Origin of the sequence: Pectobacterium actinidiae, from assembly GCF_000803315.1 — a bacterium.
Classification (GTDB): Bacteria; Pseudomonadota; Gammaproteobacteria; order Enterobacterales; family Enterobacteriaceae; genus Pectobacterium; species Pectobacterium actinidiae.
Window position 1 is genome coordinate 2,880,492 of the sequence record NZ_JRMH01000001.1, and the last position, 57,671, is coordinate 2,938,162.

47 protein-coding genes and 3 pseudogenes (2 of these 50 cut by a window edge) are annotated in these 57,671 nt (G+C 49.6%); 39 read left to right on the forward strand and 11 right to left on the reverse strand.

Annotated elements, in window-relative coordinates; all coding sequences use genetic code 11:
• On the reverse strand, positions 1-568 hold the 5' portion of the coding sequence (locus KKH3_RS12335) for an NADPH-dependent F420 reductase (RefSeq protein ID WP_039359958.1). Its footprint begins 56 nt before the window's first position; only the first 568 of its 624 coding nucleotides appear in the window; the start codon lies at positions 566-568; its stop codon lies beyond the left edge, outside the window.
• A gap of 98 nt (positions 569-666) precedes the next feature.
• Between KKH3_RS12335 and KKH3_RS12340 the strand changes: the two genes are divergently transcribed.
• The 9 genes from KKH3_RS12340 to KKH3_RS12385 all read left to right on the forward strand — a co-directional run bounded on the left by KKH3_RS12340 (position 667) and on the right by KKH3_RS12385 (position 8,462).
• Positions 667-1,590 carry a LysR family transcriptional regulator gene (locus tag KKH3_RS12340; RefSeq protein WP_052201335.1) on the forward strand — a complete coding sequence of 308 codons (924 nt, stop codon included), beginning with the start codon at positions 667-669 and terminating at the stop codon, positions 1,588-1,590.
• Positions 1,591-1,602: 12 nt separating this feature from the next.
• Entirely contained in the window at positions 1,603-2,523 is a 921-nt protein-coding gene (locus KKH3_RS12345; RefSeq protein WP_039359960.1) for a LysR family transcriptional regulator, read from the forward strand.
• 125 nt (positions 2,524-2,648) lie between these two features.
• Positions 2,649-2,846 carry a tautomerase family protein gene (locus KKH3_RS12350; protein WP_039359963.1) on the forward strand — a complete coding sequence of 66 codons (198 nt, stop codon included), beginning with the start codon at positions 2,649-2,651 and terminating at the stop codon, positions 2,844-2,846.
• A 218-nt stretch (positions 2,847-3,064) separates the two neighbouring features.
• Complete coding sequence (locus tag KKH3_RS12355; RefSeq protein WP_039359966.1) at positions 3,065-3,418, forward strand: putative quinol monooxygenase; 354 nt, start codon at positions 3,065-3,067, stop codon at positions 3,416-3,418.
• Positions 3,419-3,510: 92 nt separating this feature from the next.
• A complete protein-coding gene (locus tag KKH3_RS12360) occupies positions 3,511-4,407 on the forward strand; it encodes a LysR family transcriptional regulator (protein ID WP_039359969.1) in 897 nt (298 codons plus the stop codon).
• 108 nt (positions 4,408-4,515) lie between these two features.
• A complete protein-coding gene (locus tag KKH3_RS12365) occupies positions 4,516-5,676 on the forward strand; it encodes an NADH:flavin oxidoreductase/NADH oxidase (protein WP_080756540.1) in 1,161 nt (386 codons plus the stop codon).
• A gap of 185 nt (positions 5,677-5,861) precedes the next feature.
• Positions 5,862-6,203: a helix-turn-helix domain-containing protein gene (locus tag KKH3_RS12370; RefSeq protein WP_039359972.1), complete on the forward strand. Its 342-nt coding sequence runs from the start codon at positions 5,862-5,864 to the stop codon at positions 6,201-6,203.
• Positions 6,204-6,914: 711 nt separating this feature from the next.
• Complete coding sequence (locus KKH3_RS12380) at positions 6,915-7,613, forward strand: DUF1080 domain-containing protein (RefSeq protein WP_234991501.1); 699 nt, start codon at positions 6,915-6,917, stop codon at positions 7,611-7,613.
• A gap of 165 nt (positions 7,614-7,778) precedes the next feature.
• On the forward strand, positions 7,779-8,462 hold the full coding sequence (locus tag KKH3_RS12385; protein ID WP_039359978.1) for a TetR/AcrR family transcriptional regulator: 684 nt from the start codon (positions 7,779-7,781) through the stop codon (positions 8,460-8,462).
• Positions 8,463-8,854: 392 nt separating this feature from the next.
• On the opposite strand, the gene KKH3_RS12390 is transcribed toward KKH3_RS12385, so the two are convergent.
• Positions 8,855-9,655, reverse strand: a complete 801-nt coding sequence (locus tag KKH3_RS12390; RefSeq protein WP_039359980.1) for a MipA/OmpV family protein — start codon at positions 9,653-9,655, stop codon at positions 8,855-8,857.
• A 1,026-nt stretch (positions 9,656-10,681) separates the two neighbouring features.
• On the opposite strand from KKH3_RS12390, the gene KKH3_RS12395 reads away from it, so the two are divergent.
• From KKH3_RS12395 to mobC, 19 genes and pseudogenes are all read left to right on the forward strand, one after another.
• Positions 10,682-11,608: a hypothetical protein gene (locus tag KKH3_RS12395; RefSeq protein ID WP_039359983.1), complete on the forward strand. Its 927-nt coding sequence runs from the start codon at positions 10,682-10,684 to the stop codon at positions 11,606-11,608.
• Positions 11,609-11,749: 141 nt separating this feature from the next.
• Complete coding sequence (locus KKH3_RS12400) at positions 11,750-11,944, forward strand: AlpA family transcriptional regulator (protein ID WP_039359985.1); 195 nt, start codon at positions 11,750-11,752, stop codon at positions 11,942-11,944.
• Positions 11,945-11,960: 16 nt separating this feature from the next.
• Positions 11,961-12,549, forward strand: a pseudogene (locus KKH3_RS12405) (DUF2857 domain-containing protein).
• The gene (locus KKH3_RS21775; protein WP_039359988.1) at positions 12,539-12,748 is read left to right on the forward strand and encodes a TraR/DksA family transcriptional regulator; all 210 of its coding nucleotides are present in this window, start codon (positions 12,539-12,541) and stop codon (positions 12,746-12,748) included. Before KKH3_RS12405 ends, KKH3_RS21775 begins: the two are co-directional and overlap by 11 nt.
• Positions 12,749-13,165: 417 nt before the next feature.
• Entirely contained in the window at positions 13,166-13,387 is a 222-nt protein-coding gene (locus tag KKH3_RS12415; protein ID WP_039359991.1) for a hypothetical protein, read from the forward strand.
• A gap of 76 nt (positions 13,388-13,463) precedes the next feature.
• Positions 13,464-14,129, forward strand: coding sequence for a lytic transglycosylase domain-containing protein (locus tag KKH3_RS12420; protein ID WP_039359993.1), 666 nt, complete (start codon positions 13,464-13,466; stop codon positions 14,127-14,129).
• Positions 14,126-14,407, forward strand: a complete 282-nt coding sequence (locus KKH3_RS12425; RefSeq protein WP_039359995.1) for a TrbC/VirB2 family protein — start codon at positions 14,126-14,128, stop codon at positions 14,405-14,407. Before KKH3_RS12420 ends, KKH3_RS12425 begins: the two co-directional genes overlap by 4 nt.
• Positions 14,408-14,416: 9 nt before the next feature.
• A complete protein-coding gene (locus KKH3_RS12430; RefSeq protein ID WP_039359997.1) occupies positions 14,417-17,164 on the forward strand; it encodes a VirB4 family type IV secretion/conjugal transfer ATPase in 2,748 nt (915 codons plus the stop codon).
• Between the two features lie 23 nt (positions 17,165-17,187).
• Entirely contained in the window at positions 17,188-17,904 is a 717-nt protein-coding gene (locus KKH3_RS12435) for a TrbJ/VirB5 family protein (protein ID WP_039359999.1), read from the forward strand.
• A gap of 10 nt (positions 17,905-17,914) precedes the next feature.
• Entirely contained in the window at positions 17,915-18,139 is a 225-nt protein-coding gene (locus tag KKH3_RS12440; RefSeq protein WP_039309855.1) for an EexN family lipoprotein, read from the forward strand.
• A gap of 11 nt (positions 18,140-18,150) precedes the next feature.
• Positions 18,151-19,191: a TrbL/VirB6 family protein gene (locus KKH3_RS12445; RefSeq protein ID WP_039360002.1), complete on the forward strand. Its 1,041-nt coding sequence runs from the start codon at positions 18,151-18,153 to the stop codon at positions 19,189-19,191.
• A gap of 87 nt (positions 19,192-19,278) precedes the next feature.
• Positions 19,279-19,419 carry a putative periplasmic lipoprotein gene (locus KKH3_RS22290; RefSeq protein ID WP_039360005.1) on the forward strand — a complete coding sequence of 47 codons (141 nt, stop codon included), beginning with the start codon at positions 19,279-19,281 and terminating at the stop codon, positions 19,417-19,419.
• Positions 19,412-20,095, forward strand: a complete 684-nt coding sequence (locus KKH3_RS12455; protein WP_039360008.1) for a VirB8 family type IV secretion system protein — start codon at positions 19,412-19,414, stop codon at positions 20,093-20,095. Before KKH3_RS22290 ends, KKH3_RS12455 begins: the two co-directional genes overlap by 8 nt.
• Complete coding sequence (gene virB9, locus KKH3_RS12460; protein WP_076995009.1) at positions 20,092-20,985, forward strand: P-type conjugative transfer protein VirB9; 894 nt, start codon at positions 20,092-20,094, stop codon at positions 20,983-20,985. Before KKH3_RS12455 ends, virB9 begins: the two co-directional genes overlap by 4 nt.
• The gene (virB10, locus tag KKH3_RS12465; RefSeq protein ID WP_039360014.1) at positions 20,982-22,214 is read left to right on the forward strand and encodes a VirB10/TraB/TrbI family type IV secretion system protein; all 1,233 of its coding nucleotides are present in this window, start codon (positions 20,982-20,984) and stop codon (positions 22,212-22,214) included. The genes virB9 and virB10 overlap by 4 nt, the downstream gene beginning before the upstream one ends.
• Complete coding sequence (virB11, locus tag KKH3_RS12470) at positions 22,204-23,220, forward strand: P-type DNA transfer ATPase VirB11 (RefSeq protein ID WP_039360017.1); 1,017 nt, start codon at positions 22,204-22,206, stop codon at positions 23,218-23,220. Before virB10 ends, virB11 begins: the two co-directional genes overlap by 11 nt.
• Positions 23,221-23,263: 43 nt before the next feature.
• Complete coding sequence (locus KKH3_RS12475; protein WP_039360020.1) at positions 23,264-23,566, forward strand: hypothetical protein; 303 nt, start codon at positions 23,264-23,266, stop codon at positions 23,564-23,566.
• A 659-nt stretch (positions 23,567-24,225) separates the two neighbouring features.
• Complete coding sequence (locus tag KKH3_RS12480) at positions 24,226-25,962, forward strand: type IV secretory system conjugative DNA transfer family protein (RefSeq protein WP_039360023.1); 1,737 nt, start codon at positions 24,226-24,228, stop codon at positions 25,960-25,962.
• An 8-nt stretch (positions 25,963-25,970) separates the two neighbouring features.
• Entirely contained in the window at positions 25,971-26,723 is a 753-nt protein-coding gene (gene mobC / locus KKH3_RS12485; protein WP_039360026.1) for a MobC family replication-relaxation protein, read from the forward strand.
• A gap of 33 nt (positions 26,724-26,756) precedes the next feature.
• Here the strand turns inward: mobC and KKH3_RS12490 are convergent, their stop codons facing one another.
• From KKH3_RS12490 to KKH3_RS12510, 5 genes are all read right to left on the reverse strand, one after another.
• A complete protein-coding gene (locus tag KKH3_RS12490; RefSeq protein WP_039360030.1) occupies positions 26,757-27,071 on the reverse strand; it encodes a CcdB family protein in 315 nt (104 codons plus the stop codon).
• A 2-nt stretch (positions 27,072-27,073) separates the two neighbouring features.
• Positions 27,074-27,310, reverse strand: coding sequence for a type II toxin-antitoxin system CcdA family antitoxin (locus KKH3_RS12495; protein ID WP_039360032.1), 237 nt, complete (start codon positions 27,308-27,310; stop codon positions 27,074-27,076).
• Between the two features lie 327 nt (positions 27,311-27,637).
• Positions 27,638-28,555, reverse strand: a complete 918-nt coding sequence (locus KKH3_RS12500; protein ID WP_039360034.1) for an ArdC family protein — start codon at positions 28,553-28,555, stop codon at positions 27,638-27,640.
• Positions 28,556-29,166: 611 nt separating this feature from the next.
• The gene (locus KKH3_RS22460; RefSeq protein WP_039360037.1) at positions 29,167-29,394 is read right to left on the reverse strand and encodes a hypothetical protein; all 228 of its coding nucleotides are present in this window, start codon (positions 29,392-29,394) and stop codon (positions 29,167-29,169) included.
• 325 nt (positions 29,395-29,719) lie between these two features.
• A complete protein-coding gene (locus KKH3_RS12510) occupies positions 29,720-29,938 on the reverse strand; it encodes a cold shock domain-containing protein (protein ID WP_039360040.1) in 219 nt (72 codons plus the stop codon).
• A 280-nt stretch (positions 29,939-30,218) separates the two neighbouring features.
• On the opposite strand from KKH3_RS12510, the gene cspF reads away from it, so the two are divergent.
• The 3 genes from cspF (at position 30,219) to KKH3_RS12520 (ending at position 39,456) form a co-directional block, all read left to right on the forward strand.
• The gene (gene cspF / locus KKH3_RS12515) at positions 30,219-30,431 is read left to right on the forward strand and encodes a cold shock-like protein CspF (protein ID WP_039360043.1); all 213 of its coding nucleotides are present in this window, start codon (positions 30,219-30,221) and stop codon (positions 30,429-30,431) included.
• 121 nt (positions 30,432-30,552) lie between these two features.
• Complete coding sequence (locus KKH3_RS22390; protein ID WP_220383950.1) at positions 30,553-30,717, forward strand: YnfU family zinc-binding protein; 165 nt, start codon at positions 30,553-30,555, stop codon at positions 30,715-30,717.
• Positions 30,718-30,873: 156 nt separating this feature from the next.
• On the forward strand, positions 30,874-39,456 hold the full coding sequence (locus tag KKH3_RS12520; protein ID WP_039360047.1) for a glycoside hydrolase family 94 protein: 8,583 nt from the start codon (positions 30,874-30,876) through the stop codon (positions 39,454-39,456).
• 19 nt (positions 39,457-39,475) lie between these two features.
• Here the strand turns inward: KKH3_RS12520 and KKH3_RS12525 are convergent, their stop codons facing one another.
• Together KKH3_RS12525 and KKH3_RS22295 are read right to left on the reverse strand one after the other, a co-directional pair.
• Positions 39,476-39,709 (reverse strand): hypothetical protein, encoded by a 234-nt coding sequence (locus tag KKH3_RS12525; protein ID WP_004132711.1) that lies wholly within the window; start codon positions 39,707-39,709, stop codon positions 39,476-39,478.
• Positions 39,710-40,125: 416 nt separating this feature from the next.
• Positions 40,126-40,335: a hypothetical protein gene (locus KKH3_RS22295; RefSeq protein ID WP_039360050.1), complete on the reverse strand. Its 210-nt coding sequence runs from the start codon at positions 40,333-40,335 to the stop codon at positions 40,126-40,128.
• 50 nt (positions 40,336-40,385) lie between these two features.
• Here KKH3_RS22295 and lpxP point away from each other — a divergent pair, with 50 nt between their 5' ends.
• Positions 40,386-41,294 carry a kdo(2)-lipid IV(A) palmitoleoyltransferase gene (lpxP, locus tag KKH3_RS12535; protein WP_039360053.1) on the forward strand — a complete coding sequence of 303 codons (909 nt, stop codon included), beginning with the start codon at positions 40,386-40,388 and terminating at the stop codon, positions 41,292-41,294.
• Between the two features lie 408 nt (positions 41,295-41,702).
• On the opposite strand, the gene KKH3_RS12540 is transcribed toward lpxP, so the two are convergent.
• Complete coding sequence (locus KKH3_RS12540) at positions 41,703-42,623, reverse strand: LysR family transcriptional regulator (RefSeq protein ID WP_052201336.1); 921 nt, start codon at positions 42,621-42,623, stop codon at positions 41,703-41,705.
• Between the two features lie 161 nt (positions 42,624-42,784).
• Between KKH3_RS12540 and KKH3_RS12545 the strand changes: the two are divergent.
• Together KKH3_RS12545 and KKH3_RS21785 are read left to right on the forward strand one after the other, a co-directional pair.
• Positions 42,785-43,773, forward strand: a pseudogene (locus tag KKH3_RS12545) (aldo/keto reductase).
• 70 nt (positions 43,774-43,843) lie between these two features.
• Positions 43,844-44,110, forward strand: coding sequence for an aldo/keto reductase (locus KKH3_RS21785; protein ID WP_327083050.1), 267 nt, complete (start codon positions 43,844-43,846; stop codon positions 44,108-44,110).
• Here the strand turns inward: KKH3_RS21785 and KKH3_RS22605 are convergent.
• A pseudogene (locus KKH3_RS22605) lies at positions 44,083-44,331 on the reverse strand (hypothetical protein); the annotation flags it as partial. The gene KKH3_RS21785 and the pseudogene KKH3_RS22605 overlap by 28 nt on opposite strands.
• A 1,335-nt stretch (positions 44,332-45,666) precedes the next feature.
• Between KKH3_RS22605 and KKH3_RS12555 the strand changes: the two are divergent.
• The 5 genes from KKH3_RS12555 to KKH3_RS12575 form a co-directional block, all read left to right on the forward strand.
• Positions 45,667-46,470 carry an efflux RND transporter periplasmic adaptor subunit gene (locus KKH3_RS12555; RefSeq protein ID WP_039360055.1) on the forward strand — a complete coding sequence of 268 codons (804 nt, stop codon included), beginning with the start codon at positions 45,667-45,669 and terminating at the stop codon, positions 46,468-46,470.
• Positions 46,467-47,801, forward strand: coding sequence for an efflux RND transporter periplasmic adaptor subunit (locus KKH3_RS12560; protein ID WP_039360057.1), 1,335 nt, complete (start codon positions 46,467-46,469; stop codon positions 47,799-47,801). The genes KKH3_RS12555 and KKH3_RS12560 overlap by 4 nt, the downstream gene beginning before the upstream one ends.
• Entirely contained in the window at positions 47,798-49,903 is a 2,106-nt protein-coding gene (locus KKH3_RS12565) for a site-2 protease family protein (RefSeq protein WP_039360058.1), read from the forward strand. Before KKH3_RS12560 ends, KKH3_RS12565 begins: the two co-directional genes overlap by 4 nt.
• A gap of 311 nt (positions 49,904-50,214) precedes the next feature.
• Positions 50,215-51,018 (forward strand): phage tail protein, encoded by an 804-nt coding sequence (locus tag KKH3_RS12570; RefSeq protein WP_039360061.1) that lies wholly within the window; start codon positions 50,215-50,217, stop codon positions 51,016-51,018.
• A gap of 305 nt (positions 51,019-51,323) precedes the next feature.
• On the forward strand, positions 51,324-57,671 hold the 5' portion of the coding sequence (locus tag KKH3_RS12575; RefSeq protein ID WP_080756541.1) for a putative Ig domain-containing protein. Its footprint extends 3,315 nt past the window's final position; 6,348 of the gene's 9,663 nt are visible here — the first part of the coding sequence; it begins with the start codon at positions 51,324-51,326; its stop codon lies off the right edge, out of view.

Below are 57,671 nucleotides of genomic sequence, written 5' to 3' on the forward strand. Positions count from 1 at the left end.
ACTGGATATTCATAGCGCCAAGAGGCTCAAGGTAACGGCTGTTCTTGAGGGGGCCCGCATTCACCGGTTCCAGATTAACGGATGTCGCCAGTTCGGCAACCTGCTCACGTGCCCGCTCATTATCCCCGGCTATAAATACCTGTAATTTATTGCTCTGGCGTGATTCTTCTGGGAGCAACTGAGCAAAAAGCGTATTGAACGCTTTCACAACGTTAGCTCCCAGAGCCAGTTTCTGAATTTCTTCTGCCGCTGAGGTCTCATGACCAATAACCAGTTCACTGAAATCAGCACTCACCGGGTTGGAAATATCGACCAGCACTTTACCATTCAGGTCGCCAGCGGCTGAAATGATGTCAGATACTGCACCGAAAGGAGTGGCAAGAACCACAATATCAGCAACAGAGATAGCAGCAGCAATTCCGCCCCCCTGAACAGATGGACCTAACTTGCGAGCCAGTTCAGCGGCTTTAGCCGGATCCCGGTGCCCAATGAAGACATCATGCTTACCCGAAAAAAGTGCAGCAAGGCCTGCACCCATATTGCCTGTACCAATTACGCCAATTTTCATGTTTCGTTCCTCTTGATGATCAACGAAACCAGTCTATTATTGCGTCATAGCATGATAAATTGCTTTAATGTTTGGACATTATAACCGGATTGTTTCCAATGGATCGACTGACCAGCATGGCTATCTATGTCAAAGCAGTGGAACTGGGTTCCTTTTCAGCCGCAGCGGATGCAATGAATCTGTCTGCACAGCTTGTGGGTAAGCATGTTGCTGCACTTGAGCACCATCTGGGTGTACGATTAATCAGCAGAACAACCCGGCAACATAGCCTGACTGAGGCGGGCCATCATTTTTATGAGCGTGCAAAAATTATTCTTGCGGAGGTAGAGATAGCCGAATCGTTTGCCGAGGAAGTGAGGGTTGTTCCGCGTGGCAGACTTAAAATCAATGCCCCCGTGACATTCGGCATCAATGCGCTTGCTCCTCTTCTGCCGCTATTTCTTGAAGAACATCCTGAAATATCGGTCGAAATGACGCTAACTAACCGTAAAGTGGACCTGATTGACGAAGGATACGATGCCGTTTTCCGTGTCGGAGCACTGGCGGACAGTGCTTTGATGGCAAAATCCCTTGCCCCTTACCAGTTGCTTCTTTGCGCAGCACCTGATTATCTGAAAAAAGCACTGTCACTGGAAAAACCAGAAGACTTATTGCAGCATGAATGCTTGATCTTCACTCATACCTCCCTCAGAACACAGTGGGAATTTGATGGTCCGGAAGGCCATGTTTCCCTGCCCGTTTCCGGGCGTCTGCTTCTGGACAGTGGCGAGGCGCTGGTCAGCGCAGCCTTGTCTGGTTTTGGTATTGCAATGCAACCAACAGAACTGGTATGGCCGCACATTGTGGCAGGCAGACTGGAACATGTATTACCCGAATACAGCGTACCCTCAAGGCCTTTGCATGTAATGTATGCCCCAGACAGAAGGCTGACACCCAAGCTTCGCAGCTTTCTTGATTTTTCGACCCGTCACTTCGGCACTGGTCCTGGGAAATCACTCCCGGCTAGCGGCCGTGTGTTGTAGTGGAATTCCTGTATGCCAGCACCTTTCACCACTGATTCTCTCCGGGCCATTGTCCATTTTGTTGCCGTGGCGGATGCACACAGTTTTACCGAAGCAGCCGAGCAACTGGGAATGACCCGCTCAGCAATTGGTAAGAGCATTGTCCGGCTGGAAGAACGACTGGGCACGAAGCTTTTTCACCGTACAACACGAAAAATAACATTGACCACCGAAGGTGAGGCTTATCTTGCCAGTTGCAGAAGCGCACTGGAAACAATGCAAGCCGCAGAGTCATCCCTGCTCGCCAAACAGACAGAACCATCAGGCGTGGTCAGAATTGATATGCCAGCTGCATTTGGAAAAACCGTTATGATGCCGGTGCTGCTGCAAATCGCCGCGCAGTATCCCGAACTCCGACTGGTGCTGACATTCAATGACCGTATTATTGATCCACTGGATGTGGGGTTTGACCTTGCTATTCGCTTTGGTCCTCTGAAAGACACGACTGATTTAGTTGCCCGCTCCCTGAATGCACAACATTTGCTCCTGTGTGCGTCGTCAGAGTATCTGTCCCGTTATGGGACACCTCTTACTTTGGAAGATTTGGATAAACACCGCTGTATTATGGCCTGGCGGGGAGGCTCGCCACTCAACTGGTTAGTTCGCGATCCGCAGGGACAGGATATACGTTTCAATCCGGTTCCATTTCATCAGATAAGTGACGGTGATGCCATGATAGCAGCAGGGGTTGCCGGAGCAGGAATTATACAGTTCCCTGAATCCCTACTGCGTCCCTATTTTACTGATGCGAAACTTATTCCCATTCTACCGGAACTGACACCGTCGCCTACAGAACTGAGCGTAATCTGGCCTCGTGCCAGGGCACTCATGCCCGGGGTCAGGTTCATTATTGATGAGCTGATCCGACTAGCCGATATCAATACATTTGCCTGATTAGGGAAAAAAATTCCCCACTGCGTCCCCTACACATGGGTTTATCAATTGTTCACTCTGTACGACGATAGTTAACAGATTCTGCAACGCACTATCTGTTAACTATCCACAATGAGGGACATACCATGCCTGTAGTAAATATTCAGATGTTTGATGGCCGTGATGAGGCTAAACCTGCTATTGCCCGTGCGGTAACAGAAGCTATTGCGACACACGCCAGTGTCGATCCACAGTATGTTTATGTCATTTTCAATGATGTGAAAACCGAAAACTGGGCTATTTCTGGCGAAATTTTTGCGGAAACGATGAAAAAGTCAGGTTAAATAGCGCGTTTAAAACTGCCGGACGTCCAGTACCGTGCATGACTTGATATCACGGTACTGAACACGCAATGTTTACATTCGTTGCTTATATTTCAAATCAACATAATTATTATCGAAAGAGATCAATCGGTTTATTTATGTTGAGTAATGTCGGGATATAATCAGCAAATTTTAAATGAGATGTTATTTCTTTACTATTCATTATGCAGGATGTTGTAATGAAAAATGAAATTATGTGTGTATTCACTCTTTCTGTAAAAGAAGGACAGTTTGCTAATTTTCGCAATCTAGTGTCTGAAATTGTAAAAGAGACTGAAAATGAACCGGGAACACTGACCTATATGTACAGCGTCAGTGATGATCAAAAGACAGCACATATCATTGAAGGTTATAAGGCGGATGCGCTGGTATCTCATGTCGATGTTACCTTTGCTCCGTTTGCTGAACGCTTTCTTTCACATGTTGATGTAACCGGCCTGACTGTATATGGTGAAACCGATGAGCATATCAGAAAAAGACTGGATGCCTTTGGCGCTGTTTACATGAAAATGTTTGCCGGTTTTACTCGCTAACTCTCCCCGGATTAAACGCCATTTCCATCTGCTTCGCCTGAAAGCCGAGGGGTTGCTTTATCTCAATTTCAGGCGAGTTGTAGGGGGATGTTATGTTATCAAAAGTAGATTTATTGCGTTATTTTATCACAGCAGCTCGCTCAAACTCATTTAAAGAAGCGGCAGAAAAAATGGGGACAACTCCGCAGACCGTCTCCCGGTCTATCAGGGAGCTCGAAAGTGCATTAGGAGAGATCCTCTTCTATCGCAATACGCGGAGCATCAGTGTGACGGCATATGGCCGGGGTTTACTGCCGAAGTGTGAAGCTGTCATTGAGAAAGTGAATGGAATTTTCAATACACATGGTAAATCCCATGGTGATAAAAGCATTAATGGGCTTGTGAAGGTAACTGCACCCGTATTTCTGGGCCAGCGCTTTGTTTATGACACGCTGTCCGGTCTGCTTGAAAGATATCCTAATCTCAGTCTTGACCTTAAATTCACTGACAATGAAGAGGACTTCATTCAAAGTGGCATCGATATTGGTGTGCGGGTGGGGAAAATTGATAACAACAACTATCTCGCCAGAAAAATTGGCACTGTAAAATTTGATATCGTTATTTCATCTCGCGAATTTGAATCAATCAAACTCATCTCATCAGTCGACGAATTAACCGATCGCTCTATTATCCTGATGAAGGATCCAGCGACAGGGATAATAAGGCATTGGCATGACAGCCATGGCAATAGCTTAAGGTTTAATAAGGTCAAGCTTATTTCAAACGACTCTGAAACAATATGCAAAGCAGTTTGCGATGGCATTGGCATTGCTCAAATACCTGAAATGGTTGCAAGAGAATATTATCTTCGGGGAGAGATGCAAAAAGTTAATGTTACTGGTTTGATGGATCAACTCGATATCTATGCTTATCGACCTCAATCAGGACCCGTTCCTGACAGAGTCAGGCTCGTTTTTGATGAAATTGTTAAATCCATCGTTAGCACATAACCTTAAAATTGTGATTCAGAATCACGATTTTCGTGATTTACCTGACGGTACAGGAACTTTATATTCTCCACATATTGATGCGTTAATATCATTTAATGAGAGAACACTATGACAGCTAAATTTACGCCTTTTGAGAATACAGGAAAACACCTTTCTCATGCCGCTGAAAATATCAACCCTGTACCCCTGTTCCAGGAATATGGAATAAAAAGTTTAACGTTAAAAAACCGTATCGTCGTTCCCCCTATGTGCACATACAGTGCAGAAAATGGCCTGGCTAACGATTTTCATATCAGCCATTATGGCAGTCTGGGACGTGGCGGTGCAGCTCTCGTGATTGTAGAAGCCACGGCGGTGTCTCCGGAAGGGCGAATCACACCTTCCTGCCTCGGTATCTGGAATGATGCGCAGGCAAAGAAACTCGAACAAGTGGCATCAGCAATAAAATCTGGTGGTGCAATCCCGGGCATTCAGCTTGGACACGCAGGCAGAAAAGCCAGCGCAAACGAACCATGGAATGGGGATGATCATATTGTTGCTGGCAATGAAAAAGCATGGGATACGATTGCGCCTTCAGCGGTTCCATTTGGTGAACACCTTTCACATATCCCTCTGGAAATGACAACTGCTGATATCCGTAGGGTACAGAACGATTTTAAAGATGCGGCATTAAGAGCCAGAAATGCGGGATTCGAATGGCTGGAGCTTCACTTTGCACATGGATACCTGGCTCAGAGTTTCTTTTCCGTTCACTCCAACAAACGTAGTGATGAGTATGGCATTGACTTTGAAGGCCGGAGCCGTTTCCTGCTGGAGACGGTTGCACTGGTAAGAGAAGTCTGGCCCGAACAATACCCACTGACGATTCGATTTGGTGTGCTTGAGTATGATGGAAACGATGAGGTCACCTTACAGGAATCAGTTAAATTAATCACTCTGCTTAAGGATAAAGGACTGGATCTTCTTGATGTCAGCGTCGGATTTACTGTACCGGGAATGAATGTTCCATGGGGAAAAGCATTCTTGGTTGAAGTCGCAAGGCAGATGCGTAATGCCGCTAAAATTCCTGTTGCTTCTGCATGGGGATTAGGTGATCCGGAAGCCGCAAATGATGCCGTTGCGAGCGGGGCAATGGACCTGGTGATGATAGGACGAGGTTTCCTGGCAAATCCATTCTATACATTTGAAATTGCCAAGAAACTCAGCAAAGAGAATCCGTCCTGGGTTCTTCCGACTCCGTATGCCCACTGGCTCGAACGTTACAGATAAGAATACCAATAATAATAAAGGCTAAAGCCGGTCGACTTTTATGCCACTAAGGACTAACAACACAGGACGTGTAATTTTAGCCGGGTTTCCCGGCTTTTTTATCTGGCACAGTCCAGTTGAAGACCATAGTCGGTTATAAATATACAGGTTCTATCTATTAATTGAGAAAAGCAGGATGATATCCTATGAAGTTCGCAGAAAAAATTGTAGACGACTTAATTAAGTGGATTGAAGACAATGTAAACCGCCCTCTTTATATCAGCGACGTTGCAGAACAAGCGGGTTATTCTAAATGGCATCTCCAGAGAATATTTCACCAATACACTGGTGAAAATCTCGCAAGCTACATCAGGAAGAGAAAACTCAGCCTTGCTGCTCGCGACCTAAACAGAACGAATGAGAGAGTAATCGATATCTCACAGAAATATGGTTTTGATTCACAACAAATTTTTACCCGCTCATTTAGTAAAGCCTTTAACGTATCCCCGATTGCCTACCGGAAACAAAACAATTTATTAAATCCTTAGTCGGCCTGCTAATGATACAGAGAATGATGAAATCCAGTCCGTGTCCACTATCTAAGATGTTCTTGAGGTAGTTGAATATCTCGAAAAAACTAACTATATATGACCATGCCCGATATGGGAATCCAGGATCCGGCCAGATTGAACTTGGTTGACAGAGAGTTCATGGCCTGGAATCCTGTCAATTTCAGTGACGGGATTATTGAAGACAGGGTCGCGAAGATATCTTTATCTTGATTCAAGGCACGAAGAAGAATTATGACTGGGGCTGCCAGTTTCTTCCATATGCTTTCATCCCTGCCGATTGGCATACAACAATGTTAGTGATGTCTTCATCTACATAATGAGGGCATACCATGGGGATTTTTTCGCGTACATCACATCCGCATCTGCTTGCTCCATAAGTCTTATCTCATCTCGTCACAACAAGCACTGGGAATCCCTACGAAATGTTTGGAGTGTCCATTCGAAATGAAACTTTATCTTTCGGAACATCCCCATTTATTATTGGTCAGATGTTTTTTCATCTATAAAACTTTTTATGGTTCAGGAGTATACTTTTGCAAGAGGAAAAACCAACGAAACAATATATCCGTCCATATGAAGAACGATACAGTGTCATCCATCTCAAGACAAACTGATAATACCGTTCGGTAATATTAATCAGAGAGAGGATTGAGCATCATAAAGTTAATTCAAAAAATCGGAGAGCTTATGAGTTTGATACCTAAATTTCCTTTTACCACTGCTTTTCTTTGTGCTGCTGAAATGTTTTCGGCAAGTGCTTCGGCTAATATTACTATCAAGGATTTCACTCTATCCGGTGTATCTCTCGAGCAAAGTACCTTCAAAGGTGAGCCAGCATTCAAAATGACCATGCCAACTGATGCCATTCAGGATCCGAAGAAGGAAAAACTGGCAGATCGAAATTATATGGCTTGGTTACCGTTTGATTTTGGTGACGGTGTAATTGAGGTTGATATTGCCAGTAAACTGGTAGATGAAGCGCCAACCTATGCCAGAGGTTTCATTGGCCTGACTTTTCGTATAGACAGCAAGGGACATTTTGAAAGTATCTACCTCCGTCCAACAAATAGCGTTGCTGAAGATCAGGTTCGGCGTAATCACAGTGTTCAGTATGTAGCTTATCCTGATTACAGATTTGACAAACTGCGACAAGAATCCCCAGAAAAGTACGAAAGCTATGCTGAACTGGATATGGAACGCTGGATACACATGAAAATTGTTGTCAAAGGAGAAAAAGCTGAGCTTTATCTCGACGGAAAATCAACGCCATCACTTATAGTTACAGACTTGAAACTGGGTGCAAACCAGCGAGGTGGCGTTGGTGTATGGCTTGAGTCCGGTACAATGGCATTTTTTCGAAATTTGAAAATAACGCCCGTATCCTGAATAAGGTAAAAGTAATCAACTAACTCAAAAAATATGCAGGTCACCTCGCTATATGAAATAAATTACCATGTCCATCATCGCCCCTCTTGACAATACCGAAACGATACTTCATCGTTTCGGTATCTTACATCATTTTATCGTAGATAGGGATTGGGTGGAGCATAGATGTCCAGAAGCAAATCAGAGAATGTCCGAAATGCCTTTTTGTCCGCAGCAAGAGATGTATTCCTTGAGGTCGGATTTGAGCAGTCCACCATGGATCAAATAGCATCAAGATCAGGCAGTGCAAAATCTACATTGTATCGATATTTTGACTCAAAGGAGTCGTTGTTCTCCGCACTGATAATCAAAGCATCACAAGGAAATGACAATGAAATCATCAATTTTTTGTACCGCACTGGTGATGGTCCACAACCGATTAGCTCATCAGAAAGTGCTGTAGACTCACTTATTTTCCCAAGCCATGAAGAAAATTTTAAAGACGCGCTGACTAAATTTGGGCAGTACATTCTTTCTAGTTTTCATACACCACGCGCTCTTGCTGTCAGGCGTATGATGATTACTGCGTCCGCAAATCCAGACTTAGGGAAATTGTTTTATGAGCAAGGTCCAAATAAGGCCATACAACATCTAGGACTATACTTTAAACCTCTCATTGATCGAGGGTATTTATACAAATCGGATCCTCATATTGTTGCTTGTCATTATTTCGGCTTGCTTGAATCTGAGGTAAATGAAGCTGGTTTACATAATGTAATAACCCAACTCAGTGAACAGCAAATTACAAATATTGTTTCACGCGCAGTTGAAGTTTTCATACGTGCTTATGTTTATAAATCATCTGATTGAGACTTCCATCTCCCCCTTAACAGATCTATAGACAACCTAGTAATAAATTTTATCACTTAATATTATTTTTTTAAGCAGGTTTTATTAAAAAACACCATCAAATAAAAAGTAAAATGTACTGCTTTTTTAAATGTCTATGAATGGTCCCCGTGCTTTTCTTTCTTATAGATATACAATCCCTACCCGGGAATAACAAAATGCATCCATTCTTGGCTTGGAACATTATGACTATATTTCCGGTAATAATAGCTACTGGCACATCGATTATAAGAGATATAACTGCATGCCAGTCATTTCTTGTAAGACCTAAACGTACTATCTAGGTTATTTCCATTGCTGATATTTTATCGCTCATGGTATAAATTTCCATGAGCGATAGATCCTTTAGCTTATTAAAAACGGTAAATATAACCGATAGTTACCGATGTCTGACTTGAGTTGTCAACCAATGGACTATCTTTAATCGCACTCCCAAACCGGGTGGCACTTGCATCAAGGAACAGCGTATGCTGGCGGGCCATGGTATAATCCATACGAATTCCCACCTCCAAATTGGTAGTCGAATTACCCTCATAAAAACTGCGATCTACCCGCACCTCTGATCTTTTCACGCCATAGTAATAATCAACAAATTTGCTATCAACCCATTCGGCAGCTAACCTAGGTGTTAAACCAAACGCCCCAGATGCAAACCGTTTCTCTGCCTGCAATTTTGCTCGAGACCCTTTGCTATATCCGGACACTTCACCGAGAATTTCCGCCGAAAGATCGGCAATCTCGGTTTTCCACATCATTGCTCCCCCGGCCCATATACCTCCCTTGCGGTCATCCATACCAGTAAGAAATGGAGAGTCATCCGCATCATAACCATCCCCGGCATATCTGGCTCGTAGGCTCAGTGTAAATGATTCGTTAGAGAGAAATTTAAGATCTACTTTAGGAATAGAAGCACTAATCCATCTGTTTTCATACGAAAACAAGGGTAAAGGAAGTACATCAACGTCAATATCACGATATGGTTTTTGAACAGCTGCAACACCGGCACCTATCCCCCATTTCGAAGTTTCATTACTGCTACTAGTTGATGTTTCTGCTATTGCAGCGGGTATCCAGAAAACTGAAATCATAAGAGAACCCAAAACATTAGGCACCGAACAGCCAACCGACTTACTAGAGTGAGAGCGATGCTTCATTGCATAGTCCTTTTTAACGTGGGGGGATGCACAGCCAAGAGCCTTCAATCATGGCTCGAAGCTCATAAGTCTGGAGAAACCCATTCATCATCAGTGACATAATGACCAGCCAGTTTATTTGGCCTTGACCAAGGTGGTACTTTACTGTGTTGGCTTCACACGCTTCTTATTCTGCTAACATTCTGATTTAAAAATTAAAAATCCTGCAAGCAGCTCATATTGAGCTATCACTCCTCACTAAGGATTTGCTGCAAAACATCTTCGTTGCAGTCTTATCTATTGATGACCATGGCAATACAATATTGAGTTAAAAACCTTTAAATACATTCACTTGTGATTTTCACTGCTGCCACCGCGCCGCTATAGCTATAAAACCGCTTCAAACAGCCAACACACTGGCGTTTGCGTACGGTACAAAAACGATTCATAATAACGAAACGATACTGTTTCGTTTCGATTGTGTCAATCCATAACGATACGAATTTGGTTTACGCCTATCTCCGAGTTACCAGGGGATTACAGTTAACTGATTCAGCATGATGTCGCTGGGTGGATCCCACTGCTTAAAAATGCTTTTTCGTGATTCTGGAATGTTACGATTGAGATGAATTGGGAGTTATTTACAGCATCCGGAGAATCCTATTGAAACTATTTTTATTTGTACGTTTATCCACTATTAGTTAGATAGTTTATTTTATAAACGGTTATTTATTGCATAGAACAGAAATACCCATAAATCATTTACTCTTCTTTGAAGAGAATAACCAAAATTACCTTCAAAAGGCTAAAGAACCATTTTCATCATGATACGTTCAAGACGAAAAAACTATGATTAAAATATAAAAAAAATTAACATTTTTATTTTCATCATAAGAAACACCTCATTATTTTGCATAACAGAAACATTCAATAAATTTCAACTTAATAATTCTTTCATGGTTGTTATTTCCAAAAAAAACAAAACCATCACTTTGTTAAGTGCAGATATAAAAAATTTTGCACTTAATTAAGAAGAGGAAATAAGCCATGAAGAAAAATAACACCTTATCTAACATTAAGAATGTCATGCCAAATTGGATTACCATAGATGAGGCAGTAAATACGGCCAATCAATTAATAAACAAAAAAATTTCGCACAGTGATATTTACAGGAGTGCCCTATGCGGAAAAATATCCCTATCAATATATTTCCAATCATCTATAACGATTCGAAAAACAAAAGAATATAATTCTAAGCTAAAAGTAAAACCTACTGAAAGATCATTATTCAACAGGATATGCATCCTTGATAGTACTTGTTTCCTCAGCGGTAGGAATTTAATATCTAGCACTGAAGGTGAGTATATTTCTGCTACCCATTGTGTACTTGAAACAGCTCTAGTAGGTCATGAATATAAACTAATACAACGACTACTTGCTAAATCCCTAAACATCCCAACACCAATAAAAGGACCTGAATATACAAATTATGGTATTTTTGTAGTTGTTTCCGGAATTACTTATCAAGTATTTGAGAGAACGACCTGGAAGGAAAGATTTGAACAGCAATTGAGGAGACTACCTAAAAGTACTGCAAAGGAAATCAGTGAAATAGTTTCATCCAATCGTATAAGCAAACGCTATAATAAAGAATTTTTCCCGCTCCATTACTTGCCTCAGGATGCATGCTTTGTCATTCTTCAAACTGAACTCGAAAAATTAATCAGTTTACGACTCAAAAACGAAAGTATCCCATTCTCCTCGACACGCATAACTACACCATTATCAAGACTATTCTGGCTCTCGTGCAAAAACAATGAGTCAATAAGTTCATTAATCAAACAACCCTATAAACTACTTTCCATCTTCGAGCAGTGGGCCTCAGTAGAAGGCATGACTGATCGACTCAGCGGTGACACATTGAAAACTGCGCTTGAACGCGGTTCACCCGCATCATTTTTAGCATCAAAGTAATATGAAGTTAAGATCTTCTACCTAAAAACCCGTATTAAGGATTGTGATGTCCGTAATACGGGCTCATCAACTGTCATCCTCTCCCTCACTGTGCTTATTTGTCATCTCCGGGCATATCCCATTTCTGCGCTGGAGGTATCTATGACATCTCATCAGTTATTACGCCTGAAACAAGTGGAAGTAAAAACCGGTCTGAAACGCTCGCAAATCTACCTGTACATGAAAGAAGGCACCTTTCCCTCTTCAATAAAGATTGGGCCAGCCAGCGTCGCCTGGCTCGAATCTGAAATTGATGAATGGATTAACTTCAAATTAGCTAACCGCTTAACGCGCTGAAGGGAGATAGAAAATAATGTTTCCCTCACTGAATTATGCGGTATTAACAAACGCTCTTGCCGGCTCAAGGAAGGTAATTTTCGCTATTGTGAAACGTTAGGATTCACATTTGACGAATTAAATACCCTCAATCAGCTATCACTCGACGAACTGTTTATCGTCAGCCGGGCATCGGCGCAGTTTATGTCGATTACTGTTCGTCACGACGCTCTAAATCAGATTCTGGCATTGTCTCGCCAAGAGGCTCAACGCCAACAACAGATTAATCGGGCCATCAGATTGGGAGGGTCTATTGCACTCCTTAATCATTTTTTTGGCCTCACCTCGAATGAAGTCTGCGCTCGTCGCCGGTTGCTGGGTGTCACTATCCCTTATGGCCGAACACCTATCCCAGATGAAGTCATTGATGCAGAAATTTGGCTGTCATGGAAAAAGAACCGCTCTGAAAACCTTGATACACCTGATGCACTAGAAGCCATGATGCAGGTCACTGAATCGAATCGTTGTCCTCTTGGGAAAAAGGGCCTTCCCTGACCGCCGTCTGGAACCGTATCACTCTTTGTGAGAAAGAAGCACTGAACAGGAGGACATCGCATGCCAGATGAGATCGATCGCGATCAAGAATTTAATGAGCAACGTCTGGAAGAGATGATTGAACAGAACCGTTTCAAGCCAGCAACTACACCCTCATTACATTACTGTCGATTGTGCGGAGAACCCATTCCTGAGATGCGAAGGGAAACCCTTCCGGGAGTGACAACCTGCACAGAATGCCAGACTATTCTTGAGCACCGTCAGCGCTGATAACAAAATGACATTCGCGCAGAGAAGTTATCTTCTCTGCACGTTTTTTATTATCTGAATAAATCACTATGCGATTTTTACCCATGCGATGTATGGATTAAAAAATATAACTAATTTAATTAAACCCAATCACTGGGAATAACTGAAGTGTATTTATCTCTCATTCCCTTTTTGATTTTCTCATTCTCATCCTGACGCCAATATCGCACGCTAATCGCGCCACCTTCCACTGGCGAGATTTATGGACGTTTATTCGTCCGAGGCGAGTATTGCTCTTTAAAAATATGAACCGGGCTGTCACACAACCACAATTCAGGGTGCCGCTGAATGTTCTCGCTGACCCGTTGAAACCGGAATGCAGAATCGGGATGTGATCGATTGAGTTACTCACCATGACTTTATATTGAAGGAAATAGCATGAGAAAACCTACCTATCACGTATTTGTCACGCAGGAAAACCAGCCCAATTCTAACGGAGAGAAAAACACCTACTGGACAAAGGTCGGCGTGGCGTTCGCCCATAACGGCAAACCTGGATTGAACATCGTACTGACACCTGGTATTGCTGTCTCCGGTAAGCTGGTGCTCCTTGAGCCGAGAGACGATAACAATACGCCGCAGGCACCCCAGCACGATTAACGCTCAATGCCCCCTCCTTTTCTTGCCATCGACTATCTGATGGCGACGTGTAGCTCGACTTTTTATCGAGGCAACCATGCTTTCACCCACTGCTTTTCTGGCGGCGGTCATGCAGTGTGCCGCCACAATTCCCCCCTCCACCGCGTCTGATGTGGCAAAAGTGGAGTCCAGCTTTAATCCGTATGCCGTCGCGGAAATTGTGCCAAAGAAAGAGAGAAAACCCGGCAGCGTAGGTGTCATTTCTCATCAGCCCACCAGCAAACAAACTGCCATCAACATCATCAAGAAGGTGGCAGCAAAAGGTCGCCGTTATTCGGTCGGTCTGATGCAAATCACCAGTACCAACTTCCGGCATTACGGCGTGACAGCTCATGACTTGTTAGACCCCTGCACCAATCTGTCCGTTTTTGAGCGTATCCTCACCGATTGCTACCAGCGAGGCGGCACGCTGAAAAAAGCACTCAGTTGCTACTATTCCGGCAATTTCAATACAGGTCAGCAGCCAGAACCCGCCTTAAATCAAACCAGTTATATCCAGCGTATTGGCTATGCGGTCCCGTCTACGCGGGAAGACCTAAAGCGCAGTACCACCAGCCAATCCACTCCAGATATCCATTATCCAGCCACCATCCTGCGCGGTGACCTTACCGATAAAACCACACCTGTTGTGACCTCCTTGCGCTATCCCGACGCCATTCTTCGCGGCGATGTATCCCTACCTGTAATTAATGAGGAGCAATGAAGATGCAAAAACGTAAACACTGGCCTGCGTTTTCTTCCCTGTTGATATCAACCCAAACGCTGGCAGCCGGGAGTGGGTTTAACAAAGCCAACGATACGCTGAGTAATACCGCCACCGGCTTGCTCGGGCTGGCCGCCGTTACGATCACACTGGCAACCATGTGGGTGGGTTACAAGGTGCTGTTTGACGGTAAAAGTCTGCATGACATGCGCAACGTCATTATCGGAGCCATCCTGATCGTCGGCGCATCGGGCTTTGGTGCCTATTGGGCATCCTAGGGGGAACCGATGACTACCCTGAACAAAGCGCTGACCCGCCCTGCTGCCATTATGGGCATCCCTCTCGTCCCGTTCGTGATCGTCAGCGGGGCTATCGTCCTGCTGTCGGTCTACACCAGCTATTACCTTGCGTTGTTGTTGATCCCAGCCTGGCTGGAAATGAAAGCAAAGGCCCGAACGGATATTCATTATTTCGGACTGCTGTGGCTGGCCTTTAAAACCCGTGGGCGATTTGCCACGGATCGCCATTTCGGTGCCCGTGCCATGCTGGCAAGCCACTATGACGCCGTCGATGTTTCGGAGTTTACCGATAAGATGAAATTAAACGAGCGCATCACGCTGGATAAATACATTCCCTACTCCTCCCATATTCATCCTCACATCATAAGAAATCGCTCCAGTGATTTAGTCGCTACCTGGGAATTGGGCGGCACTGTGTTTGAATGTGAGGACGAACATCATCTGACATTGCTGGCAAGCCACCTCAACAACCTGATCCGCTCGTATGAAGGGCTACCAATCACCTTCTATATCCACCGCATACGAGAGCAATATCAGGATGGTTTTGATGCCAGTTCGGGTATCCCTTTTTCGGATGACGTCACGGAACGCTATTACCAGCCACTAAAAGAGAAGCCGCTCTGGCGGCATCGGCTGTTTTTCACCGTCTGTTATGCCCCTTTCTCCACGCTGGAGAAAAAAGTCATGAAGACCCAGACCGCCGGAAAAAGGAAAGCTGCGCTGGATGATGCCCTGAAAGGGATGATGGAACACCATGAATCTATCAACACCGCCCTGTCACGCTATGTGGCAACACCATTAGGTACTTATGAGGAAAAAGGTCGGGTTTACTCTTCGCAACTGGCTTTCTACCATCGCCTGATGACGGGAAAATGGCAGAACGTAGCGGTGACACGCACACCGTTTTATCACACTCTCAGCACGCCGGATGTGTTCTTTACCACAGATACCGCCGAATGTCAGACGGTCGGCGGTTCCCGCTTCTTCCGCAGTCTGGAAATTAAAGACTATTCACCGGAGACCTACACTGGCCTGCTCGATGCGCTGCTGTATGCCGAAAGCGAGTATGTGCTGACGCAATCTTTCACCTGTATGGCACGAGATGAAGCGCAAAATCATATCCGACTGGCAGAAAAACGGCTGAACTCAACCGATGATGACGCCATTTCGCAGCGAGAGGAATTGATCATCTTACGCGACCTGCTCCAGTCCGGGCATGTGTCTTGCGGCAAGTATCATTTCTCGCTGCTGGTCTCGTCCGCCAGCGCCGATCAGGTAGTCAAGGAGACCAATGCGCTGGCTCAGCCTTTTAACGATCTCGGCATCATGACATCCCTGTCTACCCTGTCGTTACCTGCCGCTTATCTGGCTCAACTTCCCGGCGTGTATACGTTACGCCCCCGTCTGGTGGTGGTCAGTAGCCAGAATTACGTGGATATGGGGAGTCTGCATAACTTTCATCCCCACAAACGTCACGGCAATCCGTGGGGTGAGGCTATTGCTATCCTAAAATCCCCCGGTGGTGGCGGTTACTATCTGAATCTGCATGACAGTCAGGCAGGACGGAATGACTTCAATGAGAAAACGCCGGGGAATACCGCCATCATCGGTAAAACCGGTTCAGGAAAGACCCTGCTGATGACGATGATGAAACAGTTGATGCAGAAGTACCGTAATCCGGCGACATTTTCCGCCTCTGCCACTCTCAAACGGCTGACCACCGTTTACTTTGATAAAGACAGAGCGGCGGAGATGTCTATCCGCCAGATGGGCGGTCGCTATTTCCGTATCCGGACCGGTATCCCTACCGGATTCAACCCGTTTTCACTTGCGCCAACTCGACGAAATATAAGCTTTATCAAGCGACTGATTCGGATGCTATGTCGTCGTGACGGTAAGCCACTCGATCCCCGCGATGAAGAGCGCATCAGCACCGCTGTGGATACCATTATGCTGGACTACCCGCCGGAATACCGCCGTTATGGTATTACCCGGCTATTAGAAGTCTTGCCAGAGCCACCTACCAAAGAGGCCCGAACTAACGGCTTGCGAATTCGACTGAAACAGTGGGCGCAGGGCGGTGAATTCGGCTGGGTGTTCGATAACGAGGAGGACACATTCAATATCAGTAATATTAATAACTTTGGTATCGATGGTACGGAATTCCTGGATGACGACGACATACGCGGGCCGATCACTTTTTACCTGCTATACCGCGTCACCAGCCTGCTGGATGGTCGCCGACTGGTGATGTTTATGGATGAGTTCTGGAAATGGCTGGCTGATGTCGAGTTTTCTAAATTCTCCCTTAATATGCTCAAGGTGATCCGCAAGCTGAACGGCATTTTTATCCCCGCTACCCAATCGCCCGATGAAATCGTCAGGCATCCCATCGCTCCGGCGATTATTGAGCAGTGCAGTACCCAAATTTTTCTCGCCAATCCCAAGGCCAGCCATACGGATTACGTGGAGAAAATGAAAGTCCCGGAAAGCGTTTACGACATGGTTCGTAACCTTGATCCGAGCGAGCACTATATGGTCGTCCTGAAAACACCACTGCGTGCTGGTGAAACTCGCCCGTTTGTCGCCATGGCAAGAATGGATTTATCGGGTCTCGGAAACATCACAAAAATCCTGAGCGGCAGTGAAGACAACCTGAAAATATTTGATGCCATTTATCAGGAAGGTATGTCACCCACCGACTGGAAAGAAACATTCCTTAACAAAGCCATCTGATATTCACCTCGGAGGTTATCACCATGCAAACCAGAAAGATGTGTCTGGCGTTATCGCTATTGATGTCTACACCAGCGATAAGCGCCGGTATCCCGGTATTTGATGCCGCCAGTAATACCGAGTCGATTAACCAATGGATACAGAAACTCCAGCAATGGCAAGAAACGGTCACCCATTATAAAAGCGAGCTTGACGCCTATAAGCAGCAATTAGCGACCGCAACAGGCATACGGGATATTCAGGGATTTCTCCGTGAGGCGAAAAGCCTGAAAAACGATATCGAAAATCTGCGTAAAAATGGTATTTCACTGGATGATCTGCTGACCAACCCAAGCGGTTATTACTCTTCTGACCTTCAACGCTTGTATAGCAAATATCAATCGTTTGATATTTGTAATCAGTCCAGTTCATCGCAACATTATCTTGAAAGTTGCAAACAGCTTGTCCTCAATCAGGCGGTCTCAATTGAGAATACCAGCGATGTTCAAAACAAGATTAATAGCACATTAAACGATATATCAGACTTATCTGACCGCATTGCCAACGCCAAAGACTCGAAAGAGTCACAGGACCTGGCTAACGCGGTGGCAGCCAAAAGCGTACAATTGAACGCATTAACCAGCCAATGGGAAATGTCAGTCAAGCAGGCTGAACAGCGATCCGTGATGTTGACTCAACAACGCCAAAAAGCATTCAATGAACAACAACTCGTCTCCCCGATTCCTGACTTTAATCATTGAGAGGGTAAGAATGAAAACGTCACTTTGCATTTTTCCGATTATTTTAGCCTCATTATTTCTGGCGGGATGTGACAACCCGAAATCAACGCAGTGGTACAAAGAACATCCGGATGAACTGAGTCAGCGATATAAAGCGTGTGAATCATCCGGCGATGACTCCCAGGATTGCAAAAATGCACGAGAGGCGCGATTTGAACTCCGTCAGGAAAATGCCAAGGTTCCCGATTTGAATTAAAGGGGTCATCTATGTCAGGTGGTATGTTTGTTGGAATGAACAACACGATCACTGACGGTTTACATGCCGTACTGCGGGGACAAACCTCCGTGTACGGCGATATGGTAAGCGTTATTGCCGTCAGCTCCTTCACGTTATTTGTCACTTATCGGGGTTATCAAACCCTGGCTGGAAAACTCCAAACGCCTGCAGAAGATGTCATATGGGATGTTGGGCGAATGCTATTAATCATGACATTCGTTTTAAATCTCGATGGCTGGCTGGATTTAGCCATTTCGGCCATTAACGGATTAACCGACGGCGTCAGCGGTGATGACAATGTCTGGGTGTTACTGGATACCGTTTGGGCGAAAGCGCAAACGATAGGACAAAAGCTTTATCAGCAGGATGATTCCACCTATGTAAAACTCAACGGCGGTATTGCCCAACTTCTGGTCTGGGGAGGCGCAATCGTCACCCTGCTATTTGGTTCGGCGGTTAACCTGTTAGCCGGAATTATCATTGTATTAATGACCACCACCGCACCGCTATTTATTTTCTGCCTACTGTATGGATTCCTTATTCCGATGTTTAACAACTGGCTGAAAATTATCTTCACGGTGATCCTGACGATTATGTTTTCCGCGTTATCCATCAGGATTATCATCAATTATCTTAATGGGCTATTAGATAAAGCAGTTAATTTTGCTGATAGCGCCAATATCATCACACTGGGCGTTCAGTGCTGCGTTGCGGGTGTTATTTCAGGCATCATTATTTGGTTTTCAGCAAAAATCGCGAATGCATTAGGTGGCGTAGCCGTTCAAGTAGCACTACAGGGTGCCACTATGGGCGGTCTACGTGGGCTGGCGAAACCCTCTTCTGATGCAGCTAAACCCGCCATGAAAGCCGGGGCGGCGGGTGCCCGACTGGTGGCAAAAGGGAGCTCCAGCGCCGCCAATGCAGCAGGTACACTTATCGCCGCGGGCACCAGCAAAGCCTTATCCGCATGGCAAAAACGTGCGGCTTCTATCGATAGCATGAAGCGTTTCAACCAACAGCGTAACCGCTAATCCCCTTCTAACGCAGTATCTCCATCCCGTGCCGTGGAAACCGCCACTGGTATGGCATTTCTGGCTTCGACAAACACAGGAATCAATATGAAATCTAGCCTCGTCTTTCTGATGCTGTGCGTCCTCACGGGCTGCGCACCGCGTCCGCACGATTTGATGCCAGTATCTGGCGATCCTCAACCGGTTAATTCTCCCGCGATAATTCAGGAGCTGACAAAACATGTCTGAAACAGAAAACATCATTGCGTCATCCCGTACCTTTGAATCTGTCCTGCTGGAAAAAGATGAACGGGAAAAAAAGCTGGCGTGGCGAATAGCGGCCATAGGGTTTGCTTTGGCCGCTATGGCGATCACCGCACTGATTATTCTGCTGCCGCTGAAAACCACCGAAATCGAATTATGGTCGGTGGATAAACAAACCGGGCGCTATGAATATATGACCCGGATTAAAGAGCAGAATATTTCCACTGAAAAAGCACTGGCTCAGGCGTTAGCTGCGCATTACGTCAGGCTCCGCGAGGGCTATAACTATTTTGCTCTCCAGCGCGATTATGACAATGTGCAGTTATTCAACAGCGACAGCGTGAACCGGGATTATCTCGACGGTTTTAACAGCAATCAGGCACCCGATGTCATTTTCAATAAAGCAGAATACGTCGTGTCTATCGACATTATTTCCAACGTTCACGCGACCGCGACAGATCCTGACCATCTGGCGAATTTACGCATTAAACGGACTATCCGCCGCATTGTCGATAACTCGGTTAAAACAGATGTCTGGAACATTCGTCTGACTTATCGCTACCTCCCCCGCAAACAACTGACCGACAGCCAACGAGAAGTGAATCCGCTGGGGTTCAGCGTGACCAGTTACCAGCGAGATAAAGAACTGAGGGTTGAATGATGCTGAAAAAAACAGTGATTTTGTGGCTCCTTCTGATGTCATCCACAGCCTGGAGCGCGGCGATACCGCGCAGCAGCACGTATGACAGCCGAATGCAGCATGTCACCTATAACAGCCAAAATGCGACCATCGTCAACACCCGCCCCGGCTACCTCACCACACTCCTGTTTGATGACGATGAAGAAGTCATCGACGCGCAAGCGGGTTTTCCAAAGGGCTGGAAAGTCACAAAAAGCGATAACCGGGTCGGTATCAGCCCAAACCCTATCACCCAACCGGTAACCGATGATAATGGCAACAACATCAATAAGGTGTTTCTGCCAACGGCGAGCGAGTGGAGAACCAATCTCTTTGTCGTAACATCAAAGCGCGATTACAGTCTGGAACTGAACGTACTGGAGAATGACTCGCCTTCCCAGGCCTTTATTATCCGTTTTCGCTATCCGGATGACGAGCGCAGGCAATCCAAGGCAGCCAGCGCAGCGCGTCTGAAACTCCTGCGTGAAACACAGGAAAAGCAGCAGATAACGACAGCCTTCGAGCAGGTAACCACGCCGCGTAACTGGCTTTACACCAAACGGGTCGCGACGGGGTCAGCCTCCATAGCACCAGATTTCACTTATGATGATGGCCGCTTTATCTATCTGGGTTTTTCTCCCGTCAAAATGCTTCCGTCTCTCTTCCGGGTCGTGAACGGGCAGGAACAGACCGTCACGCCCCGCATAGCCAAACACGGAAACTATACCGTGGTCGTCGTGCGGGCAATGTCGCCACAGTTGGTATTGCGCTACGGCAGCGCGGTAGTCGGGGTTGAGAATACGTCATTTGGCAACGCCACCGTTGGCAGCGGTGACACCGTTTCACCTGTCGTTACGCTGGAGGCTAAATGACTGATAAATCCATTCCACAAACAACGGAAAAAACCGTGGCGGAGCTGGAAGTCGAAGCCCGTGAACGCGCCCGTTCAGCGATGGCGAGTCAGGCACCCGAGCAAAACACACCTCCCGGCCAACCTGAAGTAACCCGCTTCAAAAAAGCCTCCAGCCGCCGGACGCTGCTGGTCAGCCTGCTGAGTCTGTGCGCACTGATTGCACTGGCATTGGGTGGAGATCGCTTCCTTGTCGCATTAAAGCAAAGCGATGATAAGGCGGTTGAAACCACAACCCCGCCATCAGCCAGTACGGGGCAACATGAGCGTAAAAACCTCGGTATGGACAACAACCCGTTCGGCCTGTTTGATCAGGACAAACAGGAAACCGCAACAGATAATCACCCAATACAGGCGGCACCACCGTCAGATCCTCCCGCTTTAAATAAGGCGGCGGCACTGGTCGATGGGTCAAGTAGTGCCGCTGAGTCCACACAACGCGGTCATGCTCAGGCTTCACAAACTGCCCCTTCCGACTCACAGAGCTATCAGAACAAAGGCACACCAGAAAACACGTCTGGCACAGAGGCTAACGATGCCAATCCCGGTGTGGCAAAGGTGACCAGCGTCAGGCGACTGGGTCTCGATCCCAATCTTTACCTTCCGGTTGATCGTTATATTCCGTGCTCAATGATGCGGCGTTTTGTCTCTGATGTGGGCGGTCGTATTTCGTGCCTTACCGGTGAAGATGTCTACAGCGCCAACCATTACGTGAAATTGCTCCCTGCCGGAACCGTCGCCAGAGGGTTCTACCGCACCGGGGCGCTGCAACATGGTCGGAGCCGGATGTTTGTCATCTGGACGGAATTACGCACACCGGAACCCGGTAGCCTGCAAATCCCGCTGATTGATACCGAAGCCACCGGTCCATTGGGTGAGGCCGGGATTAGCGGCTGGATTGATACCCATTTCTGGGAACGGTTCGGCAATGCGTTGATGCTGAGCACCGTACAGGACGTGGCTGCCGCCGCATCAGATTCAGCGCCGGGGAAAGCTCGCAATACCGATTACACCGAAAACACCCGCGCTGCCGCGTCAGAAATGGCGAAAACGGCCTTAGAAAACAGCATCAATATCCCGCCCACGATGTACCTCAATCAGGGCGATGTGATCGGCATCATGACCGGTACGGATATCGATTTCTCTTCCGTTTATCAACTGCATCTAAAAAAGAGGTGGTATGAACGCTGAAAACCTGTCGCTGGATTTTATGAAAAACCAGTTATTTGGTGAATTTCTGCCACTGGCAGGCCTGACGGAAATCGCCATTAACCGCCCCGGAGAGATCCACACCAAAATAAACGGTCGATGGCAGAAGCATGATTCTCCGGTTACGTTGCGTCAGTGCCATGCGTTTGCCAAAGCACTGGCTTCATGGAATGAGGACAATATCGATGATACCTCCCCTATCCTTTCCGCCACATTAGGATCAGGTGAACGTGTCCAGATCATTATTTCCCCAGCCTGCGAGCGGAATACCGTATCTATCACGCTACGAAACCCGTCATTTGCGCAGAAAACGCATCAGTCCTGGATTGATGCCGGGTTTTATAACCGGATAGCCGGTAAGGAGAGAAACGAAAGCAAAGATGATGAACTGACCCGATGCTATAACAATGGTGATATTCCCCACTTTATCGAAAAGGCCGTCGAGTATGGTAAAACCCTCTTTATTGTTGGTGAAACCGGCTCCGGTAAAACCACCTATATGAAGACGTTGCTGCACTATATTCCACCACATCTCAGGCTAACCACGATTGAAGATAATCCCGAAATCCGGTTTTACCACCACGCTAATTATGTCCATCTGTTTTACCCGGCAGATGCCGGAGACGAGGCGATTATCACACCCGGCAGACTTATCAGAGCGAATTATCGCATGAATCCAGATCGGATTCTGCTGGCAGAAATTCGTGGGCGGGAGGCGTGGGATGCGCTGAAAATTATCGGTTCTGGGCATGAAGGTCTTATCACCTCCCTGCACGCAGGCAGCCTGGAAGAATGTATTGAAGGGATCATTGACCGCTGTTATGAAAATCCAGATTGCAAAAATATCCCGTTCGATGTGCTGTTACGCAAGGTGCTTAAATGCGTGGATATCATCGTCAGCGTAGATATTCACGGTGATATTCGCCGGATCGGGGATATTTATTTCAAACCAGTACACCTTCATCAAATGAAGAAATCATTCAGATAGACGAACAGTTAAAGCCCACTCATTCTCAATAAAGGTATTTGATATGAAAACGATCATATTCACCACCTGCCTTTTCTGCATGAATTTGCTACTGCCCTCTCCCGCAATCGCCGCCGATGCCTGTGAGATTGTTTTATGTCTGTACGGTAAAACAACCGGTAACGGCGGAGGAAATGAGTGTCAGTCTGCTGAAAACTATTTCTTGAATGTTGTAAAAAAGAACAGACATGGATTTCACCCTAACCGTACCGCCGATGCCCGAAAAGCCTTATTACTTGAATGCAAATCAGCCGACCCGAAAATTATCGACCAGATAATTAACAAATTTGGCCGCATGCGCAATTAAATTCAATGAAAAACGGCAATGAAAATATCCGGATTATTACCGATCCCCCAGTCAGTGCTGGATGGAAAACTCGGCACCGATCGACGGTTTTAGGCTTTTAAATTTATGCGAATAGCAGAAATTTAAAAGTGGTGTAAGGCGAGTAAATTCTATTTCGCAGAAATAGCTAGTTTGCGTCGCCGAACCCATCTGCAAACAGCCGCGCCCACGCGGATTTTGCAGACCGGGGGGAGCCGAATAAATTTCGCCGCCCCAGCGAGCGAAAAGCTATCGCCCACGATAGCGGTTTATTTGGGGGGCGTAGCCCCGCACACCGTCGCGCGTAGCGTGCGACGGTGTGCCGCCATTGACCCTGGGGGTTTTGGCGCGGCGTCCAGCCGCGACATTACCCCCATGTGACAGGCAGTGAGAGCGTCCAGCCCGAGCGTAATATCACACGCTGTTGCCCGTCATTCGGGCGTTTAAGGGAACTGACGACCACGCGTCGGCTGTTTTCTGAAAGCGCAGATAACGGGCATGAGCGTCGGAGACGTTCAGTGCTTTTCAGCCGTTTATGGGCGTCATCAACAGGCGTCGCGCGTGGGCGTGGGGTTTAACGTCCATCGGTGACGCCCATGTGATGCGCCCGTCACACCGAAATCAGACCGGAGATAACTGCGATGGGAACTCATCTGATGCAAAGGCTGAATGCCTTTTCGGATGCCTTTTCTGTTTTTCTGCTCTGGCTGCAACAAAACCCGGTAATACTGTCCATATTTGCCGGGCTGACACGGCCATTTATTTTTCATCTGCCACGTGAAGAAAGAAAAAATACCCCCTTCTGGTTAAAACTGATGGCGGGTGTATCCACCTTCTTTCTCATATTTGGCACCCTGTCACCGCTGACCATTCAGGGGCTGAGTTTTTTCTTCAAAGTACTCGACAATAACATTCTGCTCAGATTATCACTCTGGATACTGACTGTCGGATTTACCCTTGCAGGTTTGGCCTTTCATATTACAACCCGAAGGCTGCTGGCCGGAGAAATCGACAGCCTAAAACACAGGATGATTAAAAAAAGTAAACTGGAAAGAAATGTCAGAACGGATGTTCGTGAAGTCAGGGACATGTTACCTGACAGCATTGCGTATAATCCGCTGTATTATATTGACCTGAATAACGGTATTTTTATCGGGCTTGATAAAGACGACCAGCCGCAATATATCACCCCCGAAGAATTTCAAACTCAGCACGCCGACCTTATCGGCACCACAGGCTCCGGTAAAGGGGTGAGCGCCTGTGTTCTGCTTTATCAGGCAATACTTGCAGGTGAAGGCGTGTTTGTCGAAGATCCCAAAAATGATGAGTGGGCACCACATGTTCTGCGGGAAGCCTGCCTGAAAGCGGGAAAACAATTTGTTCTTATTAACCTGAATGACCTTCATTTCCAACTTGATTTACTGGCTGATATTTCTCATGAACAACTGGAAGAACTGTTTAACGCCGGTTTCAGCCTGGGTAAAAAAGGCGAAGGCGCTGACTTTTACCGTATCGCCGATCGCCGTGCAGCCAGAAATACGGCGGCCATTTATGAAAAGGGAATGACGCTACGCGACTTATTTGACACTGACTTTGTGAAATCCATCAGTGAAGATGTGCCTGCTTTTTATGGCGAGCTTGAGGAAATCGCTTTAGTGAACTCCATTAATGCCCGCAGCGGATTTTCCTTAAAGACCATTTTTGATGAAGGCGGATGCTGCTACATCATCGGCTCAATGCGTAATCAGAAAATCATATCGGCTCAGCGAATGATTTTAACCCGCCTGATTCAGATAGCCGAAACCCGTGACCGGATAAAAGGCAAACCTCGTCCGGTCGCTATTTTCCTTGATGAACTCAAGTATCACCTGTCCCGCCCTGCGCTCGAAGGACTAGGCGCAGCGAGGGACAAAGGTGTGCATATCATCATGGCCCACCAGTCAGTAAAAGATTTGTATGACTGCCCGGCAGATCTGGAGGGTGATGCCGTTGCCGGTTCGGTGATTGAGAACTGCAAGTTTATGCTGGTTTATCGCCTTCGCGATCCGGACACCGCCGACTGGGTGGCAAGGATGACCGGCTCTATTTTGGTTGACGATGAAATGAGGAAAGTTAAAACGGATATATCACTGACGGAGAAAATAGAAACAGACAGGATGATCCGCCAGGCTGAACGATATTATATAGACAGCAACATGTTGCTTAACCTCCCCCAATTTGTTGGTTTTGTTTTTACCCAGAATGATCTGGCGAAGGCAACCAAACTATTCCACATACCGGCAAAAAAGCAATATATCGACATTCTTTCATTTGAGAATAAAAACCCTTCGCACACCGAAAAAGAAAGCCAGATCCACAAACCCTCTATTAACCTGTGAGGCTATCAATGCTTGTTCATAACGTTGCTGAAAGAAATGAAGCCGCAAAACGGAGAATGCGGACATTACTGTACTTCCTCAAGGAAGAAACATTCTCTGATTTTCGGACCTTAAAAAGTGTTGTCGGCTATAAAGGAAAGCATAACCATGCGATGTATAACCTGCTTAATAAAGCAGTTGCGATGGGCATACTGAATAAATACGAATATCCGGTATTGACCGGTAAAAAATCATTGTGGGGGATCACCATGCAGGGGCTGGCGATGGTGGTTAGCGCTAATGACAAGGTTTTCCCCGCCTATTTTGAACCGGGGAAACTCAGACTCTCAACGCTGGAACATCGACTGTTAAACCAGCGGGTCAGGATCGTACTTGAGGAAAAAGGCGGTACGGGCTGGCTTAACGGCGACCGGGGAGAGTTTATGGCGCGATACCCGGGCGTCCGGCATCGACCGGACGGCATTATTACCTTAAACAGCGGTGCCATCGTTGCGGTAGAAACAGAGCGGTCGATGAAAACCCGCGCCCGTTACATCAGCATTATCAACAGTCATCTCGCCGCCAGCGATACCGGACGCTGGCACTATGCGATGTATGTTATGCCGGATGATAAAACTAAAGAATCGCTGGTCAGGCTGTTTGGCAGCATCAGAACGGTGATGAGAAACAGTGTTCCCGTTCCGTTTGATGGGAAGCACCGCGAGATGTTCATCTTTCGCACGATAGACGAACTTGAACAGGCCCCCGTCAGCGACGATTAAAGGCATACCTGTTTAACAGAATAGAAAGAAACGTCAGAACCCGTCGATGAGGAAGTCTATTGCAGCCTTTACCTGAGTGCGGTACTGCGACGCATCGCAAAACACCGCCCCCAGAGCCTGGACAGGGATACTTGCTAGTTCGTGGGTCATTACCGCGTATTCTTTGCCGTCCGTCAGCCTGACGACGGGGACAAGGCGATCCGGTCGGCGGCCTGCCGGATACTTTTCAATAGGGAGCAATGGGATCACTATCCGACGATTCAATTGCCCAATAATATCGCTCGTGACATCGAGCAACAGTGGATAAACGACGCTTTTCCCGGTATTACCGTATACAGTGAATTGCATGGTTAAAACGTCCTGTATTCATCGCTGAAACAACCCTGCTCATCATGAAAACGATTGAGTGCTGCGAGAGCCTCCCTGTTTTCTTCCTGCCATTTTTTCGCTTCATGATAGCGAAGTTCTGCATCCAGGGCGGTTGTCAGAGTAGCACTCAGATTAATACCCGCTTCACGCGCTCTTACCAGTAAGGCACGCTCTACTGTCATGGTCACGCTCTGCGTGTTGCGTGGTTTCGCGGTCATGGTTTCTCTCCTGCATAAAATACGTGCGCATTACACGGAATAATACACTTATCATAGCACCAAAAACAGGCCCTGCTACCGTTGTAGTCCTGCAAACTTCACAGCCAGTCGTCATACCTGAGCCGTGGTTTGCAGCAATCACCGCTGTACAAACGCCATTTGCGGGATGCGCGGGCTCTTTGCCGCCCGCACCCGCAGCCTGCGAATTTTCCGGGCATCAAATGCCCGGGAAATTCGCAGGGAAATTAATCTCCCTGAGACTTCTGTCACTCTGCCGCCCCGCAATAAGGTTAAAGCCGCACTCCTTTGCGGCTTATCATCTCCGACTCAAATCTTATCCATCAGATAACGATGCGCTTTTGAGGCGGCACTGGCTGCTTTGAAAACATAGCGCTTGTCGTTTTTCAGCGCCTGGAGCCATGAGGCAATATAGCTTTCATGCTGCACCTCTCCAACAATCCCCAACTCCGCCACTAATTCTTCCTCCGCATAATCTGCACTGCCAAATTTCCCTTTCATTTCACGATTAAGCCGTTTTTTACCACCGCTCCAGTGAACCAGCTCATGCAGGCCGGTAGCATAGAAATTAGCTGCATCTGAAAACAGATGGCGCTCCGGTAGCCAGACTTCATCAGTTAAGGGTTGGAAAAAGGCATTTTGTCCTTTCTCAATGATGTTTGCGCCGCTTTTTCGGAACAGATTTTCAGCCTCCGGCAACGGGTCAAAGGTTGCTTCCGGGCTGACTGTTGCAGTTATCAGCGGAAGGCCATCAATTTGTTCAACATTGAACACATTGAAGGTTTTCAGCATCGGGATCTGGTCGATTTCGCCGTCTTCGTTTTCTTTCTCTAAGGTTGTATAGAAAATGGCTGTCGTGCCGTGCTCGCCTTTACGAACCTGCCCACCGACTGCCTGTGCTTGTTTGTAGGTCATCCAGCTTGAATCACCGAAGCCCTGTTTTGACGCACTGCACCACAACAGCATGATATTCATTCCGCTATACGCGATACCGGTTGCGAAGTTGGAAGGCAACCCAGACATGCCCGGCACTCGTTGCCACGGGCAAGACCACGGTTTTACACCTGCTTCAAACGCTGCAATGATGTTGTTGGTGACAGTCTGATAAATATCGGTTTTGGCTTTAGAAAATTTCGTTTTTGAGGAGCCTGACTGCTCCAGCGGGGATACGCTGGTCGCCGCTGCGGTGTTAGGGGCGCTAGTCTGGGTATGCAGGGAAATGGTCATGTTTTTTCTCCGTCAGTGGTGTGATTTTCGTCTTCGTATCGCCTGACGGTTCGCTTTCCCGACATCGTTCCGGCACGCAAGGGCGCAGAATGCGTGCCATTTACCCTTGCGGGACGGGTTGTATTGGGAAACGATTAACCGGAAGCTGATACGGGAACGGAAATCACGCGGGAGAAAAACTGACCCTACATAGTCGGGTGTAGCGCCCCTTAGGCCGCAGAGGTGAAATGGGTTTGGGTTTACCGGGATACTTACACAACCTGGGTCACCGAGTACTGGTGCTGCAGAACTAAATTGACACATTCCTGCTTGAGCTCATGGGGAAACGCCTTTCTTCGCATTCTCACCTCGTTAGCGTTGCTCATTATATCTCTAACAACGTGTCCGAAATGATTAGACCATTACAAGCATGAAGCGGGAGAGAGACATCGGCATTTTGTCAGAGCACAAAAAATATTTCTCTCATCTCAGGGGAAGCGTTAAAAATTTTGAATATATTAAAAAAGCCTGCTGTTAGCAGGCCATAAGGATTTTTTACTCATTTTTTGTTCGCTTCTGATAAATGAGGTAAGTACGTAATTAAACGTGAAGCAGAGAACAAAATGAAAACATTATAAATATTTCCTGGCCGCATCGAATATTTCCAGTGACGTTAACTCCCTGTCAGAGGCCACGTAAATAACGCCATGATCGCCGGTTAAGGAATGAATGTCTGCGGTCATAATCCGAAGATGTGTTTCTTCACCGTTTGGGTATTCCTGCCTGATAGAGGATATATCCTCCAGAACGGTCATGACTTTACAGAATTCAGCATTAAAGAAAACAAGGACTTTTATCATATGCCACCATAATTCTGTTAGTCTTTTTCATCACTCTGTTCTCTCAGTGATGTTAACTGGCAGATGCCATTAAGGTAAAATCAAGGAGGTGATGCTTTCGGAGGCAGCAAGGCCTCTTTATAAATTTTTTATTTAACAATAAGTTAGATTCTTATTTTAGACTTTTCATGCAGCAGACCTGCATTCATCACATCGGTCAGCACACTCATGCATGTGCAAAAATATGCTGACCTGATATTAAGAACAAACTACCTTTCTCTAAATTAATTTATGGATGCGTCTACTCAGGAATAACCCCTCATCGTTATCGCAGATCCACAAATATTTATTTATCGCAAAGTATTACGTTTGCAACTGCCGGGCCTTTATCACCACTATGTATTGCGAATTCTACTTTCTGTCCTTCAAATAAAGTTTTGAAGTTATCGCCATTAAGCGCAGAAAAATGAACAAAGATATCTTTGCTTCCATCGAGCGGAGAGATGAAACCAAAGCCTTTGTCTTCATTAAACCACTTTACCAGGCCTTTAATTCTTGAGGTCATACTGACTCCCGTTACATATTAGTATTGATAGTAAACGTATAGTATTAAGCGTATGGACTTAAAAGAAGGGGATATCAGCGATAGCGCCTGGTGATGAGGACTGCACGGAAAATGTTTTACGTTCGTTTGTAGATCGAACTGATGAGGTCATTAAGGCACGGGAAGTCATAATAAGCAAATTATATTTTAGCCATCCAGAGATCCCGCATGAGAAATTAAACGTGGCATTTAATTGATTTCTACGTATAGTTATTACGTGTTTTCAATAAAAGGAATTGATTTGTCCCGTAAAATGACAGGAATTGTCAAAAGTTTTGATAGCCTTAGTGGCAAAGGTCTCATCACCCCTTCAGATGGTCGAAAAGACGTTCTGCTTCACATTTCAGCCGTTAACCCTGGCGAATCAGAATTACTTATTCCAGGGATCCGCATCGAATTTTGTCGGATCAATGGTCTCAGTGGACCCATGGCGGCGAACATCTATCTTTCCTGAAACGACGTCATCTCTACCTGTTTTATCCCGCCACTGAATAAATAATGGGAGGATAAATTAAATGATTAAATTTCAATCAAACGTGTTACGGTGAAGCTCATTCATTGAAAGGTTAATCATCATGTCTCTCATCGATTACGCAATGAAATTCATTGGTGGCTCATCGACGTCCTTTGTCATCTGTCCGGTTTGCGGCTTACGCTCATCTCAATCTCTCTCTCGAGTTCGCCGTAAACAGACAATGCTGTGCCCGGGTTGTAAGGCGCTGTTTGTCTCACCACACTAATCCTGACACTGAGTCACACACAAACCCCGTGCTCTATACTTAAGTTAAATTTAAGCAGCTGTTAAATCCCTGATGCCTTACGCCCATCCTGAGAGAACGTTTCTGAACTGATTTCGCAACTGCCCCTGCGCGCTAACGTCGCATCAGAGCAACGCTATGAAAATGACCCCCAGGGCGTGGTTTAACCGCTCCCGTATTCCGATGAATGCTGCCGAAAACGTCACGTTTTCGGCGAACGATCCTGCTGGTGAAAGTACGCCGCGGTTAGAACTCTTTTCGACCGCCCAGATGGAACGCTACGGTCAGAAGCTGGCGCGAACCCATAAATTATCGCCAGATAAACATCCTTATTATCTTCTGAAAAGACTCGGCGACAATGAGGCCGTCATCACCCAAAACTGCTATGAGCTTAACGCAGGTAAAAAGACCAGTATCATGCCCGCCGGTGAGTGGTTGCTGGACAATTATTATCTGATTGAGGAACAAATCCGCACTGTCCGCCAGCACTTGCCAAAAAGCTTTGGTAAAGGACTCCCGTCGCTGATGTCGCCGCTGAATTGCCCACGAATTTACAATATTGCATCAGAGGCCATTGCTCACAGTGATGGCCGCTGGGATGCCACCAGCCTGGCCAGTTATCTGACAGCCTATCAACAGGTGATACCGCTGACATTGGGTGAAGTCTGGGCGTTACCGGGAATGCTGCGTCTGGCGCTGATCGAAAATCTTCGTCGTATCAGCATAGAAGTGATAAAAGCGCAGCAGGACAGAAACCTGGCAGATACGTGGATAACAAGGATTTTCGAATGCGCAGAGAGTGCACCAGGTGATTTAATCATGGTGGTTGCCGATATGGCGCGATCCCGACCTCCGTTAACCAGTGCGTTTGTCGCAGAGCTGGTGCGGCGCCTGCAAGGACATGGCAACTCGCTGTCGTTACCCCTGACCTGGGTTGATCAGTGCCTTCGGGAACAGGGGATCACCACCGATGTTCTCATACATAGCTTCAATCAACAGCTTGCCGCCAGCCAGCTTTCTGTCAGTAACAGCATCGCGGGTCTGCGATTACTGAGTGAAACGGACTGGGCTGATTTCGCCGAAGTGATCAGTGTCGTCGAACAGACATTACGCAATGATCCTGCCAGTATCTATCCCCGGATGCATTTCAATACCCGGGATCATTACCGCCACGTTATTGAGATTCTGGCCAGAGATAGTGGTCTCAGTGAGCCAGCGGTTGCTAACAGGGTGCTGGCGCTTTCAGGGGAAGCGGCTCCCGACACACTGGAACATCACGTTGGCTATTATCTCGCGGGCGAAGGTCGACAGCAGTTGGAAATTCAACTGTTGGCAGACACCTCTAAGTTCATACGTTTGCGGCACAGTTTCAACAGAATAACCCTGCTGTCATGGCTTGGAAGCCTGGCGTTATTGACTACCGCAACGACAGCGACAATATTGGACGAAACTGCCCTGCAGGGCGCAGACTGGCTGCTGATCGCGGTGGCATTGCCTCTTATTATCGCTCTCACTCAGTTAATGAGTGATTTGCTCAGTGACGCAACTGCTCGTTTTCGCGTTCCTCGTCCATTACCCAGGATGGATTTTTCAAACGGCATTCCCGCTGATAGTGCAACTATGATCGTCATCCCCTGCATGCTGACTAGCCACGAAAGTTTCAGCAAACTTCTCAGCAGTCTTGAAGTCTGCTGGCTAGGGAATGAAAACGAAAATCTCAGATTTGCTTTGCTCACCGATTTCGCTGATTCTGAGAATGAACCCTCGCCGGAAAGTAATGCTCTGCTCAGACAGGCGATCGCCGATATGCAGGCGCTTAATCGCCGCTATCCCTCCAGCCGCCCGCGTTTTTATCTGCTACACCGCCAGCCGGAATGGAACCCCGCAGACGGAACGTGGATGGGCTATGAACGCAAGCGGGGGAAACTGGCGTTGCTTAACAGTTGGTTGCGTCATCCGGGGATACAATTCGTCAGCGTTGCAGATATGCCTGCTCACCTTTTACCGGATCACATTAAATACGTCATTACCCTGGACAGTGATACGGTGCTACCGCGTGATACGGCGCACAAACTGGTCGCCACGATGGCGCATCCGCTGAATAAGCCAGAGTATGATCCGGTACGCCAGAGGGTTGTCAAAGGATTCGGCATTCTGCAACCCGGTCTTGCCGAGGAGATACCGCGCAATGGTCAGGGATGTTACGCCACCATCCGCAGCAGCGTACCGGGCAATAACCCCTATTCGATGATGTCTTCGGATATCTATCAGGATCTCTTTGGGGAGGGATCGTTCGTGGGCAAAGGGATTTATGATGTCGATATCTTTGTTCTGGCGACCGCCAACACCTGCCCGGAAAATCTGGTTCTCAGCCATGATTTACTCGAAGGATGCTATGCGCGATCGGGTTTGCTGAGTGAAGTGTTACTCTACGAACAGTACCCTAATAATTATCTTGCGGATGTCGCTCGTCGTTCACGTTGGATCAGGGGCGACTGGCAACTGCTTAACTGGCTGAAGCCACACGTCAGAAAAGCCGATGGAACGCGGGATAAGAATCCGCTGACCGCACTTTCTTACTGGAAATTACTTGATAATCTGCGTCGCAGTCTGGTCGCCCCCTCTTTACTGGTATTGCTGTTCTTCACCCTGCTTTGGGTACCCAATCCATTTTACTGGCTTGGCGTACTGACGCTGATATGGCTGTTGCCTGCAATCCTCAGCACCACCCATGACCTTCTCCATAAACCTCTGCGCCGCCGCCTGAAGCCGCATCTGTTACTTGTGGGGGCGGGCGCGCTGAAGCGTCTGTCAGGTATCGGTCTTAATTTTGCGATACTGCCGCACGAAGCCGGATATTCGATAAAAGCGATCGCCGTGACGCTATGGCGACTGGGGATAAGCAGGCGTCACCTCAGCCAGTGGGTCAGCCACAGCCAGGACAGCAATCAGGCCAGACCCACTGTTGCACGTTTTTATCAGGCGATGTGGCTGAATGTTGCAGGTGGTGTGACGCTGATAATACTGGTCCGACAATTTGCCCCCCAACTGCTGTGGATTGCGTTACTGACTGGTTTGTTATGGTGTGTGGCGCCGCTGCTGATGAGCTGGCTGAGTCGCCAGCCCGTGCGTAAGGTGTTTTCGCCAAATCAGGAACAAAAACAGCTGTTACGCCAGACAAGCCGTGAAATCTGGGCTTTTTTTGAAACCTTTGCCACAGCAAAAGAGAACTGGCTCCCGCCTGATAATTATCAGGAAATACCACAACCGACGGTGGCACATCGAACTTCCCCTACCAATATTGGTCTTTCACTTATGGCTAACCTGACGGCATGGGACTTTGGCTACCTGCCCGGCGGAGAGGTGCTCCGGCGCGTGTCGCTCACGCTCGACACGCTGGATAAAATGGAGCACTACCGGGGCCATCTCTACAACTGGTATGACACCCGTACACTGGTCCCCCTCAGCCCACGCTATATCTCCAGCGTCGACAGCGGCAACATGGCCGGGCATTTGTTGACGCTGCGTGCAGGGCTGTCCGCCATGCGTCATCAGCCTGTTTTAAACAGCCAACAGATACTGGCAGGACTGAACGATACGCTGGATATTCTGGAAAAACAGTGGGGTCAGAACCCACCTGACAGCCTGCGGCTGCTGCGCAAACACTGCCTGAGCGCGGTGTCGCTCTCTTCGCAGGCGTTTTTCAGCTCGCTGAAAAACATGTGCACCCAGTGCAATCATCTGACCTCGCTATGTTCTCAGGGATCTCCCCTGCAGATGCGCTGGGCAGGACATCTAGAGCATCAACTGGTTCAGCTTTGTCATGAGTGGTCGCTGTTGCTTGGCTGGTTACCTGCATCCTGGAACGAACAGACGCTGCCGACTCTGAGCGAGCTTGCCCGTGCGGTATTTACTGGCAAAGGAACACCTCCGGCGTCAGCGACGGAGCAGGCCCGAATGCGACTCAATATTATCACCGAACTTGAACAGCGGCTGGATGAGCATGCCCGGATGGATTTCGCCTTTCTGTACAGCGAAGCAACCAGTTTGCTCAGTGTCGGTTATAACTGTGACACGAATACGCCAGACAAGAGCCACTACGATCTCCTGCCGTCTGAAATTCGCCTGACCAGTTTTCTTGCCATTGCGACTAATCAGCTACCGCTTAAAAGCTGGTACGCATTGGGTCGACTGTTTACCACGATTGATAATGAAACTGCCCTGATGTCATGGAGCGGGTCCATGTTTGAATACCTGATGCCGAATCTGGTGATGCCCACCTGGCCCGGCAGCCTGCTCGATGAAATGAGTCAGTCGGCGGTTATGCGCCAGATTCGCTGGGGGAAAGAACGCGGGGTACCATGGGGTGTTTCAGAGTCTGGCTATCATGCTTTTGATGTTCAACATAATTATCAGTATCAGGCATTTGGCGTACCGGGTCTTGGTCTGCGCAGGGGGCTTGCCGATGACATGGTTGTCGCACCTTACGCCACAATGCTGGCGCTGATGGTTTCCCCACAGAGAGCCTGTGAGAACCTGTTCAGACTGCAAAAAAATGGCGCACACGGCGAATACGGTTTTTATGAAGCTCTGGACTATACCCCCTCACGCCTCGCAACCGGCCAGCTCTATGCGGTGGTACAGTCCTGGATGGCGCATCACCAGGGCATGGCATTTCAGGCGCTGGCTCATGTGCTGCTTGACGCCCCCATGACTGAACGATTCATGTCCAGTACAGTATTCCGGTCAGCAAGTCTGCTGTTACAGGAGCGCGTGCCGGATGCGGTCGATCTGTACAGTCCGCGCCGCCATTTTGAATCTCATGAGGGCAGGGTCAAACCCGTTCGCTATGAACCCCGTATTTTCTATAGCGTGGATACACCAGCTCCTGATATTCAACTCCTGTCCAACGGCCATTATCATCTGATGTTGACCGCGGGCGGCGGTGGTTACAGTCACTGGAACGATATTGCACTAACACGCTGGCGCAGTGATACCACCCGTGATAACTGTGGGGCATTCTGCTATATCCGCGATACGCAGACGGGGGATGTATGGAGCAATACCTGGCAACCGACAGGCTACACCAGCGGACAAGACGAGGAAGTTTTCTTCACCGATGCGGGGGCTGAATTCCGACGCACCTTCGGAGGACTTAGCGTCAAAACTCAGGTGGTGATCTCTCCGGAGGATGATGTTGAGTTGCGACGACTCACACTGATCCATCGTGGTCGCCAGCCCCGATCTCTGGAACTGACAACCTATGCTGAAGTGGTACTGGCACCTGATGCCAGCGATCTGGCACACCCGGCATTCAGCAATCTGTTTATTCAGACTGAGCTGGATCCTGAGCGTGGCGCTATTCTTTGCCACCGGCGCCCGCGCTCTCCGGATGAAGCGAGCCCTTGCTTGTTTCACATGATGGTGGTGCATGGCGATAACCGACATAACGTCTCGTTTGAAACGGACAGGGCAAAATTTCTTGGTCGTGGCAGAAACCCTGCTGATGCCCTGGCAATAGAGGCGGGAGGGACGCTCAGCAACACGTCGGGGCCAGTGCTGGATCCGATACTGGCAATACGTCACTCCATCACTCTACAGCCGGGGCAGCCGGTCACGATTGATATCATTTATGGTATCAGTGAGACCCGTCAGCAGAGCCTGGCGCTGCTGGAAAAATATCGCGATAACCCTATCGCCGATCGCGTCTTTGAACTGGCCTGGTCTCACAGTCTGGTGGTATTACGCCAGATGAATGCCAGTGAAGATGATGCCACTTTGTTTAATCGTCTCGCCAGCGCTGTGCTTTACCCTGTCCAGGAGCTACGCGCCGAAGGCCAGGTGATCAGCCGCAACCGGCGTGGTCAGTCCGATCTGTGGGGCTGGGCAATTTCAGGCGATCTGCCGATAGTGCTGCTCAGTATAACCAGCGAAGAAAGTATCGCCTCCGTGACCACACTGATTCAGGCACACCGTTACTGGCGACAGAAAGGACTGGATGTTGATTTGGTTATCCTGAATAACAGCCCCGGCGGCTACCAGCAGGGATTACAAAATCAGATTATGGAGTTAATTTATGCCGGGTCAGAAGCCAGTCTGCTGGACAAAACGGGCGGGCTTTTTGTCCGTAATGGCGAGCATCTCTCCGCTGAAGATAAGTTGCTTTTGATGAGCGTGGCCTGTCTTTATCTTGATGACCGCGCAGGGAGTATTAATGAGCAGCTTAACCAGCGTCTTAATACCCTGAAATCGCCAGCCATAGCATTCATTCCGCATGCTGTGCAGGAACCTAATCAACATACGGACTGGAGCCCCGATATCAGTCAGTTATGCCATTTCAATGGGTTCGGTGGATTTTCTCAGGATGGGCGGGAGTATCAAATTGTTCTGCGGGAAAATGCGCAGACACCGGCTCCCTGGTCAAACGTACTGGCAAATCCCCGTTTTGGCAGCGTGATTTCAGATGCGGGGCAGGCCTACACCTGGTATGAGAATGCGCACGAATACCGGTTAACACCGTGGGAGAACGATCCGGTGAGCGATCGCAGCGGTGAGGCGTTTTACCTGCGTGATGAAGAGAGCGGTGAGTACTGGTCACCGACGACGTTGCCAGTTCGCGGACACGGTGATTACCTGACCCGCCATGGTTTTGGTTATAGCGTCTTTGCCCATCGTGAGAGCGGCATAGACAGCGAGCTGACGGTCCTGGTTGCCGAAGAGGCGCCGGTTAAACTGGCGATCCTGACGCTCAGTAACACTTCGGGACGGACACGTAAACTCTCCGTCACGGGCTATGTGGAGTGGACGCTCGGAGAATCACGAACTCGTTCAGCCCCTCACATTGTGACACAGGTGGCCAGTATACCGGGTGGCTGCGGGGTGCTGGCGAACAACTTTTACGGTGATAACGGTAGCGGGCGTACTGCATTTTTTGCCGTCAGCGGTAATAACTGTTCGCTGACGGGTGACCGCCGGGAGTTTATCGGCCGTAATCGTTCCCTGCATGATCCGTCGGCCATGAAACTGCGCAGGCTTACAGGCAAGACAGGAGCCGGGATGGATCCCTGCGGGGCGGTACAATCGGCGGTCACATTAATTGATGGGGATCAGAGGACGTTTATTTTTATCCTCGGCGCTGATGAGGATCATGTCCGCGCGCAGGAAACGCTTGCCCGTTATCTGAATGAAGATACGGTCCGCCAGGAGCTGAACCGGATTCATAACCACTGGCACAATGTGCTCGATAAAATCGTGGTTAACACCCCCAACACGTCCGTAAATTTACTGGTTAATGGCTGGCTGTTGTATCAAACAGTAGCCTGTCGCCTTATGGCCCGCAGTGGTTACTATCAGTCTGGCGGTGCATTTGGTTTTCGCGATCAGCTGCAGGATACACTGGCACTGAGCCATGCTGCTCCGAACCGGATGCGTGAACAGATAATACTCTGCGCATCACGGCAGTTTATCGAGGGTGATGTGCAGCACTGGTGGCACCCGCCACACGGAAACGGTGTTCGTACCCGATGTTCCGATGACTACCTGTGGCTGCCGCTTGCCGTTTGCCATTATATTGAAACGACGGGGGATATGGATGCACTGGAAATACGCATCCCTTATCTGGAGGGACGTCCGCTCCAGCCTGGTGAAGAGTCGGTCTATGACACGCCGGTCATCAGTGGCCCCGAAGAGACACTTTGGCTACATTGCGTCAAAGCTATTCAGCATGGACTGAGGTTCGGAGTGCATGGCCTGCCGCTGATGGGTGCAGGCGACTGGAATGATGGGATGAATCGGGTCGGCATTGAAGGTAAAGGGGAAAGTGTCTGGCTTGGCTTCTTCCTGTACGAGGTTTTACAGCGTTTCGCCGTCCTGGCCGATTGTCGGCAGGACGACAGCATCGCCTCGATGTGTCGTTCGCAGGCCTTGCGACTGCAAAAAAATCTCGAAGTCCACGCCTGGGATGGCGAATGGTTCCGGCGCGGGTATTTTGACGATGGCACTCCCTTGGGGGCAAAAGCCTCGCAAGACTGCCGGATTGATGCTATTGCGCAAAGCTGGTCTGTCTTGTCGGGGGCCGCAAGCCCTGACCGCTGTGCTCAGGCTATGCAGGCACTGGATAAGCACCTTGTGGATAATGAGGGTGGATTGATTAAACTTTTAACTCCCCCTTTCGATGGACATGGCCCTAATCCGGGTTACATTCAGGGGTATCTTCCCGGCGTGCGGGAAAACGGAGGGCAGTACACCCACGGTGCCATCTGGGCAGTGATGGCATTTGCCCGAATGGGAAATGCAGAACGAGCCTGGCAACTCTGGTCAATGATCAACCCGATAAACCATACGCTGAATACAGACGCGGTCGAGATTTATAAAGGCGAGCCTTATGTCATGAGCGCTGATGTCTACAGTGTCACTCCCCATACCGGGCGTGCAGGATGGAGCTGGTATACCGGTTCAGCAGGCTGGGCATACCGTCTTCTTACCGAGGAATTACTGGGGATAAAACGTTCCGGTACCGCCCTTACTGTCCATGCCCGGTTGCCGGATGAGTGGCCATCTTTTTCTATGACATATCAATATGGCGAAAGCCATTATCAGATTAGTGTCTCACGCGGCGACGCAGAATATTGCGTTACACTGGATGGTGTTCTCCTCCCTGATGACAGAATACCGTTACGGGATGATGGACAAAACCATACGGTTGAGATCATTCAGAACTGACACTGATTTCGGACACGCATTAACGTCTACCGTTAATGCGCTGATTATCCCTGAGAACATCAATCGCAGTCTGCATGGCGATTTTGTCATCACGCCTTTTTTGTTTGTCCTGCATGACCTGAAGGTATTCCAGCAAGGTTCGAGTATTAATCGGTCGGCCTTGTTTACCCACAGCCAGCACGGCTTCACCAAGGATAATTTTCACTGGCGGTAGCTGTGCCGGGTACCAGTCAAGGGTGTCTTCTGATTTCATCATAAATTTCTCATGGAAGGGTATTGTATCATAAATCAGACATTCATTTTTCAATATCTCATGTTCTGAGTCAGTCATAAATCATCATAACTTAACCCGGTTATTTTTATATTAAAGAGTATAATAATTACTGTATTCCTCAGAAAATTATTTATGTCTTATACAAAAGAACTCAGGCACTTTAAAGAAAAACCGGTTCATGTTGCCTGTCCGGTATGCGCGTACAGAGCTGATCAGAAAACAGCTGTCACGGACAGGCCAGCCAACTTTTTTATATCCACAGGGTTAGGTTTAGCAATAGTAAATATGCGATTTCTCGGGAAGCATCAGGAATATACGTTTCAAACCTGGAAAAATTATTCAACGAAAAGATTGCGATTAGTTTTATAACTTTACCCAAATTTTCCCTCTCTCTTTTAAGTACCTTGAGGATGATGAATCAAGAAAATATCTTCTTGAAGATCAACGACAAACTCATGGATTCTATGAAGGTAGGTTTTTGCTGATTTACAATTCAGTACTGACTCTCCATATCTTTTACTAATAATTGCGAAATTATTTTTTCTGAATTCAGACAGATTTATGCTGTCTAAAAAATGTGTATCGTTAAAGACGAATTTTCTCATTATTTCTCCTTATGCGTTACCTACCACCTTAATTAGTATTTAGGAGATTCATGTCACATCCTTTTACTCACAAGTTACTCCATCCTCGCTACTGGCTTACATGGTCTGGTTTGGGTCTGCTGTGGCTTATCGTTCAACTTCCTTACCCGGTTTTACATATTCTTGGTTCTGGTCTTGGAAAAATATCCAGACCCTTTCTAAAACGCCGGGAAGGAATTGCGATTAGAAATATCGAACTTTGTTTTCCCGAGATGACCCCGTTTGCCCGAAGCCAGATGGTCAATAAAAACTTTGTTTCTCTTGGGCTGGGCCTGATGGAAACGGGCATGGCCTGGTTCTGGAGTGATGCAAGAGTCAAAAAATGGTTTGATGTCGAAGGGGTTGAAAACCTGTCCAATGCAACCAAAGGAGTAATGGCTGTCGGGATTCATTTTATGTCTCTTGAATTATGCGGGAGAGTCATGGGGTTATGCCATCCTATGATGGTAACGTATCGCCCACATAATAATCCATTGATGGAATGGGTTCAGACGAAAGGGCGTATGCGTTCAAATAAGGCGATGATTAATCGACGTAATTTATCTGGCTTTGTTCATGCACTCAAAGCCGGTGAAGCTGTATGGTTTGCACCTGATCAGGATTATGGGCCTAAGGGGAGCGTTTTTGCCCCTTTTTTCTCGGTAAAAAAAGCAGCCACGACGAACGGAACTTATGCACTGTCAAAACTTGCTGGTGCAGATTTGATCACTCTTAGCATGATCCGACGGAGTGATAAAAAAGGTTATCACATGTACATCAGTAATCCATTATCAGGCTATCCTGAGGGAGACGAGGTCGTCGCAGCGAGTTACATGAATAAAATCATCGAGCGTGAAATTCTCCGCGCCCCTGAGCAATACTTGTGGATGCATCGTCGGTTTAAAACCCGTCCTGAAGGCGAAGTTTCTTTATACAAATGAATCATTCTACTTGTCATGAGCCAGAATCTATCTTTCTTGCCACTGAACCCAGGATTTCTGGCCACTTTGTTCTGTCACCGGTGCAATACTTGAGGCGATCTAAAGGGTCTCCATCGCAACGTCATTCACACTCGAAGGTGACAATTTCTTGGGGCTATGAGCCACGTAGCCAACCGTATGCATGTGAATTATCCTGTAAGTACTGGCGCTAGGAATCGGTGGTTTGTCGCAATACCAACGGTCTTGGCAAATCGCCAAGACTCCGGAGGATACCGGCCGTCTATTTCAGAGAGAAGCGTAGGCCGATTGGCTGGTTCGATAAAGTCCATGGATGCGCATCAAGTGTTGAGTCAGATTCATAAATGGAACTGTTTCTCTCTCACTTCAGTGCACGTGGGAATGCGTATCTCATCTGACTACTTTTCCACGCTTGCAGTTGGCAGGCTTCTGCGGAGTGTAGCGCAGAGCTTCCACAAGCAGAGTAAATGCAGGAGATGGCTGTCGCCGACTTGGGTAATACAGATGATAGCCCGGAAAGAAAGGGCACCAGCCTTCCAGCACTTGGATCAGCGTTCCGTCGGCCACCAATTCCTTGACTTGATCCTCAATTACGCAGGCCAAACCAAACCCCTCACAACAAGCCTTGATCACCATGGACATGTCATTGAATACCAAAGGACCATCCACGCGTACATTAAGCTGAAGGTCGCCTTCAGCAAACTCCCATGTGTACAGTCCACCTGACGTCGGCAGGCGTACATTAATGCAGTCATGCCCAGTCAACTCATGAGGCGTCTCGGGAACAGGATGGGACTTGAAGTACGCCGGAGCGCCCACAACCACCATCCGAAGGTCTGGACTGAGACGCAAAGCGATCATGTCTTTATCAACCTCCTCTCCGAGCCGAATTCCCGCATCAAAGCAGTCGGTAACGATGTCCGTTAGCGCCGCATCAATGGAACACTCGACCTTGAGGTCGGGATAGTCTGGAAGCAGTCGAGCGATAGCCGGCCAGAGCACGTTCTGCGCCGCGTGGAGGCTGGTCGTTATACGGATTGTACCGGCTGGCTTCTCTCTTAACTCACTCAGTTTCGTCAAGCGCGCATCTATGTCAGCGAAAGCTGGCCGCAGGGTATTCAGCAGTTGCTCACCTGCCTGTGTCGGCGCAACGCTGCGCGTTGTGCGGTTCAGTAGGCGTAGGCCAAGTCTTGCTTCCAGTCGACGAATGGTATTGCTCAACGACGACTGGGAGGTCTGCAATCGAGCAGAGGCACGGGTGAAACTGTGCTCCTCGGCAACAGCAAGATCACTGTGGTCATCTCGTCTCATTTATTCTTTACAGATATAAGTTCATGCAGTATTTGATATCTTATCATGGGTAATCAAAAACTCTACACTTGCACAGTCAAACAACCAGGAGCTCTGGTTCGTGCTGTCCGGTAGGAAGCATCGGTAGCAGATCGGGGCTCTTCTACGCCAAGGAATCTGAAATGCATACACGTACTTTGGGCAACGACCTGGAGGTTTCAGCTATCGGGCTGGGCTGTATGGGACTGAGCTTTGGCCTTGAGCCACCGACGGAACGGAGCGAAGCAATTAAGGTCATCCGACAGGCGGTGGAACGGGGAGTAACATTTTTTGATACTGCGGAAGGCTATGGTCCCTATGTCAATGAAGAACTGGTCGGCGAAGCGCTGAAGCCGCTTCGGGGCAGGTCGTCATCGGCACTAAGTTTGGTTTCGATATCAACGACAAAGGTGAAACGGTCGGTCTGAATAGCCGCCCAGCGCATATCCGCACCGTGGTGGAAGCCTCACTCAAGCGCCTGCGCACAGACCATATTGATCTGCTTTATCAGCATCGAGTAGATCCTGCCGTGCCAATCGAGGACGTGGCTGGCACCGTGAAGGAACTAATCGCTGAGGGCAAAGTGAAGCATTTCGGTCTGTACGAAGCAAGTGTGCAGAACATTCGCAAAGCCCACGCCATACAGCCAATCACGGCGATTCAGGACCATTACTCGCTGTGGATGCGCGAGCCAGAGAACACCAAATTTGCTTTGTGCGAGGAGCTCGGCATTGGTCTGGTGGCTTGGGGTCCATAGGGTCAGGGCTTCCTGACCGGGAAGATCGCCCGCGACATGCGCTTCGATGATCCAACCGATTTACGTCGGGACTTCCCTCACTTCACGCCGGAAGCACTTGAAGTCAATTTCAAGGTGGTCGGCTTCCTACAGGCAATGACCAAGCGTAAAACGGCATCACCCGCGCAGATCGCCTTTGCTTGGCTGCTGGCAAAGCAGCCCTGGATAGTGCCAATTCCAGGCAGTACCCGACTTGAACACCTCGACGATAACCTGCCCGCAGCCGATCTAGTACTGAATGAGGTGGATCTGCGTGAAATCGACGCGGTATTTGCCACGCTGGATATACAGGGAGCACCGCTATCAGTTGCTCTGGACGCTGCTATTGACCGCTAATTCCCCCTTCTTTAGAAGTCATTCTATGACAGGCAAAAGCCCTCTCTTTACCTTGAACAAGAGCGTACAAATGCCAGCTTTAGGACTTGGTGTGTATCAAAGTGGTCCTGATGAAACCGTTGCAGCGGTAGTCACCGTGCATGCAGAAGGTTATCGCATGATCGATACGGCGGCCGTCTACGGAAACGAAGCAGAAGTCGGCCAAGGCATTGTGCGAAGCGGCATCGATCGCTCCGAGGTATTCGTCACTACCAAGCCGAGTTCAATGTGCCAGCGCAATATAATCTGTGCGGGGGTCCTGCTGTACTTGGTGACCAAGTCGAGGATGAGAGGGTGAATCAGAGGATCTTGTACATCGCCGTTATCGGTGTTCCAGTACCGCTTAACGCCCCCTATCGGCGACCATGCCTGCGTGATGATGTCACGATGAGCATCTGCATCCTGTAATGCTTGCTGCACAAAAAATGGGGGCAGTTCTACTTGGTTGACAGTTGGTATGACATCGACCTGCGTGAGCAGGTCGTCCAGATGCTGGGCGCTGAAGTTGCTCACGCCCATCGGCGAGTAGTTTCTTGGCGGCCTTCCAGGATGCGACCGTTGCGTCGAAATTAGTGGGCATGGGTCAATGAAGAAGGTATAGGTCCAAGTAATCCAGGCCTAGTTTTCGCAAGCTGCGGTCGAAAGCATGTAATGTCGAGTCGTAACCGTAATCACTAATCCTCGGTATCTCGGCCATTCCAAAGTCGGTTAAGGCATCGTGCATCGCTGAAAACATTGACATCTTCAATTTCTCGCTTTCCGGAGAGGGAGGTGAAGGCCATTACCGCATTGGATACAAGTGCACGTGGCGGACCAGACCCCGAAGAAGTAAATACTGAGCTCTTCAGTTTTAAAATAGAGGATTGACCGAAAGGAAGTGGAGGTATTTGTTTGCATAACCATGCTACCCAAGCGGCTCTTTAAGCGGATGATCTTAAATAAATTTTTCACATGCATCCTAGCAGCAGGTGAGGTCGATGCTGAGAGTCGATACTCTGCTATGATCGAGCAAGCTGTCTATGAAGCTTCCACTGCCTAACTTTAGTCGCTGATGGAGGCTGATACCAAGGCGCTTGCCGCTATGCTCGATTGCACTTCGTTCTGACACATGTGCCCAGTTATTGCCAATACAGCGCAGGACGAAGACAAGCGAGGTGTGAGTTCTTGCCACTTGCTGGTAGAAGCGTCGCTTGCCGCCATTGATACTACTTAGTAATAGTCCTTACAGCTATTACTATGTAGGCTCTATTTTTACTAATGGGGGTCATTCTGGTGGTCTTGACAGAGTGGCAATTCAGGTTTAGCTTGTTTATTAGCCAGTTACTGGCAAAGGCGATCCCAGTCAGAGGAGCCAAATTTAAAAAATCCCGCTGAAGGAAACTTAAGCGGGATTTTTGTTTTTAGTCGTTTATTCAATACGTACACGGGAAAAATGTTCCCCGTGTACGTTCCGTTTTCCCTCCGCATCGGAAGAATGTGGTGGTCAGATTGAGTGTAACGTTGTTCGATGACAGCATTCCCCCAAATGTCTCTTAACGATTCAAGAATCCGCGGCGTAAAATCATCCGTAAAACCCTTCAAAGTTTCCGATTCTCACAGTCTATATCTCCACGTTAAACCGACTGGTTTCCCCTGCCCTACATGCATGTTGTTGCGGGCAAATCAGTGGCGAATCTTCTGTTAGTCCTCTACGCAAGAAATTTTGCCCTAGTCCGATTGCCGTCCTCTTCCGACTTTTGCCCTATTTGCTATACTGCGAAACATTAAAATACAAACAATTAACAGAGCGCAACGCCGAACATCGTTGCCAATATCCGATGTCAATGGCGGTTCTCACCGCAAAGGCAGCTAAGTGTGAATAAAGTGAACGTGTTCGGTTACCGCTGTACGTTAGGACTGTTTTTTCTTGGTTCACTGTTTCAGATAGCACAGGCCAACGTGACTGACCCACTACTGCTCCCTCCTGTCAACGATGGCGCAGCCATAACTCGCACCGATAATCAGGCTCGCGGAATCCTGGTGCCGGTCGATCAAGCAACACTTTCCAGCGATCTGCCTGGACGCATTGTGGAAATGCCGTTCAAAGAAGGTGAAACGTTCAAAAAAGGCGATGTATTAGTGCGTTTTGATTGCGCTATTTATCAGGCGCAACTCAGTGCGTCCCAAGCAGCAGCGCGGGCAGCAGAGGCTGAGTTGAGCCAAAATCAACAATTGGCACAATTGAAATCCGTCGGTAAACACGCAGTTGCGCTCTCCGCCGCACATTTGGCGCAGGCGCAAGCGGAAAGTCAGGTGTACCAGATTCAAGTCAATCGCTGTCGCATAAATGCCCCCTTTGATGGACAAGTGGTAAAACGCCGTGCCCAGACGTTTGAGAGCGTAGCACAAGGCGCGCCAGTACTGGACGTGGTCAATAACCGTCGCCTGGAAATCAACTTATTGGTCTCCTCTCGCTTGCTGTCCGTGTTAAAAACTGGCTTGCCCTTTACCTTCACACCGGATGAAACAGGCAAAGCTCTGCAAGCTACGGTGACAAGGCTCGGTGCGCGTATTGATGAAAGTAGCCAAACTATCGGTCTGACCGGCACTCTCGCGCATCCAGATCAAAGTCTGATAGCCGGAATGAGCGGCACTGCGCAATTCCCGGAGGCGAAGTGACGTCCCCCCAGTCGTCCGCTACGGCCAGTGCCGCAGTATTTGCTCGTTTTCTCGATGTCGAACGGCTGGCTCGAGCGGCGGCGACGAGTGAAGAATTGGCCTACTGCATTGTCAACGATAGCCAACCGCTGTTTGGCTTTCGTCACGCCGCACTGATCATCAATGGCCGCGTACGTGCAGTGACTGGCGTCACGCAGCCTACTCCTCATGCACCGTTTGTCGCGTTTATCGAACGTGCCTGCTCCCAGTTGCAAGCCGCAGACAACGCCAAATTTCGGCAATGCTCGGTAATCGAAGCCGCACAGCTTGATGAGCAGAGTCGCAGTGACTGGCTGGCATTATCCGCGCCCGAAGCGTTGTGGTCACCGCTCAACGATCGTCAAGGCAACCCCTTTGGTGCGATTTGGTATGCCCGTGAACAACCGTGGCAAAATGCCGACCGGATACTCGCTGAGCAGCTTGGCGGGGCCTTTAGCCATGCCTGGCTGGCACTCGAACCGCAAACCTCTCGCTGGCGCCAGCGTCGGATAAGCTGGAAAATCGTCGTACCCGTGCTGCTGATACTCGCCAGTCTGTTCATACCGGTGCGCCAGTCTGTGTTAGCGCCGGCAGAGGTGGTTCCCCATCAGGGTCGTGTGGTTTCTGCCCCGCTGGATGGCGTCATCCAATCTTTTGCCGTGCAGCCAAATCAAAGTGTTCATCAAGGCGATGTGCTGGTGCGTTTCGATGACACCAGCCTAAAAGCTCAGGCTGACGTGGCTGAACGCGCGCTCAATGTGGCAGAAGCGGAACACCGCGCCAGTTCTCAGCGTGCGTTTCAGGATACCGACTCAAAAGCGCGGTTGGATTTTCTGGCTGCCCAAGTGGCACAAAAACGTGCCGAGCGCGATTATGCCAACGCCCTGTTAAACCGAGCCGAAATCCGCGCCGAGCGTGACGGTATCGCCGTGTTTGCCGATGCAGACCGATGGGCAGGAAAACCAGTACGTACCGGCGAGCGGTTGATGGAACTGGCAGACCCAATGCTGGCCGCATTACGGATTGAGTTGGATGTCGGCGATGCTATCCAGTTGAAACAGGATGCCCCTATCACTCTGTTTCTGGATAGCGATCCCTTGACGCCACACGCGGCGCAGTTGGAGCGTATCGCCTATGAATCCGAGCAGACTCCCGCGGGTAATCTGGCTTACCGACTGGACGGCCGTTTTACCGATGCGCCACCACGCATTGGCCTGCGTGGCACCGCCAAACTATCCGGTGACTATGTGCCACTGGCGGTCTACCTGTTCCGCCGCCCACTGGCAGTGATTCGCCAGGCGATAGGGCTATGAACCCACTGTTACCGGCACTGCGCGCTGACCTTCAATTAGCCGAGTCCGCCCCTGGTATTAACGGCGCGCCACAATGGGTGCTGGCCGATCCGGTTACTGGGCGCTACTTCAATTTAGCCCCGTCCGCTATCCGGCTGCTTCGTCATTGGTCCCTGCGTCACCCGCAACAAATTCTGGCCGCCGCCAATCAAGAGCCGGGTCTGCCGCTGCGGGTAAAAGAGCTGGAACAACTACTGCATTTTTTGCGTCAGCACGATCTGGTCACCTCAAACGACAGTGAACAGCGCCAGCGTTATCTCAGCAAAGCCGGAGCCATGCGCACCGGTCTGTGGAAAAGTGTCCTGCACCAATATCTGTTTTTTCGCATCCCCCTATGGCGTCCAGACCCGATACTCAACCGTTGCTGGCCTTGGTTGCAACGTTATGGCACACCATTCCTGGTGGGTGTGTACCCTTTACTGCTCGTGCTAGCTCTGTTTCTGGTCAGCCGCGATTGGGTGCGCTATAGCCATGCATTTCCTCATCTGTTCAGTTTATCTGGCATGGCCGTGTTCGGACTGTCATTGGTGTTTGCCAAGTTCATTCATGAATTAGGACACGCGTTTATGGCCAAGCGCGCTGGCTGCCGTGTGCAAAGTATGGGGGTAGCGTTTATCGTCTTGTTCCCCTTGTTCTATACCGACGTCAGCGATGCATGGAAACTCAAAGATCGCCTGTCACGGCTGCTGATCGGCGCAGGGGGGATTCTGGCTGAGCTGCTGCTAGCCGGTATCGCACTGCTGGCTTGGACTCTGCTGCCGGATGGCCCAATGCGTACAGCGGCGTTTATGCTCTCCAGCGCCACGTGGATCACCACCCTGGCGATAAACCTAAACCCACTGATGCGTTTTGATGGTTACTTCTTGCTAAGTGACTTCTGGCGTGTGGAAAACCTACAGGACCGCGCCTATGCCTTGTGCCGCTGGCGATTGCGCGAGAGTCTATTTGGTTATGGTCATGCGCCGCCAGAAACCTGGTCGCCTCACCTGCAACGCAAGTTGCTCATCTGGGGATACGCCTCGTGGATCTGGCGTTTTTTTCTATTCTTCGGCATTGCATTGGTGGTATACCACTTTTTTATCAAGGTGATCGGTATCGGCCTGATGCTGATTGAAATTGCCTGGTTTATTGCGCTTCCGATCTTAAAAGAAGCTTACATCTGGTGGTCTATGCGTTCGGCTATCCATAGCGCAACCCTGCTGCGCGCTGCACTGTTGTGCCTGTTGACCCTGTTTGTCCTGCTCTTTCCATGGCGTGGCAGCGTACGTATCCCGGCGGTGTTAGAGTCCGCCAATGTCAGCACGCTGTATTCCCCCCTGCCAGCACAAGTCAAAACCCTTTACGTCGCCGATGGTCAGCGGGTGAACGCTGGCGATCTGTTGCTGGAACTGACCTCAAACGATCTGGACTATCGCCTCGACATTGAACGCCAGCGCATTGCACTGCTGCAACAACAGCTGCGGCGTGGTGCGACCCGACAGGAAACGGCCAGCGAGACTCAGGTATTTGATCGACAATTGGCCGAATCGTTGGCGCGTTACCGGGGATTAGCGGCACAGCGCCAACGTTTATCGCTGCGTGCGCCGCAAACCGGTGTGGTACGCGATATCGCGCGGGATATGACGCCAGGCCGCTGGCTAAGCGCGGATACACCGCTGTTGCGGGTGGTGGAACCTCATCAGGGGCGCGTCATGGGCTATATTCCGGAGGATTACCTGATCCGAGCGCGACAGGGCATGCAAGGCGTGTTTATCTCGGATGACCCGGCTTTCCCTCGCCAGACGGTGAGTCTGCAAAGTATTGCCCCTACGGGCAGCGCCTACCTACAGCAAGAGATGCTAGCATCAGATCGTCACGGTCCCATCGCCGTTCGCCGTGATAATCAACACTATCCTCAACCAGTACAGGCGCAATACAGTGTCCGCTTTATCCTGACGTCGGGTAACCCATTGCCGCAGCAGCCTCTGCGTGGCAGCGTTATCTTACAAGGCGAAAAAGAATCGCTGCTGGGCAGCGTATGGCGACGTATTGCCGCCTTGGGCATCCGAGAAAGCGGATTTTGACACAAAATTAATAAACACTTTTTTACCGCTGCTTTTTATTAAATACCTTACTGGGGTAATAAAATAATGTCCCAGTCTTAACACCGGAAAAAAACATTATTTCCCCGCGTAACCCTCTATGAATTTTGGTTTTACTTTAAGCCAGCTAAATTTTTTTCTGCCGCCTATTACAAATTAGAAACGCTGAGCTATGTTGTTTAAATAGCGATTTCTCTATTTTTTAATTCCTTAAAAAATAATAAGAAGGCGAATTAATTTATTGCAAACCAATGCAGTTCCCCAAGGCCGTGTTTATTGCAAGGAGAGTCAATATGAAATTAACCGCATCACTATTTGCCAAGTCCGCTCTGGCAACATCTCTGGCTATTGTGTCATTCCACTCGGAAGAAGCCTCCGCTTGCGCATACGAACCTTTAATCGGCTCAGTCTGTTATATGGTCACCGACTTTTGTCCGCGAGGATTCGTTCGAGCGGATGGACAGCTACTGCAAATTAATGCCAATCAAGCCCTCTTCTCACTGGTCGGCAACATTTATGGTGGCCAGATGTCTGCGGGCACCTTCGGTGTCCCTGACCTGCGAGGCCGAAGCGCCATCGGCGTCGGTCAAGGAACGGGGCTGAGCGTTAACGTCGTCCGCGGCCAAATGATTGGCGCAGAAACCGCCACGCTAACGGTCAACAATCTGGCAATGCACTCTCATGACGTCACCACCGTACAACCCGCCAATGATAATGTCACCATCCCCGCCATTCCGGGAACATTAAGCGTCGCGGCCACGCTCCCCCTCTCCACCACAGCACCGAGCAGTGGTGGCGCCGCCCCCATCGCGGGTCTCAATTATCTGTCAGCCATCAGTGCCACCGTTCCTGTCGGGGCGGGTACACAGAATGCCACATTCAAAGGCCCCTATGTGCAAAGCAAACCGGCGGCCGGTGCCACACTACCCGCCGATGTGACTGTCTCAGGCAGCCCCACCATCCCCACGTTCTCATTTAAAGTGCCGGAGGTGGTAGTCGGCAATACCGGTGCCAATACGCCTTTCTCTGTCCGTGATCCTGCACTCGGCCTGACCGCCTGCATCGCAGCACAAGGGATCTACCCTGAGCGTCCGTAAGCGTCATCGCCTCTCAACGTCGCCGTACTGGCTCGAAACCTGCCCGTATCGGCGACGTTTTTTATGCTGTACTTCACACCTAGCATCTTTTTTTACAATGGCTTTCGGAAATCAGCGTATTTTTTAATACACATTGATAAATTCACATTTTCAAGAATCGACTTTTAACTTAGATTTACAATAAGACAACAAAATAATCATGTGGCAATCGTTTTTCTGCCATTTTTGTTACGTGACGTTTGGCGTCTCCCTGCAACGTATTTCAGGTTGTGATCACTTGGCAATGATTTTCGGGAGTACCTTTTATGTTATGGCGCCATTTATTACAGACACGCAGAAACGGTGTTCGAGTCACCGCTGAATCAACTCTCTCCTCACCGACACCGCTTGGATTCGTGCTTGAAGCGCGCATGATGTTCGATGGTGCCGTCACCGCGACCGTCAACCAAGCGGATAATGCCCAATCGACTCCCGAAGCGAATCCTACGGTTGCCGCTGACAGCAACGATGCCCCCCATGCCGGTGACGGAACCCAAACGCAAAACAGCCAAGCCGATCATGCAGACAGCCATGATGACACCAGCGGCACCAGCGATATTGCCGTCGCGGGTGAAACCGTGCGCAAAGAAGTGGTGTTTATTGATACCTCGGTCACCGATTATCAAACGCTAGTGGATAACGTTCCGGCAGGAATTGAAGTCGAACTGTTTGATGGCAGCAAAGATGGCCTCAGTCAACTGGTGCAGTGGGCACAAAACCATAGCGGCTATGACGCCATTCATATCCTCAGTCATGGTTCTGAAGGTGAAATTCAGCTGGGTAGCCTGACGCTGGACAGCGACACGGCCAATGCCCGTGCAACTGACTTGGCAACGCTGGGCGCGGCCTTGACAGACTCGGGTGATTTACTGATTTACGGCTGTGATGTGGCACAAGATTCCGGGCAAAGTTTCGTCACCTTGCTGGCACAATTAACCGGTGCCGATGTGGCCGCCTCCAGCGATACCACGGGTGCCAGCGTATTGGGCGGCGACTGGAGTTTGGAAAACCACAGTGGCGATATTGAGACCAGCGCATTGCAGATTGACGGCTATCGACACACGCTTGATGTGAGCGGTACCACGGTGGATTTCCTGATTGACGGTTTTGCCTATTCCACCGGTACGGTGGGTTCCAGTGTCGAGCTGTTTCTCGATGGCGGGTTGGAAGTCGATAGTTCCAATTGGTACGCGGATATCGACCCCGTCACATCAACCATTACCATGACGATGCGTAACGGCATCTATGCCAGTGATGGGTTGACCTCCTTTGACTTCACCTTCTCTGGCGGTACGTTGCTGGCCATCACCTCGATCACCAAAGACAATGCGGCCACCACCAGCGCGGCCGATTTCTCCGCCACGGTGACGGGCACGGATAACACCATCACCTTTCACGTCAATACCAACATGACCAGCGGGGACGGTGTACTGGTCTGGCACTTTACCTCTACCAATTCGGGCCAGCCCACCGATACGACGCCTACTGCCATGGGCAGCGGAACCAACCCCACATTCACTGAAAACGGGACTGCGGTTAGTCTGTTTACCGGCATCAGCGCCGACACCCAAGACAGCGGGCAAACCTTCTCCGGTGCGACATTTACCGTCAGCAACGTAGCAGGCAGCACCGAATACCTGACCCTTCACGGCATCAATGTCGCGCTCAGCAACGGTAACAGCGTCTCCCTCGGCAGCGGCTATGGTTCCGCCAGTGTCAGCGTGAGCGGCGGTATTGCCACCGTCAGCATCAGCGGTGCGACGCTGAGTAACAGCGACATGGGCAGCCTGCTGTCCGGCATCACCTACGGCAACAGCAGCGACAACCCCGGTAATGCCACACGCACGGTCACGCTGACGCAACTGACCGACTCCGGCACCAGCAACAATACCGTTGCACCCAATATCAGCAGCGCCATCACCGTGGTGCCGGTTAACGATGCACCAACCGATATCACCCTGTCGAATACCGTGTTTGGCCAATCCCTGGGCAGCAACGGCACTGTCGCGTCATTGTCAGCAACCGATGTGGATTCCAACAGCTTTACCTACAGCCTGGTGAGTGGCAGCGGCAGTACCGATAACGCGTTGTTCACCCTCAGCGGTAACCAACTGCACGCTGTCGATGCCACTACCATGGCAGCGGGCACCTATTCGATTCGTTTGCAGGTCTCAGACGGCCAAGCCACCTATGACAAGGTGGTGACGCTGACGGTGACCGATGATATCGCCCCTAGCTTTGACCAGTCTCCCGCCGTAGCTAACGCGACCCCTAGCGGTTTTGATCTGAGCGGTAGCGTCAGTGAGGCCGGTAATGTCTACTATGTGGTGGTAGCGGATGGCGCCAGTGCGCCAACGGCCGCGCAGGTGATTGCCGGACAAACTGCCAACGGCGCAGCGGCCACGGCATCGGGCAGTCAGGTACTGAACAGCGCCCCCTACGATTTCAGTTTTACCTTAACAGGACTCGCTGCCAGCACACTGTATGATGTGTATGTGGTGGCGAAGGACAGTAACGGCAATAATACCGTTAGCGTGGTCAAAATCGATGCCAGTACTACCAGCGCAGGCACAGCACCGACCTTGAGCGCCCACGGTAGTAACCCGGTATTTATCGGTGGCATGGCCGGCTCGGTGGATCTGTTCGGCGGCGTTACCGCTAATACCAACGACAGTGGCCAAACCTTCACTTCGCTCACGTTGACCGTTTCCAATGTCACCGACAGTGGCGAATTTATCAACATCGGTGGCAACAACATCAGTCTCAGTGCGAACAGTACAGGCACATTGACCGGCATTGGCAGCTATAGCGTGACACGCGTTGCCGGTACCGTTACCGTTCAATTGACCGGCATGAGCGCCAACAATACTGAAGTCGCGGGCCTGGTAGACGGCATGCGTTATGGCAACAGCAGCGCCAGCGTGACCGCAGCGGCCCGAGCGGTCACGCTGAGCGCTATCAGCGATAGTGGCAGCAGCAACAATAGTGCGGCGCTGAATGTCACTTCATCCGTCAATGTGCAGGCCAGTAACAGCGCGTTGTATGTTACCTCTGGCGACGATACCGGTAGCGATGCCGCCTTCGGCAGTTCTCTGCAAGACGATGTCAATGATGGCGGAGGGCTCAGCCTGCGCGAGGCCCTGTATTGGGCGAATAACACAGCGGGAATCGACCGCATTGTGTTCCAGACCGATGTAACACTGGCCAGTTCCGTGTTGACACCGACAGAAACGCTGTTGATTGACGGGCAAAGTTTCAAACTCAACGGTGGTGGCTATTCCGGTTTTCAGATTGTGACCAGTTCGATCACGCTGGCGATCCAAAACCTGACCCTGACCAATTTCACAACCGACTACAGTACTGACAGCGGCGGCATACTGGGCATAGCACCCGGTATCAGCAACGTCAACTTCCGCCTGTATAACGTCGATATCTCGGGCAATCGCGATACCAACTTTGGCAACGGCGTAATTGATTTGTATAACCTAGGCCCAGGCACAAACAACTTCGATCTGGACCGGGTTACTATTCACGACAACATTCTGTTTGGTGGCCTAAATCAGGAAGGGGTGATTAAACTGTTTGTCTCCGGCACACAGCAAACCGTTTCGTTGTCCATTACCAATTCGGCTATTCATAACAATACTGGCGCAAACCAAGGTACGACGTCTTTCGGCATCGCGGGCCTCTGGCTCATTGCGAATGGATCTAATCCCACAGCCACCCACGTCAGCTTGATGAACACCACCATCACCGGTCAGGATTCAGGCATCATTTTTGAATTCACCAACAATGCCACCCAGTGGGTCGCCGATTTACGCAACTCGCTGATTACCGGTAATACCATCGATGTGGCGGGCTACAATGACGTCAATCAGGCATCAGGCAGCTATACCCTCTACGGTAGCAACAATATCATTGGCGGCAGTGTCGATAAGATATCAGCGACCGATCCACGTCTGGCATCCAGCGCCAGCAATGCCATCAACCAAGGCAGCCGTTTCCTTGTCACTGGCGACACCGATATACGCGGGATGGATCGCGTGCGGCAGGGCAATGTTGATATCGGTGCCTATGAATCACAATTCGCCTCTGGCACCGCGCCACAAGTCGACCTCAACGGCAGCGATACAGGCAATGACTACAGCGCCACGGTCTCGAGCAGCGATGTCAGTAACGGCGTCGCCATCGCCGATGCGCTGGCGACCCTGAGCCAAACCGATGGCGATAGCCGTATTTGGACCATGACGCTGTCGCTAACGGGCGTGCTGGACAGCACCAGTGAATCCTTGTCACTGTCGCCATCCGCCCGGCTGACAGCGCATGCAGTTGGCATCAATGTAACCAGCGATGGGCAAACGCTGACACTGACGGGCGGTGCAACACAGGAAGCCTTCCAGACGGTGCTGCGTGCGATTGTTTATGTCAATGTGGCGGTTGCCCCGAGTGCAGGCGTTCGTACCATTTCCGTGACGGTGAACGACGATGCCAGCAGTAGTGCCACCTCGACCTTGACGATCGTCACCGGGAATCCCCCGGTGGTAGCCACGCCCATCCCGGCACAAAGTGTGGCGCAGGATGGCGGTTTCAGTTTCACGGTACCGGCAGGCACCTTTACCGACCCAGATGGTGATACCCTGACGCTCAGCGCCACGCTGGCTAACGGTTCACCGTTGCCTGCCTGGCTGAGCTTTAACCCCGCCACCGGTACCTTCTCCGGCACGCCGGGCAATGCTGACGTGGGCAGCCTGAGCATCAAGGTTACCGCCACGGATACCACCAATGCCTCAGTCAGCACCAGCTTTAGCCTCACTGTCAACAACGTTAACGATGCACCGGTGGTAGCAACCCCGATCCCGGCACAAAGTGTGGCACAGGATGGCAGCTTCAGCTTCATCGTTCCGGCTGGCACCTTTACCGATCCGGACGGTGATACGCTGACCCTCAGCGCAACATTGGCAGACGGGTCAGCCCTGCCAGGCTGGCTGAGCTTTAATGCCGCCACCGGTACCTTCTCCGGCACGCCGGGCAATGGCGATGTCGGCAACCTGAGTATCAAGGTTACCGCCACCGATACCACCAATGCCTCAGTCAGCACCACCTTTGGCCTGACCGTCACCAACGTTAACGATGCACCCGTGGTGGCTACGCCCATCCCGGCACAAAGTGTCGCGCAGGACGGTAGCCTGAACTTCACGGTACCAACTGGCACCTTTACCGATCCGGACGGTGATACGCTGACCCTCAGCGCCACGCTGGCCGATGGTTCACCGCTCCCCGCCTGGCTGAGCTTTAACCCCGCTACCGGCACCTTCTCCGGCACGCCGGGCAATGGCGATGTGGGGAGCCTGAGTATCAAGATCACTGCCACCGATCCCAACAACGCCGCGATCAGCACCACCTTTAGCCTGACCGTCAGCAACGTTAACGATGCACCGGTGCTGGCTACGCCCATTCCGGCACAGAGCGTGGCGCAGGATGGTAGCCTGAACTTCACGATACCGGCAGGCACCTTTACCGATCCGGATGGCGATACCCTGACGCTCAGCGCCACGCTGGCGGACGGCTCACCATTGCCTGCCTGGCTGAGCTTTAACCCTGCCACCGGCACCTTCTCCGGTACGCCGGGCAATGGTGATGTCGGCAACCTGAGTATCAAGGTTACCGCTACGGATACTACCCATGCCTCGGTCAGCACCAGCTTTAGCCTGACCGTCACCAACGTTAACGATGCACCCGTGGTGTCCGGTACCCTTCCGCCGCAGAGCGTGGCGCAGGATGGCAGCTTCAGCTTCACCGTACCCGCCGGCACCTTTACCGATCCGGATGGCGATACCCTGACGCTCAGCGCCACGCTGGCAGACGGTTCACCGCTCCCCGCCTGGCTGAGCTTTAACCCTGCCACCGGCACCTTCTCCGGCACGCCGGGCAATGCTGACGTGGGTAGCCTCAGTATCAAGGTTACCGCCACGGATACTACCCATGCCTCGGTCAGCACCACCTTTGGCCTGACCGTTACCAACGTTAACGATGCACCGGTGGTGTCCGGTACCCTTCCGCCGCAGAGCGTGGCGCAGGATGGCGGCTTCAGTTTCACGGTACCGGCAGGCACCTTTACCGATCCGGATGGCGATACCCTGACACTCAGCGCCACGCTGGCCGACGGTTCACCGCTCCCCACCTGGCTGAGCTTTAACCCCGCCACCGGCACCTTCTCCGGCACGCCGGGCAATGCTGACGTGGGTAGCCTGAGTATCAAGATCACTGCCACGGATACTACCCATGCCTCGGTCAGCACCACCTTTGGCCTGACCGTCACCAATGTTAACGATGCACCCGTGCTGGCTACGCCCATTCCGCCGCAGAGCGTGGCGCAGGATGGCGGCTTCAGTTTCACGGTACCGGCAGGCACCTTTACCGATCCGGATGGCGATCCCCTGACGCTCAGCGCCACGCTGGCTAACGGCTCACCACTCCCCGCCTGGCTGAGCTTTAACCCTGCTACCGGTACCTTCTCCGGCACGCCGGGCAATGCTGACGTGGGCAGCCTGAGTATCAAGATCACTGCCACGGATACTACCCATGCCTCGGTCAGCACCACCTTTGGCCTGACC

What these genes read in the sequence shown, in the direction of transcription:
- KKH3_RS12340 (WP_052201335.1), top strand. Translation starts at nt 667, where the DNA reads ATGGATCGACTGACCAGCATGGCTATCTATGTCAAAGCAGTGGAACTG.
- KKH3_RS12345 (WP_039359960.1), top strand. Translation starts at nt 1,603, where the DNA reads ATGCCAGCACCTTTCACCACTGATTCTCTCCGGGCCATTGTCCATTTT.
- KKH3_RS12350 (WP_039359963.1), top strand. Translation starts at nt 2,649, where the DNA reads ATGCCTGTAGTAAATATTCAGATGTTTGATGGCCGTGATGAGGCTAAA.
- KKH3_RS12355 (WP_039359966.1), top strand. Translation starts at nt 3,065, where the DNA reads ATGAAAAATGAAATTATGTGTGTATTCACTCTTTCTGTAAAAGAAGGA.
- KKH3_RS12360 (WP_039359969.1), top strand. Translation starts at nt 3,511, where the DNA reads ATGTTATCAAAAGTAGATTTATTGCGTTATTTTATCACAGCAGCTCGC.
- KKH3_RS12365 (WP_080756540.1), top strand. Translation starts at nt 4,516, where the DNA reads ATGACAGCTAAATTTACGCCTTTTGAGAATACAGGAAAACACCTTTCT.
- KKH3_RS12370 (WP_039359972.1), top strand. Translation starts at nt 5,862, where the DNA reads ATGAAGTTCGCAGAAAAAATTGTAGACGACTTAATTAAGTGGATTGAA.
- KKH3_RS12380 (WP_234991501.1), top strand. Translation starts at nt 6,915, where the DNA reads ATGAGTTTGATACCTAAATTTCCTTTTACCACTGCTTTTCTTTGTGCT.
- KKH3_RS12385 (WP_039359978.1), top strand. Translation starts at nt 7,779, where the DNA reads ATGTCCAGAAGCAAATCAGAGAATGTCCGAAATGCCTTTTTGTCCGCA.
- KKH3_RS12390 (WP_039359980.1), bottom strand. Translation starts at nt 9,655, where the DNA reads ATGAAGCATCGCTCTCACTCTAGTAAGTCGGTTGGCTGTTCGGTGCCT.
- KKH3_RS12395 (WP_039359983.1), top strand. Translation starts at nt 10,682, where the DNA reads ATGAAGAAAAATAACACCTTATCTAACATTAAGAATGTCATGCCAAAT.
- KKH3_RS12400 (WP_039359985.1), top strand. Translation starts at nt 11,750, where the DNA reads ATGACATCTCATCAGTTATTACGCCTGAAACAAGTGGAAGTAAAAACC.
- KKH3_RS21775 (WP_039359988.1), top strand. Translation starts at nt 12,539, where the DNA reads ATGCCAGATGAGATCGATCGCGATCAAGAATTTAATGAGCAACGTCTG.
- KKH3_RS12415 (WP_039359991.1), top strand. Translation starts at nt 13,166, where the DNA reads ATGAGAAAACCTACCTATCACGTATTTGTCACGCAGGAAAACCAGCCC.
- KKH3_RS12420 (WP_039359993.1), top strand. Translation starts at nt 13,464, where the DNA reads ATGCTTTCACCCACTGCTTTTCTGGCGGCGGTCATGCAGTGTGCCGCC.
- KKH3_RS12425 (WP_039359995.1), top strand. Translation starts at nt 14,126, where the DNA reads ATGAAGATGCAAAAACGTAAACACTGGCCTGCGTTTTCTTCCCTGTTG.
- KKH3_RS12430 (WP_039359997.1), top strand. Translation starts at nt 14,417, where the DNA reads ATGACTACCCTGAACAAAGCGCTGACCCGCCCTGCTGCCATTATGGGC.
- KKH3_RS12435 (WP_039359999.1), top strand. Translation starts at nt 17,188, where the DNA reads ATGCAAACCAGAAAGATGTGTCTGGCGTTATCGCTATTGATGTCTACA.
- KKH3_RS12440 (WP_039309855.1), top strand. Translation starts at nt 17,915, where the DNA reads ATGAAAACGTCACTTTGCATTTTTCCGATTATTTTAGCCTCATTATTT.
- KKH3_RS12445 (WP_039360002.1), top strand. Translation starts at nt 18,151, where the DNA reads ATGTCAGGTGGTATGTTTGTTGGAATGAACAACACGATCACTGACGGT.
- KKH3_RS22290 (WP_039360005.1), top strand. Translation starts at nt 19,279, where the DNA reads ATGAAATCTAGCCTCGTCTTTCTGATGCTGTGCGTCCTCACGGGCTGC.
- KKH3_RS12455 (WP_039360008.1), top strand. Translation starts at nt 19,412, where the DNA reads ATGTCTGAAACAGAAAACATCATTGCGTCATCCCGTACCTTTGAATCT.
- virB9 (WP_076995009.1), top strand. Translation starts at nt 20,092, where the DNA reads ATGATGCTGAAAAAAACAGTGATTTTGTGGCTCCTTCTGATGTCATCC.
- virB10 (WP_039360014.1), top strand. Translation starts at nt 20,982, where the DNA reads ATGACTGATAAATCCATTCCACAAACAACGGAAAAAACCGTGGCGGAG.
- virB11 (WP_039360017.1), top strand. Translation starts at nt 22,204, where the DNA reads ATGAACGCTGAAAACCTGTCGCTGGATTTTATGAAAAACCAGTTATTT.
- KKH3_RS12475 (WP_039360020.1), top strand. Translation starts at nt 23,264, where the DNA reads ATGAAAACGATCATATTCACCACCTGCCTTTTCTGCATGAATTTGCTA.
- KKH3_RS12480 (WP_039360023.1), top strand. Translation starts at nt 24,226, where the DNA reads ATGGGAACTCATCTGATGCAAAGGCTGAATGCCTTTTCGGATGCCTTT.
- mobC (WP_039360026.1), top strand. Translation starts at nt 25,971, where the DNA reads ATGCTTGTTCATAACGTTGCTGAAAGAAATGAAGCCGCAAAACGGAGA.
- KKH3_RS12490 (WP_039360030.1), bottom strand. Translation starts at nt 27,071, where the DNA reads ATGCAATTCACTGTATACGGTAATACCGGGAAAAGCGTCGTTTATCCA.
- KKH3_RS12495 (WP_039360032.1), bottom strand. Translation starts at nt 27,310, where the DNA reads ATGACCGCGAAACCACGCAACACGCAGAGCGTGACCATGACAGTAGAG.
- KKH3_RS12500 (WP_039360034.1), bottom strand. Translation starts at nt 28,555, where the DNA reads ATGACCATTTCCCTGCATACCCAGACTAGCGCCCCTAACACCGCAGCG.
- KKH3_RS22460 (WP_039360037.1), bottom strand. Translation starts at nt 29,394, where the DNA reads ATGATAAAAGTCCTTGTTTTCTTTAATGCTGAATTCTGTAAAGTCATG.
- KKH3_RS12510 (WP_039360040.1), bottom strand. Translation starts at nt 29,938, where the DNA reads ATGACCTCAAGAATTAAAGGCCTGGTAAAGTGGTTTAATGAAGACAAA.
- KKH3_RS22390 (WP_220383950.1), top strand. Translation starts at nt 30,553, where the DNA reads ATGTCTCTCATCGATTACGCAATGAAATTCATTGGTGGCTCATCGACG.
- KKH3_RS12520 (WP_039360047.1), top strand. Translation starts at nt 30,874, where the DNA reads ATGAAAATGACCCCCAGGGCGTGGTTTAACCGCTCCCGTATTCCGATG.
- KKH3_RS12525 (WP_004132711.1), bottom strand. Translation starts at nt 39,709, where the DNA reads ATGAAATCAGAAGACACCCTTGACTGGTACCCGGCACAGCTACCGCCA.
- KKH3_RS22295 (WP_039360050.1), bottom strand. Translation starts at nt 40,335, where the DNA reads ATGAGAAAATTCGTCTTTAACGATACACATTTTTTAGACAGCATAAAT.
- lpxP (WP_039360053.1), top strand. Translation starts at nt 40,386, where the DNA reads ATGTCACATCCTTTTACTCACAAGTTACTCCATCCTCGCTACTGGCTT.
- KKH3_RS12540 (WP_052201336.1), bottom strand. Translation starts at nt 42,623, where the DNA reads ATGAGACGAGATGACCACAGTGATCTTGCTGTTGCCGAGGAGCACAGT.
- KKH3_RS21785 (WP_327083050.1), top strand. Translation starts at nt 43,844, where the DNA reads ATGCCAGCTTTAGGACTTGGTGTGTATCAAAGTGGTCCTGATGAAACC.
- KKH3_RS12565 (WP_039360058.1), top strand. Translation starts at nt 47,798, where the DNA reads ATGAACCCACTGTTACCGGCACTGCGCGCTGACCTTCAATTAGCCGAG.
- KKH3_RS12570 (WP_039360061.1), top strand. Translation starts at nt 50,215, where the DNA reads ATGAAATTAACCGCATCACTATTTGCCAAGTCCGCTCTGGCAACATCT.